Below are 57,173 nucleotides of genomic sequence, written 5' to 3' on the forward strand. Positions count from 1 at the left end.
GCGCTCCATGTCGGCCTTGATCTCATCGATCGTCTGCAGCTGGTCCGGGGTCTCGGCGAACGGGAACGCCTCCTCCAGCTCCCGCTGCCACGGCGTGTCGGGCCCGAACGCGTAGCCCTTGGCCGACATCCGCGCCGAGTAGAGCTTCACGAGCTCCACGGCGATGTCGCGGACGGCCTTGCGCGCCTTGCCCTTGGCCTGCGCCCAGTCGCTTCCGCCCATCTTCGACAGCGCCGGGGCCTCCCCCCCGACGTACCGGGAGAGCTGGTCGAGCTGATCGGTGGGTACGAACAGCTTGTCTCCCGGGTAGCCGCGCTTGGTGGGGGCGTACTCCACCACGAGGTACTCGCGCATGCTCTTGACGGGGTTGCGGCCGCCCGAGGACACCTCCCGCTGCACGAGCTCGACGAAGCGGCCGATGCCGTGGGTGGTATGCACGACGAAGTCGCCGGCCTTCAGCTGCAGCGGGTCGACGACGTTCTTGCGACGAGACGCGAGCTTTTTCACGACGCGGCTGTCGCCGCCGATCGTGCGGCCGTAGAAATCGGCTTCGGTCAGCAGTGCGATGCGCGCATCGGATGCCTCGAAGCCCGCCTCGACGCTCGCCTGCGTCAACAGCGCCACACCTGCTTCGGGGATCTCGTCGATCGTCTCGGCGACGCGCGCCGCCAGGCCCCGCTCGGAGAGCACATCGCGCGCCCGCTCGACCAGGCCGTGGCCGCTCGCCGCGACGACGACGCTCCAGCCGTCACGGAGGAGTTCGCCGACGTGTTCGGTCGCCCCCTCGACGTTGCCGTGGAAGGACGGCACCGGTGCGGCGGGGATGCGCGTGGCGACGCCGCCCTCGGCATCCAGCACTCCCTCGGCGGCCGCATCGGCGGCTCCGGAGTCGAACGCGCTGAAGCTCCACCACACGCCGCCCCGCTCGCGGGCCGACTCCCGCAGGCTCGCCAGCGGGAGGAAGTCGCCCGACCCGAGGTCGACCGGCACGGCGGCTCCCGCGACGGCGGCGCTCCACGCGGCCTCGAGGAACTCGCGGTTGGTCTCCTGCAGGGTGAGGGCGCGGGTGACGGCCCTCTCCGGGTCGACGAGCGCGACGGCCGCCCCGGCGGGCAGGTAGTCGATGAGCGGCACCAGCCGGTCCACGAGCGCCGGCAGCAGGGACTCCATGCCGTCGGCGGGAATGCCCTCGGACATCTTCTCCAGCATTCCCGCCAGGCCCGGCAGCCCGTCCCGGAGGGCCCCCGCCCGTTCGCGGATGTCGGGGGTCAGCAGCAGCTCGCGGCTCGGGCCGAGGCGCACGGCGTCGACCTCGCCGGGAAGCGAGCGCTGATCCGCGACCGAGAACGCGCGCACCTCCTCGACCTCGTCGCCGAAGAACTCGATGCGGTACGGATGGTCGGCCACGGGAGGGAAGACGTCGAGGATGCCGCCGCGGACGGCGAACTCGCCGCGCCGGGAGACCATGTCGACCCGCGCGTACGCGAGCTCGACCAGGCGCTCGGCGATGCGCGGCAGATCGTAGCCCCGGCCGCCGCGGCGCAGGTCGACCGGTTCCACGGCGTCGAGGCCGGGCGCGAGCGGCTGGATCGCGGCGCGGACCGAGGCGGTGACCACGAGCGGCGTCGATCCGTCCCATGCCCCGATCTCGCGCAGGGCCTCGAGCCGCGCACCGATCGTCTCGGCGCTGGGGCTGAGTCGCTCGTGCGGCAGCGTCTCCCAGGCGGGGAAGGAGAGCACCCGCGCCTCGGGAAGGTAGGCCGACAGCGCGGGCCCCACCTGCTCGGCGCGGCGCCCGGTGGGAGCGATGACCAGCACCGCCGGCGGCTCGCCCGCGGCAGCCCGCCGCTCCAGCAGCGCCGCGATCGCGGGCGCGACGAGCCCCTCGACGAGCGAGAAGTCGGTGTCGACGGATGCGGCCGAGAGCCCCTCACGGAACGCCTCCGAGCGCGCGAGGGCGCGCGTGATCCCGTGAATTGTCACCCGACCAGTCTAAGAGCGGGCGCCGACACCGGAGGCGCCCGGGGCGTCCTCGCCCGCCAGGAGCCGCCGCCTAGGATGTGGGCATGAGCGAGAAGACGCCGCCCCCCGCCGGCGACGGGTCGGCAGGGGGCGCTGCGCCCGCATCTCCCCCGCCACCGGCGCCGCCCGTTCCGCCGCTTCCCCCGCTGCCGCCGCTGCCCGCGGCTCCCGTGAGCACCCCTCCCGCCGGCACCCACGGGTTCCCGGGCGCGCCGCCGGCCCACCCCGCCCACGTCCCGGCCGCACCGTATCGGTATCCGGTGAGCCCCGCCTACGGCGCCGCCGTGACCGCGCGCCCCGCGACGGCATCCGGCGCGCTGGGTGTGGTCGCACTCGTGCTCGCGATCGTCGCGTTCCTCATTCCGGCGCTCGTCGCGGGCATCGCGGGATACCCGATCGGGGCGGGCGTGGGCGAGCAGCTGAATGTGGCGAGCGCCGAGGGCTGGGACGATCTTTCGGTGCTCAGCCCGGTTCGCGGGTGGATCCTCGCAGCGGAGATCGCCTTCTGGGCGGGCACCGTCCTCGGCATCTGGGCCATCGCTCAGGGGATCGTCGCGATCGTGCGTGGGCGCGGCCGGGGGCAGGGCATCGCCGCCCTCGTCGTCGCCGTCGTCGCGCCCATGGTGTTCGGCGTCGTGCTCTACGCGGCTGCGCTCGCCGGCGTCGCCGCGGGTGCCGCAGGCTTCTGACCCGCCGCGGCCGATCAGCTCGCGGGCGGCGCGTGGAAGCGCTGCTGCGCCGCCACCAGGCCGTGCTCGATCAGCGTCTCCACCGCGTCGGCGGCGTCGGAGAGGTGCGCGGCGAGCGTCGCGCGCTCGGCCGAGCCGAACGGGTCGAGCACCCAGTCGGCCGGATCCTGCCGGCCCGGGGGCCGACCGATGCCCACCCTGACGCGCGGGAAGTCCGCCGTGCCGAGGGCCTTGGCCACGTCGCGCACGCCGTTGTGGCCGCCGTGCCCGCCGCCGGATTTGAGCTTGATGGTGTCGAACGGGATGTCGAGCTCGTCATGGACGACGACGACGCGCCCGGGGTCGACGCCGAAGAAGCGCGCGAGCCCGGCGGCGGGGCCACCCGAGACGTTCATGAAGGAGTTCGGCTTGGCCAGCACGAGCTTGTCCGCACCGGGGCGCAACCACGTCTCGGCCGTCCGCGCGTTGGCCTTGTGCACGCGGAACACCGCACCGCGTCGCGCCGCGAGCTCGTCGAGCACCATCTGGCCGACGTTGTGGCGCGTCTTCTCGTATCGCGGTCCGGGGTTGCCCAGACCCACCACGAGCCAGGTATGCGGCATCCGGCTCTCCCTCCCTGCGGCGCATCGGTGACGTGAGACGACAAAGGGGCACGCCGTGGCGCTCCGTGACGGAGCCGGCGTGCCCCCTCGTGCGAGCGGGCGTCGGATTACTCCGCGTCGGACTCTTCGGACTGCTCGGCGGCGACCTCGGCATCGGCCGCGGCGATCTCGTCCTCGGCGGCCAGCGTCGCGGCGGGCACGGTGACGGCGACGATGAGGGTCTCGGGGTCGGAGAGCAGGCTCGCGCCGCGGGGCAGCGTCAGCTCGCCCGCCGTGATGTGCGTGCCGTCTTCGAGGCCCTCGACATCCACCTCGATGTGCTCGGGGATGTGGGTGGCCTCGACCTCGAGCGAGATGCTCGAGGCGTCGAGGGTGGCGATGGTGCCCGGGAAGGGCTCACCGGTCGTGTGCAGCGGCACGTCGACCGTGACCTTCTCGCCCTTTTTCACGACGAGCAGGTCGATGTGCTCGATGATCTGGTGCACCGGGTCGCGCTGGACGTCCTTGACGAGGGCGAGCTGCGACGTGCCCTCGACGTCGAGCTCGATGACCGCGTTCGCGCGGCGCACGAGCAGCATCATCTGGTGGCCGGGCAGGGCCACGTGCACGGGGTCGGTGCCGTGGCCGTAGATGACGGCGGGGATCTTGCCGGCGGCGCGCAGGCGGCGGGCGAAGCCCTTGCCGAAGCGGGAACGCAGCTCGGCGGGAACGGTGGTGTCTTCCGACATGATTCTCCTCGGGGTGCGCGGCGACGGGCCGCCGCGGTGGTCTGGTTGTCCGCTCGGACGCCGACGTGCGAGGAGGGCCCCGCGAGGAGCTCACATCACCGCGTCGATCACGGATGCCGGCGCACGCGCCGTGCGGCACGCAGAAGCATCCCTCGCCGAGGGTCACCGGCAATGCTACCCGACGAAGCCTGTAGCCTGAGTACACGAAGCCGGCGCCGTGCGCCGGGCCCCCCGCATCCGAGCCCCGGAGGACCCATGATCGACGGCGCACTCGTCTCCCACTACCTCGCCTGGTTCATCGCGGCTCTCAGCACGGTCGGCGGAGTGCTCGTCGTCGGCGCATTCTTCGCGATGGGCCGGGCCGGCTACCGCAAGGACTGAGCGCCCCTCGCGGGCCGTAGGGGCGCCGAGCCGTGCCTACGCGCTCTCGCGTGGCCACACCGCGACGACGACCTTGCCGGAGGCCTGCGAGTCCTTCGCGACCGCGAACGCGCTCTCCGCATCGTCGGCATCGACCACGTGGGTGATGACGCCCTCGATCGCGGGCTCGCGCGAGAGCAGGTCCAGCGCCGCGTCGATCTCGTCGTTGAAGCGGAACGTGCCGACGTAGGTCACCTCTTTCGAGATGAACGGAGCGATGTTGAGCAGACGCGCCTCGTTCGGCACCATCCCCACCTGCACCACCGTTCCGGCGGGACGCACGGCGGCGAGCGCCGACGAGATGGACGGCGCGACGCCCGAGCATTCGAGGACGACGTCGTAGGCCGATGCGGGCAGCTCCTCCGCGGTCACGTCGATCGTTCGCGTCGCGCCCAGCGCCCGCGCCCGCTCGAGGGGCCCGGGCAGCACGTCGGTCGCGGTGATCTCGGCGGCCCCGGCATCCTTCACGGCCGCGATCGCGAGCAGGCCGATCGGGCCCGCGCCCGTCACGAGCACCCGCTTGCCCTCGACGTCGCCCGCCTTGGAGAGCCCGTGCAGGGCCACGGCGAGAGGCTCGGCGAGCACGGCGCGGCGCACGGACAGCCCGGCCGGCAGAGGGCGCACCATGTCGCGATCCACGAGCAGATACTCCGCCAGCCCGCCCTGGGTGTGCGGCCAGGTCGACGCACTGCCGAGGTAGGCGCCGTTCGGCCACAGGTGCGGAGCGTGCTCGAGCCCTTCCACCGGCGTGCCGAACGTCGCCGGGTGCACCGTGACGGGCGTGCCCGCGGGCCAGTCGCCGCTCGGGTCGAGGTCGACCCGCCCCGACACCTCGTGACCGGGCGTGAGGGGCTCACGCACGACGAAGGCCCCGTTGGCGCCCTCGAAGTAGTAGTGCAGATCCGAGCCGCAGATGCCGACGTAGTCGATGCGCACGCGCACCTGCCCGCGGGCCGGTGCGGGCGTGTCGACCTCCCTCACGGCAAGGGTCTGCTTGGCGTCGATGAATACGGCACGCATGGGGGGCCTTTCGGGGAGGAGAGCGCTCAGACGACGGCCGTCATGCCGCCGTCGACGAAGATGTTCTGCCCCGAGACGAAGCTCGAGGCGTCCGAGGAGAGGAAGAGCAGGGCGCCGTCGAGCTCGGCGAAGTCGCCCCAGCGCTGCGCGGGCGTGCGCTGCGTGAGCCACGCGGTGAAGTCGGGGTCATCAACCAGCGCCCGGTTCATCTCCGTCGCGAAGTAGCCCGGGGAGAGGGCGTTGACCTGGATGCCGTGGCGCGCCAGATCGGCGGCCATGCCCTTCGTGAGCTGGGCGACGCCGCCCTTGGAGGCGGAGTAGGGCGCGATCGTGTGACGCGCCAGGTGTGACTGCACGGACGCGACGTTGACGATCTTGCCGGAGCCTCGCGCGATCATCGCGGGCGCGACGAAGCGCGAGACGTAGAAGACGCCGGAGAGGTTCGCGGCGATGATGTCGTCCCAGTCCGAGACGGCGAAGTCCTGGATGGGCGCGCGGCGCTGGACGCCGGCGTTGTTGACAAGGATGTCGGGGGTCCCGACCCGCGCGAGCAGGTCGGCGACGCCCGCCTCGACCTCCGCCGCATCGGTCACGTCGAAGGTGACCGATGCGGCGGCGCGGCCGGAGAGGCGCTCGGCCTCGGCCCTCGTGCCCTCGACCGCCGCGGCATCCCGTCCGTGGACGATCAGCCGGGCCCCGGCACGGGCGAGGCCCAGGGCGAGGGAGCGGCCGAGCCCCCGGGAGGACCCGGTGACGAGGGCGAGGCGGTCGGAGACGTCGAAGAGCGAGGTCATGAGTCTTCTCCTGATCGTGGCGGGGGTGCCGGGTCAGAGCATCGAGCCGATGCCGTAGACGACGAGCACGAGGGCGAAGGCCAGCACCGACTCGATCGTCTGCTGCACGGTCCACGTCTTCAGCGTGGTCTTGACGTCCATGCCCATGAGCCGACCGACGAGCCAGAAGCCCGAGTCGTTCACGTGGCCGGCGAAGACCGATCCGGCGGCCGTCGCGAGGGTGATCGCGGCGATCTGCAGGGGGTTGAAGTCGCCCGCGATGACCGCGGGGGCGGCAAGGCCCGCCGCCGTGACGAGCGCGACGGTCGCGGAGCCCTGTGCGAGGCGGATGACGACGGCGATGATGTATGCGGCGAAGATGATCGGCAGGCCGAGCGCGCTGAGCGAGTCGGCGAGCGCATCGCCGATGCCCGAGGCGCGCAGCACGGCGCCGAACATGCCGCCGGCACCGGTGATGAGGATGACGGACGCGACGGGCCCGAGGGCGGAGTCGACGATCTTCTCGAGAGCCGAGCCGTTCTCGCCGCGACGACGACCCAGCACGATCATCGCGACGATGACGGTGATCAGCAGCGCGACGGCGGAGTTGCCGAGGAGGATGAGCGTCTGCGCCCAGAGGTCCTCGACCGGGACGATCCCGGCGGCGCCGAGGGTCGTGAGCCCCGTGTTGAGGAAGATCAGCAGCATCGGCAGGAGCAGCAGCAGGATGATCGTGCGCGGCTTGGGCGGGTTGACCGGCTGGTCCTCGTCGATGCCTCCGAAGAGGTTCGGGACGGGCAGCGGGATGCGCGCGGCGACGAACTTGCCCCACAGGTAACCGGAGACGTACCAGACCGGGAAGGCGATCACGAGCCCGACGACCAGGACGATGCCGAGGTTCGCGCCGTACAGCTCACTGGCGGTCACGGGACCCGGGTGCGGGGGCAGGAAGACGTGCATGACCGAGAAGGCCGCGGCCGCCGGGATGCCGAACAGCAGGACGTTGTTGGTCGAGACGCGGCGCGCGATCGCGAAGATGATCGGCAGCATCATGACCAGGCCCGCGTCGAAGAACATCGGGAAGCCCAGGATGAGCGACGCGATGCCCAGCGCGAACGGCGCGCGCTTCTCGCCGAAGACCTCGACGAACTTGTCGGCCAGCGCCTTCGCGCCGCCCGAGTGCTCGATGAGGCGACCGAGCATCGCGCCGAGCGCGACGAGCAGGGCGACCGTTCCGAGCGTGCCGCCGAAGCCTCCCGTCAGCGTCGCGGCGATGGCCGACACGGGCACGCCCGCCACGAAGGCGGTGAGCAGTGAAACGACGATCAGCGTCAAGAAGGCGTGCACCTTGAAGACGATGATCATGACGAGGATGAGCGCGATCGCGCCGGCCGCAATGCCGAGAAGCGGCACGGTACCCAGCGTTTGGGTCCAATCTTCCATCGGGATCTCCGTTGATGTGAGGAATGGGGAGCCGCCCCGATGGGCCGGTGCTCCCGCGTTAGGATTTCGAGCGGCCCGTCGGAGCGGGGATGCCTCGCCGCGAGCCGTGAGAATCCTCACACAAAGATCGTATTTTTGGCAACATGTCGTCATACCTTTGATCGGAGCATTGTGGCCCAGGCCTCGCACGGACCCGTTCTCGACGCCCTGGGTACGCGAATCGCGGCGGGCGAGCTCCCCCCGGGGTCCGTCCTCACGCTTGCGGGGCTCGAGTCCGAGTACGGTGTGTCCCGCACCGTCATCCGCGAGGCGGTCCGCGTCCTCGAGGCCATGGGCATGCTCGCGTCCCGACGCCGGGTCGGCGTCACGGTGCGCCCGGTCGCCGAGTGGAGCGCGCTCGACACGCGCCTCATCGACTGGCAGCTGCGCGGGCCGCGACGGGACCAGCAGCTGATCGTCGTCACCGAGCTCCGTGCCGCGATCGAGCCGATTGCGGCACGACTCAGCGCCGTGCGCGCCTCCGACGTCCAGCGGGCGGAGATCCTGCGACTCGCCGCCCGTCTCGAGGAGCTCGGGCACGCGGGCCGGGGCGACTCGGAGGAGTACCTGATCGCCGACATCGCCTTCCACGACCTCATCCTCGACGCGAGCGGCAACCTCATGCTCGCCGCGACGAAGGCGCCCATCGCCGCCGTGATCGCGGGGCGCTCGCACCTGGGTCTCACGCCCGGCACTCCCTACGACGAGGCCCTGCACAACCACATCGAGACCGCCGCCGCGATCGCCCGCGGCGACGCCGACGCGGCCGAGGTCCACACCCGCAGGTACGTCGAAGCCGTGCTCAGCGAGGTGCGCGGGAGCAACTAGGGCCCGGCGCGCGGGTCCTCTGCCCGGGAGAGTGCCGCGCCCCTCTGCCCGGGCGAGTGCCGCGCCCCCTCTGCCCGGGCGAGGCGTCCGCGCCCCCATCCCCTCTGCCCGGGAGAGGGCGATTGCCGAGCAGAGGCGAAAAGTCGGCGCATCCCTCCTCTCCTCGGCAATCCTCCTCTGCTGGGCAGCGCGCCGTCGGGAAGGCCCTGCCGCGCGTGCGAGCGTGAGGGGATGCGTGGGCCCTCGAGGGCCGCGCGGGGAGAGGCGGGTTAGGGGGTCACCGCGTTCGGCGACCGCTCGCCCCGCAGCACCGTGAGCACGTCGGCCACGGCGCCCTGCGCCATCCGCGCGATCGCCTCGCGGGTGTGCCCCGCGCTGTGGGGCGTCGACACGACGCGCGGATGACCGACGAGCACGGATGCCGTCGGCGGCTCGGTGTCGTAGACGTCGATCGCGACGGCGTGCAGCCGGCCCGCCTCCAGCGCCGACAGCGCGGCGGCCTCGTCGAGCAGCCCGCCGCGGGCGGTGTTGATGACGATCGCCCCCGCGCGCAGGAGGGCCAGGCGCCGGGCGTCGAGGAGATGGTGGGTCTCGGGCAGCAGTGGCACGTGGACGCTCACGACGTCGCTCATCGAGAGCAGGTCGTCGAGATCGGCGCGGTCGACCCCCGCAGCCTCGAACACCGCGTCGGGCAGCAGCGGGTCGTACGCCGCGACGCGCATGCCCAGTCCGCGGGCGCGGTCGGCGACGAGCCTGCCGATCGCTCCGAATCCGACGACGCCGTACGACCGCCCCGTCAGCTCGATCCCCTCCCCGCGCGGCCACTGCCCCGCCCTCACCCCGGCATCCAGTCGCGGGATGCCGCGCGCGGCGGCGAAGGCCAGGCCGATCGTCATCTCCGCGACCGCCACGGCGTTGGCGCCCGGCGTGCGCGTGACCACGACGCCCGCGGCGACCGCGGCATCCCGGTCGACGTTGTCGACGCCGACCCCGTAGCGAGCGATGACCTTCAGCTCGGACGCGTGGTCGAACACCGCTGCGCTGTACTCGTCGAGACCCGCGATGACGCCGTCGACGCCCGGCAGCGCGCCGACGAGCTCGGCGGCCGTCAGCGGCCTGCCGGTCTCGGCGAACCGCAGCTCGTGGCCGGCCGCGCGCAGCGGCTCGAGCGCCGGATTGTCACGGTCGCGGCAGAGCGACGTGGGAGTGATCAGGATCTTCATACCGTGTTCCTCTCGGTGCCGGGCAGGCTCCGGCCGTACTGCTCCAGATAGCGTGCGAAGCCCGCGTCGTACTGCGCACGACGCTCGGTGCGGGGATGCACGATGCGCGGCTCCTCGCCGTCGAGGGAAGGGTGCGTCTCGGGAAGCCCCGACGCGCGCAGGCCCATCCGCACGGCCCCCGTGATCGAGCTGTGCTGACGGGGGGAGACCTCCATGTCGGCGCCGAACACGTCGGCGGTCAGCTGCGCCCAGAACGGGGAGGAGAGGACCCCGCCCGAGAGCACGATGCGTCGTGGGGCGCCGTTGAGGGCGGTGAGTTCCTTGAAGCAGTGGTAGAGGGAATAGACGATCCCCTCCAGCACCCCCTGATACATGTCCGCGCGGGAATGCTGCGGGCGCAGCTCGACGAGCCCGCCGCGGCGCTGGTCCTGCCAGCCCGGGCTGCGCTCGCCGAAGAGGAAGGGCAGGAAGACCGGCAGGTCCTGCTTGTCGGCCGAGAGGAGCGGCTCGATCTCGGCGTAGTCCACGGAGGCGCCGAAGAGGCGCTCGCGTGCCCAGTCGACGCAGTTGCCGCATCCCGACGTCGCGGCACCGCTGAGCGCACCGAGGGGCGAGCGGTAGGACCACGTGCTGAGCGTCGGCGAGAACGAGGGGTGGCGGGTGGAGAAGCGCAGGGCGCCGCTCGTGCCCATCGAGAACGTCATGTCGCCCGGGTTGGTGGCGAGGTCCCCCACCTGGCTGAGGCCGCCGTCGGGACCGGGGGTGAGGACGGGGATGCCGGGGCGCAGGCCCAGCAGCACGGCCGCCTCCGCGGTCAGCCCCGCCGTGGCCGTCGCGTCCTTCAGCTCGGGCAGCACGACGCCGCGAAGGCCGAGGCGAGCGATGACCTCGTCGTCCCATTGCGCCGTGTGCGCGTTGAGCAGGCCGGTGCCCGAGGCCAGCGCGGGGTTGGTCCACACCTCCCCCGTCAGCCGCGCGAACGTGAGGCTCGGCTGATCGAGCGCGACGAGCCCGTCGAGGCTCTGCCCCTGCTCCGCAAGGTGCAGCAGCTTGAAGACCGGGTAGACGGCGTTGACCATGCACCCGGTGCGCTCGTAGAACCACCAGGTGAACTCCTGGTCGGCGCGCAGCCTCGCGCAGAGGTCCTGGGCGCCCGTGTACGGCCACTCCATGACGGGGGTGACGGGGGTGAGGTCGGGGGTCCGCAGCGTCAGGCCGTGCCAGGTGCCGCTCAGCACGATCAGATCGACGGGCCGACCGCGCGCGCTCTCGCGCCCGAGCGCCATCAGCTGCGTGTAGACGTCGTCGCCGTCGCGCACCGCGGCATCCGGCCCGTCCACCTCGAATCGGCGGCTGCGGACCGAGATCTCTCCGCTGTCGGTGTCGAAGAGCATCGTCTTCGCCGAGGTCGTGCTGGCTTCGAGCGCGAGAATGATCATGGTGTCCTGGTCCGTCGTTGGGAGGGCGCGGTGCGGCACATCGTCGTCACCCGGCCAATGATATGATCATATTGACCGCCGCGCGACGTCCGCGCCTTCGGGAAGCAGATGATGATGTCCCCTCTCCTAGACCGCCTCGCCGCCCACAGGATCGTCCCCGTCGTGACCGCGACCACCGCCGACGAGGGGGCGCGCATCTCGGCCGCGCTCGCCGAGGGGGGCCTGCCCGTCGCGGAGATCACCTTCCGCACGGCCGCCGCCGCCGCCGCGATCGAGGCCGCCTCCGCGCGCGGCGACGTGCTGATCGGCGCCGGCACCGTCATCCGCCCCGATCAGGTGGATGCCGCGGTCTCCGCCGGTGCGCGCTTCATCGTCTCCCCCGGCACGTCCCGCGCCGTCATGGAGCGCTGCGGCGAGCACGGAGTGCCGATCGTGCCGGGAGCGGTCACCGCCACGGAGATCCAGGCCGCCCTCGAGCACGGCGCACCCGCGGTGAAGTTCTTCCCCGCCGAGTCCTCCGGCGGGGCGGCCAGCCTGCGCGCCCTCTCGGCGCCGTTCGCCGACGTGCGATTCCTGCCCACGGGCGGCATCTCGCCGAAGAACATGCACGACTACCTCGCGATCCCCTCCGTCCTCGCCGTCGGCGGATCGTGGATGCTGCCGCCCGACGCCGTGCGGGCGGGCGACTGGGACCGGATCGTGCGCCTCACACGCGAGGCCGTCGCCATCGCCGAATCGGAGCACACGACCGCACTACGCTAGGGAACGGTCCCGGGTGCATCCTGTCGCGGAGCACTGCTGGTCGGCACGCACGAGGAGAGGTATGAACAGCACCAACACGTCCACCGATCGAGACGACGACCCGGGTTCGGCCGAGGTCCACGAGGGCGCGCCCTCGCCCGAGGACGTCCCCCGCGACGCCCCCGCGCCCACGGGTCCCGCCAGCGGCACGGCCCCCACGGCCAATATCGGCGTCGTCGGCCTCGCGGTGATGGGCTCCAACCTGGCGCGCAACCTCGCCTCCCGCGAAGGCAACACCGTCGCCATCTACAACCGCAGCCACGAGAAGACCGAGCAGCTCGTCGCCGCGCACCCGGAGGCCGAGTTCGTCCCGGCCTCCTCCTACGAGGAGTTCGCCGCGTCGCTGACGACCCCCCGCACCGCGATCATCATGGTCAAGGCCGGACGGGCGACGGATGCCGTCATCGACGCGCTGATCGAGGTCTTCGAACCCGGCGACATCATCGTCGACGGCGGCAACGCCCTCTTCACCGACACGATCCGCCGTGAGAAGGCCGTCCGCGAGACGGGCATCAACTTCGTCGGCGCCGGCATCTCCGGCGGCGAGGAGGGAGCCCTGAACGGCCCCTCGATCATGCCCGGCGGCTCCGACGAGTCGTGGGTGACGCTCGGCCCGATTCTCCGCTCCATCGCGGCCGTCGCCGAGGGCGAGCCCTGCGTGACGCACGTCGGGCACGACGGGGCCGGTCACTTCGTGAAGATGGTGCACAACGGCATCGAGTACGCCGACATGCAGCTCATCGCCGAGGCCTACGACCTCATCCGGCGCGGAACCGGCAAGACCCCCGCCGAGATCGCCGACGTCTTCGCCGAGTGGAACCGCGGCGAGCTCGAGAGCTACCTCATCGAGATCACCGCCGAGGTGCTGCGCCAGGTGGATGCCGCGACCGGCAAGCCGCTCGTCGACGTCATCCTCGACCAGGCCGGCGCCAAGGGCACGGGCGCGTGGACGGTGCAGACGGCCCTGTCCCTCGGCGTCCCCGTCTCGGGTATCGCCGAGGCGACGTTCGCCCGCTCGCTGTCCTCGCACCCCGAGCAGCGCGCCGTGTCGGGCGACCTGCCCGGTCCCGCAGAGGGCCTGTCGGTCGACGACGTCGACGCGTTCATCGAGGACGTCCGCCTCGCGCTCTACGCCTCGAAGATCGTGGCGTACTCGCAGGGCTTCGACGAGATCCGTGCCGGCGCGGCCGAGTACGACTGGTCGATCGACCTGGGGGCGATCGCGAAGATCTGGCGCGGCGGCTGCATCATCCGTGCCCAGTTCCTCAACCGCATCGCCGAGGCGTACGACGTCGAGCCGGGCCTCCCCGTGCTGCTGACGGCCCCGTACTTCGTCGAGGCGCTGGGCCGTGCGCAGGCCGCGTGGCGTCGTGTCGTCGCCGAGGCCGCCGCCGCCGGCATCCCCGCTCCGGCGTTCTCGTCGTCGCTGTCGTACTACGACGGCCTGCGCGCCGAGCGCCTTCCCGCATCGCTGATCCAGGGACAGCGCGACTTCTTCGGTGCGCACACCTACAAGCGCATCGACAAGGAGGGCACCTTCCACACGCTGTGGTCGGGAGACCGCACCGAGATCGAGGCCGAAGACACCCACTGACGCCACGATCGCGTCCGCGAGGCGCCGGTGCACATCTGCTGCACCGGCGCCTCCGTCGTATCGCCCTGGCCCCAGCGGGTCAGCGCGTGATGTCGCGCACGCTCCCCCGCTCGAGGCGCAGCCGGCGCGTCGCCCGCCTCGCCACGGCGGAGTCGTGCGTGACGACGATGAGGGTCAGCCCCTGCCCGTTCAGGCCCTCCAGCAGTGCGAGGATCTCGTCTCGCATCGACTCGTCGAGGTTTCCGGTGGGCTCGTCCGCCAGCAGGACCCGCGGGCGCTTCACGATGGCGCGCGCGATCGCGACGCGCTGCTGCTGACCGCCCGAGAGCTCGCCCGGGCGATGATCCGCCCGCTCGGCGAGCCCCACATGGGTCAGCGCCTCCGCGACCCGCGCCCTGCGCTCGGCGGGCGCGACCCGGAGCGGCTCGAGCGCCATGTCGACGTTCTCGTGCGCGGTGAGGGTGGGGATCAGGTTGAATCCCTGGAAGACGAAACCGATCTCGTGCGCCCGCAGGCGTCCGAGCGCGGTCGCAGAGGCCCGGGCGATGTCGGTGCCGCCGAGCATCACGGTGCCGGAAGTTGGCCGGTCCAGCGCTCCAAGCAGCTGGAGGAACGTCGACTTGCCGCCCCCGGTGGGCCCCTGGATCGTGACGAACTCGCCCGCCGCGATCTCGATGTCGACGCCCGTGAGCGCCGTCACCCGGCGACCCTTCTGCGGGTAGGTCTTCACGACCCGCGAGAGGCGGTAAAGCGTGGATGCCGCGGCATCCGCCGTACCCGTGCTCTCAGTGGTGATGAGTGTCATGTCCGTATCTCCTTCGTGTGTGTGCATCAGCCGACCGAACGCAGCGCTTCGGCGGGACTCAGACGGGCCGCGCGCCATCCGCCGAACGCACCGGCGACGAGGCCTCCCGCGACGGCGAGGCCGACGGCCGCGGCGATGATCCCGGCCGTCACGGGCGCTTGCAGCACGATGTCCGTCGTGGTCTGCGTCGCCGCGGCGGCGCCGAAGCCTCCCGGGCCGCCCATGCCGCCCGGGCCCGTCTCGGCGGCCGGGGCGGACGAGATCGTCGGGGCTGCCACATTGATGGCGAGGACGCCGGCGAGCCCCACCACGACGCCCACGGCGCCGCCGACGAGCCCCTGCACGAGCGATTCCCCGGCGACCTGCCCGACGACCCGACGGTTCGACCAGCCGATCGCCTTCAGCGTTCCGAACTCCCGCGTGCGCCGAGACACCCCCGAGATCGTGAAGAGCACCGCGAGCAGCACGGCGACGGTCAGGACGACGACGGAGAGCCAGGTGCCGAGGCTCGTGATGAGCAACGTGGCGCTCGAGAGCGATCCGGAGACGTCCGAGGCGAGGTCCGACTGGGAGCTGACCGTGGCATCCGGCAGCTCCTCGCCGATCGCGTCCTGTACGGCGGCGATGGCGTCGGAGGACTCCGCCTGGACGTAGACGGTGGAGACGACGTCCTCGACTCCGGCGAGCTCCTGAGCGACGCCCAACGGCAGATACACGTTCGCGGCAGTGTCCGCATCGCTCGAGGTCGATGCGACGACGCCGACGACCTCCACGTCGGCACCGGCGACGTCGATCGTGTCGCCGACGGCGATCTCCGCCGTCGCGGCGTAGGTCGCATCGACGACGGCGACGTACGCCTCCGCGTCATCCGCCGCCAGGCCGCGTCCGCCGGTCAGCTCGACGGCGGACAACGGCCCCACCGACGCGGCGGCGGGATCGACGCCGAGCACCGTGAAGGAGTCGAGGTCGAAGGCGCTTCCCCCGGCGCCGTCCGCGCCGCCCTCGGGGGGCGCCGCGCCCTCTCCCGGGGCGGTCGTCTGCGAGCGGTCGGGCATCTCGCCGGAGAAGGTCGTGTTGGTCAGGCTCAGCGCCCCGGATGCCGCGGCGACCCCGTCGATCGCCAGGATGTCATCCAGCGTCGACGAGTCCAGAGTGCCGCGCATGCGGTCCGTCATCAGCCGAGACTGACTGAGCGTCGTCGTCCCGTCCGCACTCTCTCCCGCGCCGTCCTCGAACTCGAACTGAGGTCCCCCGCCCGATCCGGGTTCCGCCCGGGCGCCCGTGACGGTCAGGTCGGTTCCGACGCCGTAGACCGATTCGAGCGCCTGCGCCTGCGCCTCGCGGACTCCCGCCGACAGCGCGTTCACGATGATCACGAGCGCGATCGCCAGGCCCAGCCCCGCCGCGACGATGATCGTCTGTTTCTTGCGGCCCGCCAGTTCGCGCCGCAGATACATGCCGTACATCTCTCTCCCTCTCGTCGGCCACTCGGCCCACCGGAAGCGACGTTAGGGAGCCATCTCATGGAGACCCTCAGCGCCGCCTATCGGGACGCTATGGACGCGCGGCATCCCTCACAGGAACGGCATGGCCCTCTTCATAGCCGGCGCATAGGTTGATGCGCACAATGGGAACCATGACCTCCGCCGCCGTACCCGCCCTGAGCCGACCCGACGGCTCTCCCCTGCGCATCGCCGTCGTCGACGACGAGCAGATGCTCACCGACCTGCTCTCGATGGCTCTGCGGATGGAGGGGTGGGAGGTGCGGACGGCAGCGTCGGGCTACGAGGCGCTGCAGCTGGTGCGGGACTTCCAGCCCGACGCCCTCGTGCTCGACATCATGATGCCCGACCTCGACGGGATGGCGGTGCTGCAGCGCCTGCGCCAGTCCGGGAACGACACCCCCGTGCTGTTCCTGACCGCCCGGGATGCCGTCGCGGACCGCGTCGCGGGCCTCACCGCCGGAGGTGACGACTACGTCACGAAGCCGTTCAGCCTCGAGGAGGTCGTCGCGCGTCTGCGGGGCCTGATGCGTCGCGCGGGCTCCGCCTTCGCGGCGGAGGAGGAGCCCATCCTGCGCCTGGCCGACCTCAGCCTCAACGAGGACAGCCACGAGGTCGAGCGGGGCGGCGAGCAGATCGAGCTGACCGCGACCGAGTTCGAGCTCCTCCGGTTCCTGCTGCGCAATCAGCGTCGTGTCGTCTCGAAGGCGCAGATCCTGGACCGGGTGTGGAATTACGACTTCGGCGGGCGATCCAGCGTGGTCGAGCTGTACATCTCCTACCTGCGCAAGAAGATCGACGCCGGTCGCACCCCGCTCATCCACACCGTCCGCGGCGTGGGCTACATGATCAAGGCGCCCCAGTGACGTCGCCGCCGGCGGATGTCCGGCGCACGCCCTGGACACTCCAGCGGCGCCTCATCCTGACCATCACGGGTGTCGTGTCGGTGATCCTCGTCGTCGTCGCGATCGTCACGAGCGCGATCCTCGGCAGCGTGCTGCAGAGCCAGCTGGACGAGCAGATCGAGGCCGCCGCGCGGGACGCCGGCCGGGGGCTCGCGCTGCCGGCCTTCCCCGGCACGACGCCGACCGCACCCGACGCCTACGACGTGCTCGCCGGAGGCCGCCAGCAGCCGGGCTTCCTTCTCGTCCTCGAGACCTCCGACGGTCGGAGCGGGGCGGTCGTGACGGGACCGGACAGCGTGCGCGAGCTGACGGAGGGCCAGGTCGAGGAGATCCTCGCGGCGACGCGCGCGGGCGGGTTCACGTCGGCGGGGCTCGGAAGCGACCTGGGCGCCTATCGGCTCGTGCCGATCATCGCCCCCGACAGCGGCTTCACGGGGGCCGTCGGGCTGCCCCTCGCCGAGGTGCAGTCGACGATCGGCGAGATCCTGACGATCATCGCCGTCGTCACGGCGGCGGGGCTGCTCGTGCTGATCCTCGCCACGACGTGGACGATCCGATCGGGACTGAAGCCGTTGCGCGCCGTGGCCGAGACCGCGACGCGCGTGGCCCGCCAGCCGCTGGCCGTCGGCCAGGTCACGATCAGCGAGCGGGTTCCGCAGGGGCAGGCCGATCCGCACACCGAGGTGGGCCGGGTGGGAGCCGCGCTCAACACGCTGCTGGACCACGTCGGCTCGTCGCTGGATGCCCGGCAGCGCAACGAGGATCGCATGCGGCGCTTCGTCGCGGACGCGAGCCACGAGCTGCGTACGCCGCTGTCCTCCATCCGCGGCTACTCGGAGCTCTCCCTCCGTGACAGCACCCTCTCCGAGCCCACGAGTCAGGCGCTCGAGCGCATCCAGGCCCAGTCGGTGCGGATGACGCGCATCGTCGAGGATCTGCTGCTGCTGGCGCGTCTGGACGAGGGCCAGGAGATCGTCTTCGGCTCCGTCGACCTCTCGCGCCTCGTCGTCGAGGCGGTCGGCGACGCGCAGGCTGCGAGCGACGACCACCGCTGGGAGCTGGAGGTGGGCGATGAGCCCGTGCAGCTCGCGGGCGATGTCTCGCGGCTTCAGCAGGTCGTGGTGAACCTCCTCGCGAACGCGCGCACGCACACGCCCGCCGGGACGACGGTCACCGCGAGCGTGAGCCGTGAGGGCGAGGACGCCGTCGTGCGGGTGCACGACGACGGTCCGGGCGTGGACCCGGCGATCCGTGACGAGCTGTTCGAGCGGTTCTCCCGCGCCGACCGCTCCCGCGCACGCCAGACGGGCGGCTCGGGCCTCGGGCTGTCGATCGCGCGCGCGATCGTCACGGCCCACGGGGGCAGCATCACCGTACGCTCGGAACCCGGCGACACGACGTTCGAGGTGCGACTCCCGGCGAAGCCCCCGGACCCCGGGGCCTGACGGCCGGACCCCGGGGCCTGACGGTGCTCCCGACGGATGCCGCGCGCTCGCTCGCCCCGGATGGCGGGTCCACCCCGCCCGCGCCCGCGCTTCGGGACGACCGAAGACGGATGCCGCGCGTCAGTACCCCGCGAAGGCGTCCGTCGTGAGGGAGCGGGCCTTCTCGAGCGCGGGCGCGAGATCGGCGATGAGCGCGGGCGGCCCGGAGATGTACGCATGCCGGTCGTCGAGGTCGGGAACGACGTCGTGCAGCCCCGCGGCATCCAGGCGCACTCCTTGCGCCCACCGCCAGCGGGCCGGCAGCGGCGACGGGTCGTCGCGCGTGAAGACGACGACCTCGGCGCCGGTCGCGGCGAGCTCGTCGCGGAAGGCCAGTTCGGCCGCCGTCGCCGCGACGTAGACGAGCACGACGTCGCGGTCCTCGCCGCGGGCCGCGGACTCCCGCAGCTGGGAGACGAACGGGGTGACGCCGATGCCCGCCGCCACGAGCAGCAGGGGCGCTCCCGGGTCGCGCGGAAGCACGAAGTCGCCCCAGACGCCGGTCGCGGCGTAGTCGGTGCCGGGAGCGGCGACCGCGAGCGCCCGCTTGTACGAGCTCTCGGCCGCCCCCTCCTTCACGCGATAGGCGATGCGCATGAGCGGGGCGTCGCTCGGGGCGGAGACGATGCTGAACTCGCGGCGCGTGCCGCGCGCGTCGGGCCGGGAGTGGGGCACCTCGAGTTCGACGTACTGACCCGCGGCGAAGCGCACGGGCCGGCGGGATTCGAAGGTGAGCTGGCGAACGGTCGGGGTGAGCATCGACGCGTCCCGCAGGCGCAGCCGCACTGTGTGGTGCGCCGCCCAGACGAAGGCGAGGAGGTTGCCGATCAGCAGCGCGCGCTCCTGGCCGAGCGTGAACCAGCCGACCGAGATCGGCCACCCCGCGAGCACGCCGACGACGGCGGCGACGGTCAGCTGCTGCCAGCGACGCGGCGGGAGGGTGAGGGGCTCCGAGAGCATGAAGGCGCCGAGGAAGAGGAAGGGCGAGGACAGCACCGCGAAGCTCAGCGCCTGCCCCGCGTCGATCGACACGCCCGCCGCCTGCGCCTGCACCGCCAGCCGGAACACGGAGACCCCGACCGCGACCACGAAGAACACCGTGACGATGCGCAGGCGCTCGGTGCGAAGCAGCACCGCGAGGCCGAGCAGGAGCACCGGACCTGCCAGCACCGGCGAGCCGACCCACCAGGCGGAGGCGCCGAGGCCCGACACGGTCAGAGCGGTCGCCCCCACCGCCGCCGGGTTCAGGATGTGGCGTCCGCGCCACGCGATCGCGTACTTCGATACGACGGCCACGGCACCAGCGAGCGCGATCCATGCCAGCTCGACCGGCACGAGCGTCGGGCGGAGCACGAAGAGCAGGATGAAGGCGGTGATGAGGGAGGACTCGTACCGTCGCGGCATCCGGAGCACCCGCTGCACGAGGGCATTCACGCCCACGCAAGCGGCGCCCAGCACGGCGGCGGTCACGATCAGCTCGAGCGGCGAGGGCACCACCAGGCCGAGCAACGACAGCGCCAGGGCGATCACCGTGAGCGCCGCGAGCGCGAGCATCACGAGGCGGTACATCGAGAACCGCCCCAGGATGCCGAGGAGCCGGGCACGGAGGGAGGCGAGAGTCGCGATCACGAGTCCACGTTATCCGCGCTCGTGAACAGCGTCGCCGCGCAACCCGGCGAATACTCCACCCGCCCGCTCGAGAGCATCCGCACCCAGGCCACGCCCCACCGGTGGGCGAGCTGCGGACCGCCCTCGAAGAAGAGCGCCGTCGCGACGGCGTCGGCGCGCATCGCGTCGCCGCCGACGGCCCACGTCGCCACGACGGTGCGCACCGGGACGCCCGTGCGGGCGTCGAGCACGTGGTGCAGCCCGTCCCCCCACGAGCGCCGGTTGGTCGCCGAGGCGCAGAGCGCGGCATCCCGCACCTCCCACACGCCGATGGCGCGGGACGGGTCGTAGGGGTGCTCGAGCCCCACCCGCAGCGGAGCGCCCCGCGCGAGGAGGTCTCCCCCGGCATCCACGACGGCGTGCTCCGCCACGTCGGCGGGCAGGGCTGCCGCCACGAGGTCGACGAGGCGGCCCTTGCCGAGCGCCCCCACGTCGATGACGGCGGGACCGCCCAGGACGAGGCGGCCGTCGCCGACCGAGAGCGTCTCCCGCCAGTCGTCCGGGGCGGGAAGCGGCGCACCGGCGCGGAACGAGTAGGCGCGGTCGTAGCCGAGCCGCTCGAGCGCGGCGCCCACGAGGGGGTTGACCGCCTCCGCGGTCGCGGCGGACAGCTCGGCGTAGGCGGCGAGCATGTCGGCCGCGTCGGGGGGCGCCGGGAGGGATCCCCCCGCCCGGCCCAGCTGCGACACGACGGAATCGGGGCGGAAGCGCGACCACTGCGCGTCGAACTCGTCGACGACCGACCTCACCCGCGCCCTCTCCGGGCCTGTGAACGGCCGCGGTGCCTGGATCTCCCAGCGCGTGCCGATCGCCTCGAACCCCCAGCGGTGTGTCGCGCGGGAGCCGGGCACGGTCAGGCCGCCGCTTCGTCCTTGATCGCCTCGACGGCCTCGTTGAAGCCGCCGCTCGTGAGCGACGAGCCGGCGACCCGGTCGACCTGGATGTCGTCGAGGGCGACGCCCACCACCTCGTCCTCGATGCCGCCGATGAAACGCGACTGATACTGCTGCGTCTCCGCCGTCTGCGGATCGCCCTGGATCTCGACCGCGCTGATCTCGCCCGACTCGAGCGTGAGGGTGACCTCGATCGTCTCGACCGACTCGGGCGTCACGTACGACCCCGTGGCCGTGTACGTGCCGTCCGCGTAGCTGCCCCCGGAGCTCGATCCGTCGGAGGAGGTGTCGGCGGTCGTGGACCCCGTCGCGCCGCAGCCGGCGAGTGCGACGGTGCCGGCGATGCCGACGAGGGCGGCCCCGAGGCGGAGAGGGCGGGCGGCGGCGGGACGGGTCATCGGTTCTCCTGCGTCGTCGGATGCGGCGGGACGGCCGTATGCACGCAAGCGTATGCGGCGTCCGAATACATCGTGCCGGAGGAGACTATGAAGACGCCCTGAAGGGATGCCGCGGCATCCGCCGGGCCCTACGCGGCTCCGTCGAACATGCTCGTGACCGAGCCGTCCTCGAAGACCTCGTGGATGGCGCGCGCGAGCAGCGGCGCGATCGGCAGCACCGTGAGCCCCGGGAAGCGCCGCTCGGGCGGCAGGGGGATCGAGTCGGTGACGACCACCTCGTCGATCGAGGCGTCCTGCAGCCGCTTCGTCGCCGGGTCGGAGAAGATCGCGTGCGTCGCCGCGACGATGACCTTCTGGGCCCCGTTCTCCTTGAGCGCCTGCGCGGCCTTGACGATGGTTCCGCCCGTGTCGATCATGTCGTCGACGAGGAGGCAGACCCGCCCCTCCACCTCTCCCACGATCTCGTGCACGGTGACCTGGTTGGCCACCTTCGGGTCGCGTCGCTTGTGGATGATCGCGAGCGGGGCACCCAGGCTGTCCGACCACGTGTCGGCCACACGCACGCGGCCCATGTCGGGCGAGACCACCGTGAGCGCCGCGCGGTCGGCCTCCGAGATCGTGCGCTCGAAGTAGTCCTGCAGCACCGGCTTGGCGAAGAGGTGGTCGACCGGCCCGTCGAAGAAGCCCTGGATCTGCGCGGCGTGCAGATCGACGCTCATCACGCGGTCGGCGCCGGCCGTGTGCAGCAGGTCGGCGACCAGGCGTGCGCTGATCGGCTCGCGGCCGCGGCCCTTCTTGTCCTGCCGCGAGTACGGGAAGTACGGCGCGACCACCGTGATGCGCTTGGCGGATGCGCGCTTGAGCGCGTCGAGCATGATGAGCAGCTCCATCAGCCACTCGTTGACGGGGTTGCCGAAGGATTGCACGACGAAGACGTCGCAGCCGCGGATCGACACCTCGAAACGGGTGTAGATCTCGCCGCTGGCGAACGTGCGGTGCTCGGTCGGCGCCAGCTGGGTGCCGAGGGCCACGGCGACATCCTGCGCGAGCTCGGGGTGGGATCGCCCGGAGACGACGACCAGACGCTTCCTGGTCTTCGCGACGAGCCCCGGCGCGATGCCGTGATCCCGATCGAGGTCAACCGTCTTCTTCTTGCGAGCCATGAGCCGCCTTCTCTGCGGCCTGGGCCGCTGATGTGCCGGGACGGTGCGTGAGAACCCAGCCCTCGACGTTGCGTTGCGAGCCCGACACGACCGCCAGCGCGCCGGGCGGAACGTCCTTCCGCACGACGGTGCCGGCCCCCGTGTAGGCGCCATCACCGATCCTAACGGGCGCGACGAACACGTTGTGCGCGCCCGTGCGCACCTCGTCGCCCACCTCGGTCCGGTGCTTCGCGACGCCGTCGTAGTTGGCGACGATCGTCCCCGCGCCGATGTTGGCGCCCTCGCCGATCTCCGCGTCGCCAACGTACGAGAGGTGGGGCACCTTGCTGCGCCCTCCGATGCGGGCGTTCTTGGTCTCGACGAACGTACCGATCTTGCCGCGGTCGCCCAGCTCGGTGCCGGGGCGCAGATACGCGAACGGACCCACGGATGCCCCGGCACCGATCACGGCGAGCGTCGCGTCCGTGCGGGTGACGATCGCCCCCTCCCCCACCTCGCAGTCGACGAGGCTCGTGTCGGGGCCCACGGTGGCGCCCTCGGCGATCGCCGTCGCGCGGAGGATGTGGGTGTTGGGCAGCACCGTGACATCCGGCGCCAGCGTCGCGTCGACGTCGATCCACGTCGTCGCGGGGTCGAGCACCGTGACGCCCGCGAGCTGCCAGCGCCTCACCGTGCGGGCGTTCAGGCGCGCCGCGGCATCCGCCAGCTGCACGCGGTCGTTGACCCCGAGCGCGGCGGCGGCGTCGGGGGCGGATGCCGCGGCGACGGGCAGCCGGGATGCGCGCAGCAGGCCGACGACGTCGGTGAGGTAGCGCTCCCCCTGCGCGTTCGCCGTACCGACGAGCTCGAGGTGCTCCCGCAGCGGACCCGCGCGGAACACGTACACGCCGGCGTTGATCTCGGTGACGAGCAGCTCGGCGGGATCGGCGTCCTTGTGCTCGACGATGCGGGCGACCCCGCCGTCGGCGTCGCGGATGACGCGGCCGTAGCCGGTGGCGTCGTCGAGAGTCGCCGAGAGCACGGTGGCGGCGGCATCCCCGCGCCGGTGCTGCGCGAGCAGGGCGCCGAGCGCATCGGCGTCGAGCAGCGGCACGTCGGCGCTCAGCACGAGCACGTCGCCGGTGAAGTCGGGCAGCTGGGCGAGCGCGGACTGCACGGCGCGGCCCGTGCCGGGGATCTCGTCCTGATCGACGACGACCGCGGCCGGTGCGGCGTCGGACACCGCCGCGGCGACGAGGTCGCGCTCGTGACGCACGACGACGATCACCCGTTGCGGGTCGAGGGCGCCCGCCGTGGCGAGCACGTGCCCGAGCAGGGAACGTCCGCCGATGCGGTGGAGCACCTTGGGCGTGCGCGATTTCATGCGCGTGCCCTGGCCCGCGGCGAGGACGACGACGGCGAGACTGCGATCTGTCATGCTCCGCCGCCAGGACTCGAACCTAGACCTCACAGCTCCAAAGGCTGTCGTGCTGCCATTACACCACGGCGGACCGCGGCCCCCGCCGGTGGGTGGGCGCCGTGCGTCAAGTCTGCCAGAGCGAGGCGGTCGGCCCCGCGTTCCGACGCGCTCCGCCGTCGAGGCACGCCCCGACCGACCCGCGATGCCATGATGGTCGGATGCCGAAGGAGAGCGACGAGGTCGACCGCATCGTCGCGGCGTGGAGTGCTCAGCGCCCCGACCTCGACTTCTCCCCGCTGGGGGTGCTCTCCCGCGTCGACCGGCTCTCGCGCCACCTCGACCGGGCGCGGCGCGCGGCCTTCCGCCGCAGCGAGCTCGAGCCGTGGGAATGGGACGTGCTCTCGGCGCTGCGGCGTTCGGGCGAGCCGTTCCAGTTGAGCCCCAAGCAGCTGCTGCAGCAGACCCTCGTCTCCAGCGGCACCATGACCAACCGCATCGACCGTCTCGTCGGCCGGCGGCTCGTGCGGCGGGAGGCCGACCCGGCCGACGGCCGCAGCGTGCTCGTCACCCTCACCGACGAGGGACGCACGCGCGTGGATGCCGCGATCACCCGCCTCGTCGATGCCGAGTCCGAGCTGCTCGACTCGCTCTCCCGGCCCGACCGCGACCGGCTCGCCGCGCTGCTGCGCAAGCTCAGCCTCGGCTTCGACGGCTGACCCCGGCCGGGTCTACAGCTTCTCGGAGAGCTCCAGCCAGCGCTCTTCGAGCGCGGAGTTCTCCTCCTCGAGCGCCCCGATCTCGGCCATCTTCTCCCCCAGCCCGACGAAGTCCCCCTGGTCGTGGTCGGCGAGCGCCGTGCGCTTGCGCTCGATCTCGCTCGTGAGCTTGGCCATGCGGCGCTCGGCGGCGGCGAGCTCCTTCTCCGCCGCGCGGCGCTCGGCGCCGGTGAGCGCGGACGCGGGCGCCGACGACGCCCGGCCGGACGCCGCGGCGGACGAGCCGCCCGCGGCATCCCGCTGCTGCTCGTGCCGGCGCCGCAGGTACTCCTCGACTCCCCCCGGGAGATGGCGCAGCCGGCGATCGAGGATCGCGTACTGCTGGTCGGTCACGCGCTCGAGGAAGTAGCGGTCGTGGCTGACGACGATGAGCGTTCCGGCCCACGAGTCCAGCAGGTCCTCGATCGCCGCGAGCATGTCGGTGTCGAGGTCGTTGGTGGGCTCGTCGAGGATCAGCACGTTGGGCTGGTCGAGCAGGATCAGCAGCAGCTGCAGGCGCCGCTTCTGGCCGCCCGAGAGGTCCTTCACCGGCGTCGACAGCTGCGCCGAGGCGAACCCCATGCGCTCGAGAAGCTGGCCCGGCGTGAGGTCCTGCGCCTTGGAGCCGGTGCCGATCGTGTAGCTCGTGCGCAGCCCCGAGATCACGACGCGCACGGGGTCGTCGAGGTGCGGGTCGAGGGCGTCCATCTGCTGCGTCAGGGTCGCGACCTTCACGGTCTTGCCGCGCTTGACGCGCCCCGACGTGGGCTCGAGCGTGCCTGCGACAAGACCCAGGAGCGTCGACTTGCCCGCACCGTTGACGCCCAGGATGCCGGTGCGCTCGCCCGGCGCGATGCGCCACTCGACGTCCTCCAGCACGGGCGTGCCGTCGTACGACACCGACGCGTCGAGCAGGTCGACGACGTCCTTGCCGAGGCGGCTGAGCGCGAGCGACTGGAGCGAGACGCGGTCGCGGATCTCGGGGACGTCGGCGATCAGCTCGTTCGCGGCGTCGATGCGGAACTTCGGCTTGCTCGTGCGGGCCGGCGCCCCGCGGCGCAGCCACGCGAGCTCCTTGCGGGCCAGGTTCTGCCGTCGCGCCTCGATCGCCGCGGCCTGCCGGTCGCGCTCGACACGCTGCAGGATGTACGCCGCATAGCCGCCCTCGAAGGGGTCGACGACGCGGTCGTGCACCTCCCACGTGACGGTGCACACGGCATCCAGGAACCATCGGTCGTGCGTGACGACGAGCAGTCCCCCGGCCGTCGCCGGCCACCGCCGCTTCAGGTGCTCGGCGAGCCAGGCGATGGCCTCGACGTCGAGATGGTTCGTGGGCTCGTCGAGGGCGAGGATGTCCCAGTCGCCCGCGAGCAGGCGCGCGAGCGCGACGCGTCGGCGCTGGCCGCCCGAGAGTGCGCGCAGCTCGGTATCCCAGGGCAGATCTCCGAGCAGCCCCGCGATGACGTCGCGGATGCGCGGGTCGCCCGCCCACTCGTGCTCGGGGGTGTCGCCGACCACGGCGTGCCCGATGGTGTCGTCGTCGTCGAGCACGTCGGCCTGGTCGAGCACGCCCACGCGCACACCGCCCCGCACCGTCACGCGCCCGCCGTCGGGCTCGAGCCGACCGGCCAGCATCGCCAGCAGGCTCGACTTTCCGTCGCCGTTGCGGCCGACGATGCCGATGCGGTCGCCCTCGTTCACGCCGAGAGAGACGGAATCGAAGACGACCTTGGTGGGGAATTCCAGGTGCAGGGCCTCGGCCCCGAGAAGATGCGCCATATCCGCTCCAGGCTACGCGGCCCGGGGCGTCCCGTGATCCGCGGGCCGCGGCACCCGCCCCCGGACCGCCCCCCAGACGGAACGAGGCGCCCGGGGCGGATGCCGCCGGGCGCCTCGTTCGCGGAGATCTCCGCGAACCCGGGTCAGACCAGCCCGTTCTCCTCGAGGAAGGCGGCGGCGATGTCGTCGGGCGACATCTGGTCCTCCGTGCTCTGCACGTTGAGCGCGACGAGCGCGTCGGCCGTCAGCGCGGCGCTGACCTCGTTGATGACGTCGGCGATCTCGTCGGCGATCTCGGCGTTCACGACGGGAACGACGTTCGAGGCGAGGAACAGGCCCTCGGGGTCCTCGAGCACCACGAGATCCTGCGTCTCGATGCGCGGGTCGGCGGTGAAGACGTTCGCGACGTTCACGGTGCCGGCGACGAGGTTCTCGACCGTCGTGTCACCCGTGGGCGAGAACGTCACGTCGACGCCGTAGACCTCGGACAGTCCCGCCGGCCCGTAGGGACGCTCGGCCAGCTCCGGCGGCCCGCCGAGGGTGAGCGGCTCCGTCACGTTCGCCAGGTCGGCGATCGTGGTCAGCCCGTTCTCGTCCGCGAAGGCGGCCGTGACGGTGTAGGAGTCCTGGTCGCTCGCCTCGGCCTGCTCGAGCACCGTCAGGTTCTCGGGCAGCGCCTCCTGCAGCGCGGCGAAGACGTCGTCGGGGGTGCGCGCCTCGGTCTCGGCATCGTAGTACTGCAGCAGGTTGCCGCTGTACTCGGGGAAGAGCGAGATCGCACCCGACTCGAGCTCGGGGATGTACGCGTCGCGCTGGCCGATGTTGAACTGTCGCTCGACGTCGAAACCGGCGTTCTCGAGTGCCTGGGCGTAGATCTCGGCGATGATCTCGCTCGAGTAGTAGGCCTGCGAGCCGACGACGATCGTCTCGCCCGCGGACTCACCGCCGGATCCGGAGGTCTCCTCGTCGAGGGGGTTGCTCGACGAGCACCCGGCGAGCACGAGCGCCGCGGTGGCGGCGAGGGCGGCGCCCGCGGTGAGGCGCTTTGCGGCTGTGAACATTTTCTGTCCTTCTCTTTTCGGTGTGCTGTGTGGGACGGGTAGGGGGACGGGGACGCCGATCACGCTTCGGCAGTCTGGGGGGATGACGCGGCCCGCCTGACGCGCGAGCGACGGGCGCCGCCGCCGGCGGGGGCGCGGCCCGCGTGCACTCCGCGCGGCACGACGAGGCGCTCGGCGATCGCGAACGCTCCGTCGAGCAGGAGCGCGAGTGCCGCGACGAGGATGGCGCCCGCGAGCACCTGGTCGAAGCGGTTGAGGTTGATGCCCTGGATGATGTACTGGCCGAGGCCGCCGAGCCCGACGTACGCCGCGATCGTCACGGTGGCGACGATCTGCAGCGTCGCCGCGCGCAGCCCCGACACCAGCAGCGGCAGACCGAGCGGCACCTCGATGCGCCACAGCACCTGCCACGGCGTCATGCCCATGGCACGACCGGCGTCGATGACGCGGCGGTCGATCGCCTCGAAGCCGGAGTAGGCGCCCGCGAGGATCGAGGGGATGCCGAGCAGGACGAACGTGATGACGGCGGCGGCCTGCGTCTGCAGGACGCCCATGATGAGCACGAGCAGCACCAGGAGACCGAACGAGGGGATGGCGCGGGCGGCGCCGGAGACGGCGACGGCGACCTCGCGCCCCCGGCCCGTGTGCCCGATCGCCCATCCGGCGGGCACGGCGATCGCGGCCGCGATGAGCACCGACAGGAACGTGAAGCCCAGGTGCTGGGCGAGGGCGACGGGCATGCCGGTCGGCCCCGACCAGCGCTCGGGCTGGAGAAGCCAGGCGAAGGCCTCTGCGATGAGGTTCACGCGGTCACCTCCGTTGCCGCGACGGCGCGGCGACCGGAGCGACGTTCGCGCCGCGAGGGGGTGCGCGCCCAGGGCATGAGCGCACGACCCGCCAGCACGAGCAGGTAGTCGATGACGAGCGCGATGACGACGACGGCCACGAGGCCGGCGAGGACCTCGGGGATGATGCGCCGCTGCAGCCCGTTGGTGAAGAGGTAGCCGAGGTTCGTCACGCCGATCAGGATGCCGACGGTCGCGAGCGAGATCGTGCTGACGGCCGTCACCCGCAGCCCCGCGAGGATGACGGGGCCGGCGAGCGGGAACTCCACCGTCCAGAAGCGGCGGAAGGATCCGAACCCGACCGCGGTGGACGCCTGCCGGATGCCGGGATCGACGGATCGGAGCCCGTCGGAGACAGAGCGGACCATGATCGCGAGGGCGTAGATCGTCAGGGCGACGATGAGGTTCGTCTCGCTGATCGCGCTGTAGCCGAACACGACCGGCAGCAGCATGAGCAGCGCGAGCGAGGGGATCGTGTAGAGCAGCCCGACGATCGTGATCAGACCGCTCCGCAGCAGGCTGTATCGGAAGGCGACCCATCCGATCGGCACGGACAGCACGAATCCGCACACGATCGCGATGACGCTCTGACGCAGGTGGATGAGCGTCAGATCGCCGATGAGGTCGAGGTTGTCGAGCACCCAGGTCACGGGGCGGGCTCCTCCACGAGGGCGCCCTGTGTGCGCCCGTCGGCGTCGACGACGACGGTTCCGTGGGCCGTGCGCTTCAGGCTCAGCGCGCGCTTGCCCCGGTCGGCGCCGATGAACGTCTCCACGAACTCCGACGCGGGCTTCTCCATGATCTCGTCGGGGCTGCCCAGTTGCGCGATCCGGGCGCCTTTCTCCAGGATCACGACCTGGTCGCCGAGGAGGAAGGCCTCGTCGATGTCGTGCGTGACGAACACGATCGTCTTGCCGATCTCGCGCTGCAGCCGCAGCAGCTCCTCCTGCAGCTCGGCCCGCACGATGGGGTCGACCGCACCGAACGGCTCATCCATCAGCAGGATGTTCGGGTCGGCGGCGAGACCCCGCGCGACGCCGACGCGCTGCTGCTGTCCGCCCGAGAGCTGGCTCGGGTAGCGGTCGGCCATCGCGTGGTCGAGCCCGACCGTGTCCATCAGCTCACGCGCGCGCTCCCGCGCCTCCTTCTTGGGCGTCCCCTGCAGCACCGGCACGGTGGCGATGTTGTCGATGACGGTGAAATGCGGCAGCAGACCGGAGTTCTGCATGACGTAGCCGATGCTGCGCCGCAGCTGAACGGGCGGGCGCGCGGCGATGTCCTCGTCGTCGATCGTGATCGTCCCGGCCGTCGGCTCTACCATGCGGTTGATCATCCGCAGCAGGGTGGTCTTCCCACAGCCCGAGGACCCGACGAACACCGTCGTCTTGCGTGACGGGAGGAGGAGGCTGAAGTCGTCCACGGCGGTCGTGCCGTCGGGGAAGACCTTGGACACGGCGGAGAACTCGATCACGAGCGGGGTCCCCTCGTCGGGCGGCGGTGGCGAGCGTCAGGCGGCGATCAGCCGACCTCGACTCCGGGAGAGAAGGCCACGAAGCCGGAGTAGTCGCGGCCGACCCGCTCGAACGAGCCGGGATACGGGGAGGGGTAGCTCCATGCGCCGTCTTCGAAGCGGCCGTCGGGCGTGGCGATCGAGAAGTACTGCGCCGCGCCCTTCCAGGCGCAGGTGTACGGGGTGTCGCTGCTTTCGAGCACTCCCTCGGCGATGCTCGAGGGAGGGAAGTACCAGTTTCCCTCGATGCGGACCAGGTCTTCCTCGGGGGCTTCGGCGATCACGTGATCGCTCCAGACTGCGCGCACGGTTCCTCCAGCGGGCCGGTGTGGCGGGGGGTTCGAGCCTAACGGCACCCGCCGGCACTCGGCGCGGGTGTTGCAGAAGAAGCGCACTACCCGCTATGCGCGGTCGGTCCGTGATGCCGGAGATGCCGGTGCCGGACGCCGCCTCGTCGACGGATCACGCGTGTCCTCGGTCGGGGCGCGGCCCCGCCGCCCCATAGGGTGAGGCGCGGAGGTGGTCGCGTGGGCGGTTGGAAGGTGTTCCTCGGAAGGCTGGTGCGGCGGATCTGGTTCCGCGCCGCCGTGTTCAGCGTCGCGGCGGTCGCGCTCGCCCTCGTCGCCGGGCTGCTCGGCCCCTTCCTCCCCGACGCGCTCGCTGTCGAGCTCGGGCAGAACTCGGTCGACAACATCCTCCAGATCATCGCCTCGTCGATGCTCGCGGTCACGACCTTCTCGCTCACGGCGATGGTGCAGGCCTACTCCGCGGCGACGACCACGGCCACGCCCCGCGCGACGCAGCTGCTGGTCGCCGACCCCACCTCGCAGAACGCGCTGTCGACGTTCATCGGGTCGTTCCTGTTCGCGATCGTCGGCATCGTCGCCCTCTCCACGGGGTACTACAGCGGGCAGGCGCGCACGGTGCTCTTCTTCGGCACGCTCGTCGTGATCGCGATCATCACGATCACGCTGCTGCGCTGGATCGCGCACTTGGCGCAGTTCGGCCGCATGTCCGACGTGATCGACCGCGTGGAGGACGCCGCGACGCGCGCCGCGCGGGACTTCGCCGCGCGTCCGCATCTGGGGGGTCGGCCCGCCGCACCCATCCCCACCGCCGCTCAGGCCGTGCACGCGGAAGACATCGGATACGTCACCGCGATCGACGTCGCGGCCCTGCAGCGCATCGCCGACGACGCCGACACGACGGTGCACGTCACCGCCATCCCGGGCACCGTGGCGGACGCCACGCGCCCCCTCGCCCGCGTGGCCGGCGGGCTCGACGAGGACGGATGCCGCGCGCTGCGCCGAGCCTTCACGGTCGACCCCCACCGCACGTACGACCAGGATCCGCGCCTGGGCGTCATCGCCCTGGCCGAGATCGCCAGCCGCGCCCTCTCCCCCTCCACCAACGACCCCGGCACGGCCGTCGAGGTGCTGGGATCGCTGCAGCGGGTCTTCGCCGTCCTCGAGGCCTCGCCGGATCCCGACGCGACCGCGTGCGACCGGGTCTTCGTGCCCGCGCCCGGCATCCGCGACCTCGTCGAGGACGCCTTCCGCCCGATCGCCCGCGACGGCGCCGGCATGATCGAGGTGCAGCTGCGCCTGCAGAAGACGCTCGCGGCGTGCGCGGCGCACTGCCCGCAGCACGCGGAGGAGTTCGCGCGCGCCGCCGCCGCCGCGCGAGGCCGGGGGGAGCGCGCGCTCACCGAGCGCAGCGACCGCGCCCTGCTGCGGCGCACGGCCCGCGAGGCCTGGGCGGGCGTGTGACGGGCGCTCAGGCGGGCAGCAGCCGCGCGCCCGGCACGGGCCCGTGGGCGTGGAACGCGTCGCGCCCGAGCGCGGCGAGCGCGACGCGCACGTCGAGGGCCGCCTCCGGGGCCTCGCACAGGAACGCCACGGTGGGTCCGGACCCCGACACGATCCCGGCGAGCGCACCCGCCGACTCCCCCAGCTCGAGCACCTCTGCCAGCTCGGGCCGCAGGTTCAGCGCCGCGGCCTGCAGGTCGTTGCGCAGGCACGCCGCCAGCCGTACGGGGTCACCGGCGCGCAGGGCGTGCAGGACGTCGGGGTCGACGAACGGCTGCGTCGGCGCGGGGGCGATGTCGGTGCGCCGGCGCTCGCGGTGCGCGTCGAGCTCGGTGTAGACGTCGGGAGTGGACAGGCCCTCGGCATCCGTCGCGAAGACCCACTCGAAGCGGCCCCGCGCGAGGGCGGCGCTGAGCTCGTCCCCGCGTCCCGTGCCCACGGCCGTCCCGCCGTGGAGGGAGAACGGCACGTCCGCGCCCAGGCGGGCGGCCAGCTGGTGCAGCTGCGCGTTCGTCAGCTCGGTCCCCCACAGCGCGTCGCACGCGACGAGCGCCGCCGCGGCATCCGCCGACCCGCCCCCCATGCCGCCCGCGACAGGCACGCCCTTGCGCACATGCAGGTGCACGCCGCCGGCCTGTCCCGTCTTGCGGGCGAGCAGGCGCGCGGCGCGCAGGGCCAGGTTCCGGTCGTCGAGCGGAACACCGCTCGTGTCGACCGACCCGGTCACCTCGATGGTGAAGTCGTCGGATGCCGTGGCCCACACGTCCTCGTACAGCGAGACCGCCTGGAATGCCGTCGCCAGCTCGTGATAGCCGTCGGGCATCGCGGCGCCCACCTCGAGGAAGAGGTTGACCTTGCCCGGGGCGCGCACGTGCACGCGGTCGGCGTCGGAGGCGGGGATCACTTCTCGGACGACTCCGCCCAGAGGTTGACGTCGATCCCGTCGGACAGCGCGTCGATCCGCTCGATCTCCTCGGTGTCGAACGCGGGTCCGGCGAGCGCACCGAGGTTCTCATCGAGCTGCGAGGGGCGGGATGCCCCGATCAGCGCCGACGCGACGACGTCGTCGCGCAGCACCCACTGCAGCGCCATCTGCGCGAGGCTCTGCCCGCGCTCCTTCGCGATGACATCGAGCGCCCGCAGCGTCGAGCGCCCCTGCTCCGACAGCGGTCGCTCGGGCAGCGACGCGCGCTTCTGCGCACGCTCGGCGGGGCCGTCGCCGAGGTACTTGTCGGTGAGCAGTCCCTGCGCGAGCGGAGTGAACGCGATCGCGCCCATGCCCTCCTGGCGCAGCACGCCGGTCAGCCCGTCCTCGATCCAGCGGTTCAGGATCGAGTAGGAGGGCTGGTGGATGACGAGGGGAGTCCCGAGCGAGCGGGCCACCGCCGCGGCGGCCGCCGTGCGCTCGGCGCTGTACGACGAGATGCCCACGTAGAGCGCCTTGCCCTGCCGCACGAGGGTGTCGAGCGCCCCGACGGTCTCCTCGATCGGCGTGTCGGCGTCGACGCGATGCGAATAGAAGATGTCGACGTAATCCAGGCCCATTCGGGTCAGCGACGCCTCGGCGCTCGCGAGGAGGTACTTGCGCGAGCCGTGGTCGCCGTAGGGGCCGTGCCACATGTCGTAGCCGGCCTTCGAGGAGATGATGAGCTCGTCGCGGTAGGGGTCGAGATCCTCCCGCATCATGCGGCCGAAGTTCGTCTCGGCGGAGCCGTAGGGCGGGCCGTAGTTGTTCGCCAGGTCGAAGTGCGTGATGCCCGAGTCGAAGGCGTGGCGCAGCAGCGCGCGCTGGTCGTCGAACGGGATGTTGTCGCCGAAGTTCCACCACAACCCCAGCGAGATGGGGGGAAGCCTCAGCCCGCTCGTGCCGACCCGCCGGTAGTCGGCCAGGTCGTATCGGTCGGGGGCGGCGGTGTACGGGCGGTGCAGGTCGCCCCCGCGCGAATAGAAGGAAGGCGTCTCGGTCACCGCTCCAGGCTAGCGACCCGGCGCCGCGCGGGCGATGCGCAGATACTCCTCGACCCCCAGCTGCTCGCCGCGCACGGTCGGGGCGATTCCCGCCGCCTCGAGAACGGCGGATGCCTCGGCGGCCGAGCCCCCGAGCACCCCCGCGAGCGCCTGCCGGAGCATCTTGCGGCGCTGCTGGAACGCCGCGTCGACGATCGCGAACGTGCGCCGGCGCTCCTCCTCGGTGCCCCGGGCGGTCGCGTCGCGCTCGAACGCGACCAGCACGGAGTCGACCCCCGGCACGGGCCAGAACACCTGCCGGGACACGGTGCCGGCGAGCCGCCACGGGCCGTACCAGGCGGCCTTGACGCTCGGGGCGCCGTAGGTCTTCGAGCCCGGCGGTGCGGCGAGCCGCTCCCCCACTTCCGCCTGCACCATCACGACGCCGCGGCCCAGCCGCGGGAAGGTCTCGAGGAAGTGCAGCAGCACAGGGACCGAGACGTTGTAGGGCAGGTTCGCCACGAGCACGCCGGGGTCTCCGGGAAGCTCCCGCACCGCGAGGGCATCGGCATCCACCACGGTGAGCGCCCCCTCGGGCACGCCGTGCGCGGCCGCCGTCGCGGGCAGCCGCGCCGCCAGCCGCGAGTCGATCTCGACGGCGGTGACGGTTGCCCCCGCCTCGAGGACCGCGAGGGTCAGCGACCCCAGGCCCGGGCCGACCTCTACGACCCGGTCGCCGGGTCGCACGCGCGCGAGGTGCACGATCTTGCGCACGGTGTTGGCGTCGACGACGAAGTTCTGCCCGAGCTTCTTGGTCGGCGTGACCCCGAGCTCGGACGCGAGAGCGCGGATCTCGGCCGCGCCGAGCAGGTGCACCGACACCTGTCAACTCTACGGCCCCGCCCGACGGGGTGAGAGTAGGGTGTCGCCGGTGAGCAGAACCGGCACGATCCCCACGGCAGCGTTCTCGATGAAGAGCCCTCTCGGCCGGCGCGCCGTGGCCCTGTCGATCTCCGCCGCCGTCGGCGGTTTCCTCTTCGGCTTCGACTCCTCCGTCATCAACGGCGCGGTCGACTCGATCGAGAACCAGTTCGGCCTGAACGACGTCGTGACGGGCTTCGTCGTCGCCGTCGCTCTCCTCGGCTGCGCCCTCGGCGCGGTGCTCGCGGGCGTTCTCAGCGACCGCTGGGGTCGCCTGCGGGTCATGATGATCGGCGCCGCGCTGTTCTTCGTCAGCGCGATCGGATCGGGCCTCGCGTTCAGCGCGGCGGACCTGACGGTGTGGCGCTTCATCGGCGGCCTCGGCATCGGCATCGCCTCGGTCGTCGCGCCCGCCTACATCGCCGAGATCGCGCCGCGGCAGATCCGCGGCACGCTCGGCTCGCTGCAGCAGCTCGCGATCACCCTCGGGATCTTCGGTGCGCTGCTCTCGAACGCCCTCCTGGCCGGGATCGCGGGCGGATCGTCGTCGCAGCTGTGGCTCGGGCTCGAGGCGTGGCGCTGGATGCTGCTCGTGGAGGCCGTCCCCGCCGTCGTCTACGGCGTTCTCGCGTTCACGATGCCCGAGTCCCCGCGTTTCCTCATCGCGAAGGGACGCTACGACGAGGCCCGGGAGATCTTCGCCCGGCTCGTGCCGAAGGCCGACCTCGACCAGACGATGCGCGAGCTCGAGCAACGCATCGCCGAAGACCGCAAGTCCAAGGGCGTCTCGCTCAGGGGCCCCCGCTTCGGACTGCAGCCGATCGTGTGGGTCGGCATCATCCTGTCGGTGTTCCAGCAGTTCGTCGGCATCAACGTGATCTTCTACTACTCCACCACGCTCTGGCGGGCCGTCGGGTTCACGGAGTCGAACTCCCTTCTGATCAGCGTCATCACGTCGGTCACGAACGTCCTCGTCACGATCGTCGCCATCGCCCTGGTCGACCGCGTCGGCCGCAAGCCGATCCTGCTCACCGGCTCGGTCATGATGACGGCCTCGCTCGGCACGATGGCCCTCGCGTTCGCCTTCGCCGAGACGGTCGACGGCGAGGTCTCGCTGCCGGGCGCCTGGGGCCCGATCGCGCTCGTCGCGGCCAACATCTTCGTCATCGGCTTCGGCGCCTCGTGGGGGCCCCTCGTGTGGGTGCTGCTGGGCGAGATCTTCCCGAGCCGCATCCGCGGGAAGGCGCTCGGCGTCGCCGCCGGGGCGCAGTGGATCGCGAACTTCCTCATCACGGTCAGCTTCCCGGCGATGTCGGGCTGGTCGCTCCCGGTCACCTACGCGATGTACGCCGTCTTCGCGGCGCTGTCGTTCGTCTACGTGCTGACGAAGATCCCCGAGACCAAGGGGATGGAGCTCGAGCAGACCGAGACGCTCTTCACGACGAAGCCCAAGGCATCCGCCGCCCGCTGATCCCCGCGGGCGCTCGCCCGTACCGCATCGATCGCCGCCCGCCGACGCCGCGGGTGCTCACCTGTCGCATATCGATCTCCGCGCGCCCACGGTGGAGCGGTTCGTGACAGGCGAGCCCGACCGACGGAGCGGTTCGTGACAGGCGAGCGCGGGCGCGCGGGCGGGGTCAGCCGCCGAAGGGGCCGTAGACCTCGAGGGTGTTCGCCGCGATCTGCGCGCACAGCGCGTCGACGTCGGCCCCCAGTTCCTCGGCGATGAAGCGCACCGTGACGGGGATCAGGTAGGGCGCGTTCGGTCGCCCGCGATGGGGCGTGGGCGTGAGGAACGGGGCATCCGTCTCGACGAGGATTCTCTCGCGCGGGATCACCGCGAGGGCGTCGCGGAGGTTCTGCGCGTTCTTGAACGTGACGTTGCCCGCGAACGAGAGCCAGTACCCGCGATCGGCGGCGATGCGCGCCATGTCGGCGTCACCCGAGAAGCAGTGGAAGACCGTGCGCTCGGGGGCACCGACCCTCTCGAGCGTCTCGAGGACGGCATCGTGGGCGTCGCGGTCGTGGATCTGCATCGCGATGCCGTGCTTCTTCGCCAGCGCGATGTGCGCCTCGAAGCTCTCGAACTGCGCGGGCAGGCCGGCCTCTCCGGTGCGGAAGAAGTCCAGGCCCGTCTCGCCGATCGCGCGCACCCGGGGCTGCGCCGCGAGCTCGTCGATCACGGCGATGGCCTCGTCGAGCCGGCCGGCCTCGGCGTACGCCGGGGCCTCGTTCGGATGGATGGCGACCGCCGCCAGCACGCGCGGGTGGGATGCCGCGGCCCACGCCGACCACCGGCTCGACTCGATGTCGCCGCCCGCCTGCACGACGCCGATCACCCCGACGGCGGACGCGCGCTCAAGCTGCTCGTCGAGCGAGAGCCCCTCGGCGTCCTCCCCCGCCGACGGCCCGTCCGCGATCTCGAGGTGCGCGTGATTGTCGTACACCGGCACGGCGAGCGGCTCGGGCGCGTCGGGGTAGGTCACATCGCGCGCCCCTTTCTCGCGCTGGCGCACGTACTGCGAGGGGTCGCTCACGAGCGCCCTCCCTCGCCGCGCACGCCGGGGATCATTCGGGCTGCTCGACGCGGGGGAACAGGGGCGCGAGCGGCTGCGTCTGCGCGGCGGGGGGGAGGAGGCCCCAGGCCCCGGCCTCGCGGATCGGCTGCTCCTCGAGCGCGCCCAGCTCCTGCTCGGCGCCGAGCGACGCCCACAGCTTCCGGGTCGAGACCGGCATCACGGGCGACAGCAGCACCGCGAGGGCGCGCAGGCCCTCCGCGCAGGTGTAGAGCACGGTGCCCAGGCGCGGGCGGGATGCCTCGTCCTTCGCCAGCGCCCACGGCTCGTTCTCGGTGATGTAGCCGTTGAGGGCGTCGACGATCGTCCAGATCGCCTCGATCGCCTCGTCGATGCGGAACCGCTCGACCGCGGCGTCGGCGGTGGCCGCGGCATCCGCCACGATCCGCTGGATCGCCAGGTCGGCGTCGGTGTAGTCCGCCGGCTCGGGCACGGCCCCGCCGAAGTACTTGCCGATCATCGCCACCGTGCGGGAGGCGAGGTTGCCGAAGCCGTTGGCGAGCTCGGCCTGGTAGCGGGCCGAGAGGTCCTCCCAGGAGAAGGACCCGTCCTGCCCGAAGGCGATCGCCGACAGGAAGTAGAACCGGTACGCGTCGGAGCCGAACACGTCGGTGATCTCGGTCGGGGCGATGCCCGTGAGCTTCGACTTCGACATCTTCTCGCCGCCCACGAGCAGCCAGCCGTGGGCGAAGACGCCCCGGGGCACGTCGACGCCCGCCGCCATGAGCATGGCGGGCCAGATGACGGCGTGGAAGCGGAGGATGTCCTTTCCGACGACGTGGTAGGCCGGCCACCGGCGTTCGAACGTCTCGGGGTCGGCGCCGTAGCCCACGGCCGTGGCGTAGTTCAGCAGCGCGTCGACCCATACGTAGATGACGTGCGAGGCATCCCACGGCACCTTGATGCCCCAGTCGAACGTCGAGCGCGAGATCGAGAGGTCCTTCAGCCCCGAGCGCACGAACGACATGACCTCGTTGCGCGCCGACTCGGGTCGGATGAAGTCGGGCTGCGAGCGGTAGAGGGCCAGGAGCGGCTCGGCGAACTCGCTGAGCTTGAAGAAGTAGTTCTTCTCCTGCAGCAGCTCGAGGGGCTTGGAGTGGATGGCGCAGACCTTGAGGCCCTCGAAGGGTCCGGAGCCGTCGACGATCTCGGACTCGGGCTTGAACTCCTCGCAGCCGACGCAGTACAGCGCCTCGTACTCGCCGGCGTAGATGTAGCCGCGGTCGTAGATCGCCTGCAGGAAGGTCTGCACGCGCGTCTCGTGGCGCTCCTGCGTCGTGCGGATGAAGTCGTCGTTGGCGATGTCGAGGGTCTCGAGCAGCGGAAACCACGACTCGGTGACGAGCTTGTCGACCCACTCCTGCGGGGTGGCGTTGTTCGCCGACGCCGCGCGGATCATCTTCTGGCCGTGCTCGTCCGTGCCCGTGAGCATCCAGGTGTCATCGCCCGCCTGGCGGTGCCACCGCGCGAGCGCGTCGACCGCCACCGTCGTGTACCCGTGCCCGATGTGGGGCACATCGCTCGGGTAGTAGATCGGGGTGGTGATGTAGAACGAACCGCGGGAAGTCACCCGTCGATTCTAGGCGGGGCGGATGCCGCGGCCCGGCGGTGTGACGGCGGCGCCCGGCCGGTGCCGGGTCAGCGCGCGGCGAGCGCGGCCTGATACAGGTCGCGGGAGGAATGCTCCGTCGCGCTCGCGACCGCGGCGCACGCGTCCTTCAGGCGTTCGCCCGCCGACGCGCGCTCGAGCACCTGCGACACGGCGTCCTCGAGCGGCACGCGACGGGCGGCCGCGCCCGCCACGACGATGACGCACTCGCCGCGCACGCCCGGAGCCGCCCACTCGGCCAGCTCGGCGAGGGTTCCGCGGGCGACCTCCTCGTGCAGCTTCGTGAGCTCGCGGCACACGGCCGCGCGCCGGTCGGCGCCGAACGCCTCGGCCATCGCCTCCAGCGTGGCGGCCACGCGGGTGGGCGCCTCGAAGAAGACCATCGTGCGCGGCTCGGCCGCGAGCGCCGCGAACGCCGTGCGCCGCTCGCCGGGCTTGCGCGGCGCGAAGCCCTCGAACGCGAACCGGTCGGTCGGCAGTCCGGAGAGGGCGAGCGCAGTGGGCACCGCGCTCGGGCCGGGGATGACCGTCACGTCCACCCCCTGCGCGATGGCTTCGGCGACGAGGCCGTACCCGGGGTCGGAGACCGTCGGCATCCCCGCATCGGAGAGCATGAGCACGTCCTCGTCGCGCGCGAGGGCGACGACCTCGGCCGCACGCTCCTTCTCGTTGTGGTCGTGCAGCGCGATCAGCCGCGGACGGTTCTGGATGCCGAGGCCCGCAAGCAGCCGCACCGTCGTGCGCGTGTCCTCGGTCGCGACGATCCGCACGGAGCCGAGCGTCTCGACGAGCCGGCGCGAGGCGTCCCCGAGGTTTCCGATCGGGGTCGCCGCGAGGATGAGCACGACGCCAGCCTATGCTGGCGTGGTGCAGCCCGCCCCCGACGCCCTCGCGGACGATACCGCGGTGCCGGAGCGACGGGTCACCCCCGTCGAGCGCGTGCGCGAGCGGATGCGGACGCGGCCCCGCATCGGGCGCCTGTGGCGCTGGCTGGGCCCGGCGCTCGTCGTGCTGCTGGCGGGCGTGCTGCGGCTGTGGAACCTCGCGCATCCCCACGCCCTCGTCTTCGACGAGACCTATTACGCCAAGGATGCCTGGACGCTCCTGCACCTCGGATACGAGGGCTCCTGGCCGGCCGACCCCGACGCGGCGTTCCTCGCCGGCGACGTGTTCTCGTTCCTGCCCGAGGGCAGCTTCGTCGTCCATCCCCCGCTCGGGAAGTGGCTCATCGCCCTCGGCCTGGGGGCCTTCGGCGCGGACTCCGCGTGGGGCTGGCGCATCGCCCTCGCGCTCGCGGGCACGGCGACCGTGCTCGTCGTCATCCTCATCGGCCGGCGCCTGACGGGCTCGACGCTGTGGGGCTGCGTCGCGGGCTTCCTCCTCGCGATCGACGGGCTCGGCATCGTGCTCGGCCGCGTCGCCCTCCTGGACGGCCTCCTCGCGCTCCTCGTCGCGCTCGCCTTCCTCTTCCTCCTGATCGACCGCGACCGCATGCAGACGCGCATCGCCTGGACGGCGGGTGCGCGGGGCGCCGGCGGGATGCCGGTGTCGATGGGCCCCGTGATGTGGGCCCGACCGTGGCTGGTGGCCGCCGGCGCGACGCTCGGCGCGGCCGCCGCCGTGAAGTGGTCGGGGGTCTACGTCCTCGCCGCGGCGGGGATCTACGTCGTCGTCTCGGACGCCCTCGCCCGGCGGCACGCCGGCATCGACGGCTGGGCCAGCGACGCCGCCGTGCGGCAGGGTCCGGTCAGCTTCCTCCTGCTCGTGCCCGTCGCCGCGGCGACCTACCTCGCCAGCTGGAGCGGATGGCTCCTCACCGGCGGCGGATGGGACCGTAGCTCGGCGGAGAACCCGCTCGTCGCGCTCTGGAATTACCACGAGGCGATCTACCGCTTCCACGTGGGCCTCACCGTCGAGCACTCCTACGCCTCGCCGGCGTGGCAGTGGCCCCTGCTCCTGCGACCGACGTCGATGTTCTGGGAGAAGGTCGAGCAGGGCACGGACGGCTGCGACATGTCGGGCGGCTGCGTGCAGGCGATCTCCTCGGTCCCGAACCCGCTCATCTGGTACGCCGGGATGGCGGCGATCGTCTTCCTCGCGATCCGCCTCGCGTGGCCCGGCGGCGGGCGCGTGCGCGACTGGCGCGCGGGGTTCGTGCTCACCGGGGTCGCCGCCACCTATGTGCCGTGGCTCCTGTACCCCGAGCGGACGATCTTCCAGTTCTACACGGTCGTGATGATGCCCTTCGTCGTGCTCGCGCTCATGCTCGCGCTGCAGCGCATCGCCGGCCGGCCGGATGCCGCCCCCGAGCGGCGCGCGGGGGGTCAGGGCGTCGTCGCGGTCGTGCTCGCGGTCGCCGTGCTGCTGACGGTGTTCTGGTACCCCGTGTGGACGGCGACGGAGGTCCCCTACGACTTCTGGCGCCTCCACAACTGGATGATCAGCTGGATCTGACCCGCTCCCGGTGAAGGTCCGCCGGATCGGTCGTGGGCAGCCGGCAGACGAACGCGCGACAGTCGTAGGCGACGGGGGCCGCGGCGGCCGTCTTGCCCTCGAAGAGCGAGAACCCCGCCGCGGCGAGGCCGGCCGCGGCATCCGGCGTCACGATCGCGACGACGTCGGCGTCTACCCTGCGCGCGGCGCCGACGAGCGGCGCGGCGGGTTCGGCGGTCACGACGACGAGCTGGCGCGGCTCGTCGGCCAGCACCGCGGCCACGCGCAGCAGCTCGCCGTGTGCGAGGGGGCGCGCGAGCGCCTCGGGCGCGTGGGCGGCGACGATGCGCTCGGCGCGCCGGCGGTACTCCTCGGGGGCGCCGAGGAGCCACAGGTCGAGGCAGGCGGCGGCGATCGCGGAGAGCCCGGAGGGCTGATCTCCGTCGGTCGCCTCGGCGGCCACCGTCATGGCGCCTTCGCGCAACACGGGATCGCCTCCCCCGGGCACGGCGGGCCGACCGTCCGGCGCTTCCGCGAAGCACGCGTCCACGAGCTCTCGCGCCGCGGCGGCGTGCTCGGGCGCGCCGCCGGCGACGGCGAGCGCGACGAGCCCGCGCGCGAGCTGGCCGTAGTCGGCGAGGGTCGCCGCGGCCGCAGAGGGCGTGCCCTCGAGCGAGGCGCGCACGAGCGCGCGGATGCCGCTGCCTGCGTCCGGCGCGCGGTTGTCTCGGAGCACGGTGCGCGCCGCATCCTCGGCAGCGGCGATCCAGTGCGGCTCGCCCCACCGCGCCCCGGCGCGCGCGAGCGCCCCGATCGCGAGCCCGTTCCAGCCGGTGACGACCTTCCCGTCGACGGCGGGCGGCTCGAGCCCGGTGCGACCCGCGGCATCCCGCGCGTAGTAGCCGCCCTCGTCGCGGCGACCGTCGATGATCGACTCCGAGTCCTGCGCGGCGCCGAACCCTCCCGAGGGGCGGCGCAGCACCTCGAGCAGGAACGACGCGATCCCCGCCGCGGTGGCGTGGTCGCCCAGCGCCGTCGCGGCATCCAGCAGCAGGGCGTTGTCGGTGAGCATCCGCTCGTAGTGCGGCACGCCCCAGTCCCGCCGCGTCGCGTAGCGGAAGAACCCGCCCTCGACGGGGTCGCGCAGCTCGGAGCCGGCCATCGCGTTCATCGCCCGGGCTGCGGCGGCCGATTCGGCGGGGGCGGCCGCCCGCACGAGCGGCGAGAGCAGGAAGCCCAGCGCCGTGGCGACGGGGAACTTGGGGGTGTTCGGCGCGGGGCGCGGTGCGTTCACGAAGCCGCCGTGGTCGGGGTCCTCCTGCGCCGCGAGGGAGCGGGCGGCCGCGACGAGGGCGCCCGCCGAGGGCACGGAGCCTTCCTTCTCGGCCGCGTCGCCGCTGCGGGCGAGCGACGCCGTGATGGCGGATGCCGTGGCATCCACCTCGTCGCGCCGGTTCGTCCAGGCCTCCCGCACGGCGCGCAGCACGTCGCGGAACGCCGGGAGGGGCGGCCTCGGCGCGGGCGGATAGTAGGTGCCCGCGTAGAAGGGCACGCCCTCCGGCGTCGTGAACACCGTCAGCGGCCAGCCCAGGTGCGGCGTGAAGGCCGAGGCGGCCGCCATGTAGGAGGCGTCCACCTCGGGGTGCTCCTCGCGGTCGACCTTGATCGCGACGAAGCCCTCGGCGAGGTCGGCCGCCGTCTCGGGGTCGGCGAAGGACTCCCGCGCCATGACGTGGCACCAGTGGCAGGTCGAGTATCCGATCGATACCAGCACGGGGACAGCGCGCCGGCGCGCCTCGTCGAACGCCTCCCTCCCCCACGGGAACCAGTCGACGGGGTTGCCCGCGTGCTGACGCAGGTACGGGCTCTGGACGTGTTCGAGGCGTGAGGCCATCGCTTCACGCTACGCCCCCTCGCGGGGCGCGGCGCGGGGGTTGCGGAGACGAGGAGATCTGCCGAGGCGAGGAGATCTGCCGAAGCGAGGAGATCTGCCGAAGCGAGGAGCCCGGGGCCGGATCGGGTCCTCTCCCGAGCAGATCTCCTCGCCTGGGCCGCGGTGCCCGCAGGACGACCGGGGCACGGGCGCCCTGCGGCGCGGGGGTCAGTTGAGCTCGTCGGGGTGCGGGCCGACACGGCCCGAGCCGTCGCCCGGGTCGAGGGCGTCGATCGCCGCCATCTGCGCGTCGCTGAGCGCGAACCCGAACAGGTCGAGGTTCTCGCGCAGGCGCTCGGTGCGCACCGACTTCGGGAAGACGACGTTGCCCTTCTGGATGTGCCAGCGCAGCACGACCTGAGCCGGCGTCTTCCCGTGCGCCGCGGCGGCGTCGGCCACGGCGGCCTCGGAGAAGAGGTCGTACTTGCCCTGCCCGAGCGGGCCCCACGCCTCGATGATCGAACCGTTGGCCTTCGCCCATGCCACCGTCTCGCGCTGCTGGTGGGCGGGGTGCAGCTCGATCTGATCGACCGCCGGCACCTCGCCGGTCTCGGCCACGATGCGCTCGAGGTGCGGGACGAGGAAGTTCGAGACGCCGATGGAGCGGGTCTTGCCGGCATCGCGGATCTGGATCAGCGCCCGCCACGCCTCGACGAAGTTGTCACGCGCGGGGGTCGGCCAGTGCACGAGGTAGAGGTCCACGTGGTCGAGGCCGAGCCGTGCGAGGCTCTCGTCGATCGCCTTGTGGGGCTCGTCGCCCTCGTGACGGTCGTTCCAGAGCTTGGTCGTGATGAAGAGCTCCTCGCGCGGGATGCCGGAGGCCGCGATCGCGGCGCCGACGCCCTCCTCGTTGCCGTAGATCGCCGCCGTGTCGATGTGGCGGTAGCCGAGCGAGAGGGCCTCGCCGACCGCGCGGGCGGTGTCGTCGGCGGGGACCTTGAACACGCCGTAGCCGAGCTGGGGGATGTCGTGGCCGGAATTCAGTCGCAGAGCGGGAATCGTCATGTCCCCAGCCTAGGAACGCGGGAGCGGCAGCGGGTCGTGCAGCCCATAGACGTGCAGCGCTCCCGACCCGCCGGCGAAGAACGTGTCGAGCGTCGCGCGGGGCGGCACGGCGATGACCGAGACGACATCGCCCGGCAGCCGGTCGAGCACGGCGACCGTCGAGCTCGGCGACTTCGCGTCGGCGCCCGACGCCGCGCGGCTCACGCGCGCGAGCTGCGTGTGGGCGCGATAGCGCGGGTTCGCCGGCGCGACGTAGTTGCCCCACGCGCACAGCACTCCCGCGACGGATCCGGCGCCCACGGGCCGCACGTCGTCCGCGAGGGCGTGCTGGCCGTCGACGTTGAAGACGTAGCCGCCGGATGCCGCGGCGATCGCGTCGGCGCGCAGCGACGCCCCGCACGAGGGGACGAGCTGCAGTTCGAGGCCCTCGCCCGCGTCGCGGGGCCAGCGGTTGCGGGGCAGGCCGCGCCGCAACCGCCCGTCGGCGTGGTCGAGGCAGATCTCCACCCCCACGTCCACGGGGCATTCCGAGCCGGGATCCAGCCGCACGATCGCGTGCGCATCGCCGGCGCGGCGCTTGAGGTCTCCGCCGGAGAGGTCGACGAAGGCGTGCGCGACCATCTGCTCCGTCACGACGTCGTCGCGGCCCGTCGTGTCCCAGAGCACGAAGTCCTCGCCGGAGTCGAGGGACTTCTCGGTCGTGACGAGGCGCTCGGGGAAGGCGCCGGTGGGCGTTCCCAGCGCCGCGCCGCCCAGCACGAGCGCGCGGTTGCGCACCTGCACGACGGGGTGCGCATGACCCCACTGCAGGTAGTCCTCGACGATCTCGAAGATCTTCGCCTGGTCCTCCCCCGAGGCCTGCCGGTAGCGCCGCGCGAGATCGGCGACGACGCCGTTGCGCACGAGGGTCGTGGCGCGGGCGAAGATCTCCCGCGGGTCGTCGGCCTCGGCCGAGACCGCCGTGCCGAAGACGAACAGCCAATCGGCGTACTCGTCGGCGGGGAACTCCTCGGCGAGCCGCTCGATGAGCCCGTCGACGGGGTCGGGCTCCCCCGCGGCGTAGAGATAGGGCCCCTGCGGTCCGTGCCAGAAGAACTCGGGCGCCACGAAGACGTTGAGCACCCCCGACTCCTCGGCCGGCAGGGCATCGCGCGCGGCGCGCACGGCGGCCCGCAGGACGCCGAGCCTGCCGGCGATGTCGGCCGCGGCATCCGGCAGACCCAGGTAGGTGCCGCCGACCGAGCCGCCCCCCGACGGGGAGCCCAGCGGGGCGACCTGGGCGGGGCCGGTCGGGATCGCGAAGCCGATGAAGCGGACGCGCTGCCAGCCCGGGTGCACCATGGCCCTCAGCCTAGGGGCGGCGGGGCGCTCTACGATGGAAGGCCATGTCCGCGCCCGCCCTGCAGATCTCCTACCCGCCGGAGCTGCCCGTCAGCGGCGCGCGGGAGGAGATCGCCGCGGCGATCCGCGACAACCAGGTCGTCATCGTCGCCGGCGCGACCGGTTCGGGCAAGACGACGCAGCTGCCGAAGATCTGCCTCGAGCTCGGCCGCGAGAGCATCGCGCACACGCAGCCGCGGCGCATCGCCGCGCGGACGATCGCCGAACGAGTGGCCGAGGAGCTGCACGTCGAGCTCGGCACGACCGTCGGCTACAAGGTGCGCTTCACCGACAAGGTGGGCGCCGACACTCGCGTCGCGCTGATGACCGACGGCATCCTGCTCAACGAGATCCACCGCGACCGGCTGCTGCGCCGCTACGACACGATCATCGTCGACGAGGCCCACGAGCGCAGCCTCAACGTCGACTTCCTGCTCGGCTACCTGCGCCGCATCCTCCCGGATCGCCCCGACCTCAAGGTCGTCATCACGTCCGCGACGATCGACCCGCAGAGCTTCGCCGAGCACTTCGCGGATGCCGCGGGGCGACCCGCGCCCATCATCGAGGTCTCGGGCCGCACCTACCCCGTCGAGATCCGCCACCGCCCGCTCCTGGCCGACGACGAGGTGCCGGCCTACGACGTCGACGGCGACGAGATCGCCGGCGTCGTGGCCGCCCTGCAGGAGCTCGACCGCGAGCCCCGCGGGGACGTGCTCGTCTTCCTCCCGGGCGAGGCGGAGATCCGCGACGCCGCCGACGCCGTGCGAGCGGCCTACAGCGGCGCGGCATCCCCCACCGAGGTGCTGCCGCTGTTCGGGCGCCTGAGCGCCGCCGAGCAGCACCGCGTGTTCGAGCGGTCGACGGTCGCGGGCGTGCGGCGCCGCGTCGTGCTCGCCACCAACGTCGCCGAGACGAGCCTCACGGTTCCGGGCATCAAGTACGTCGTCGACACCGGCACGGCGCGCATCTCCCGCTACAGCAACCGCGCCAAGGTTCAGCGGCTCCCCATCGAGCCGGTGTCCCAGGCCTCCGCCCAGCAGCGCTCGGGGCGCGCCGGCCGCACGAGCGACGGCATCGCGATCCGCCTCTACGGCGAGGAGGACTTCGCGGGGCGCCCCGAGTTCACCGAGCCGGAGATCCTGCGCACGAGCCTCGCCTCCGTCATCCTGCAGATGCTCGCGCTGGGCTTCGGCGACATCCAGGCGTTCCCCTTCCTCACGCCGCCGGACTCGCGGGGCGTGCGCGCGGCGCTCGACCTGCTCGTCGAGCTCGGTGCGGTCACGGTGCGCGCCGGGGCGGAGCCCCGGCTGACCAAGACGGGGCGCGAGATCGCGCGGATGCCGATCGACCCCCGATTCGCGCGGATGCTGATCGAGGCGCAGCGCCAGGGCACGACCGACGCGATGCTCGCGATCGTCGCGGGCCTGTCGATCCAGGACGTGCGCGAGCGCCCCGAGGCGGAGCGGGAGCAGGCCGACCGGCTGCACGCGCGGTTCACCGACCCCACGAGCGACTTCCTCAGCCTGCTGAACCTGTGGAACCACCTGCGCACGCGGGCGTCCGAGCTCGGCTCGAGCGCGTTCCGGCGGCTGTGCCGCGCGGAGCACCTCAACTACGTGCGCGTGCGCGAGTGGTTCGACGTGCACCGCCAGCTGCGCACCCTCGTGCGCCACCCGGGCGGGCGCGGCGGCTCCGAGCGGGCGCCGCGCGAGGAGACCACGACCGCCGACCCCGACGCGATCCACCGCGCGATCCTCTCGGGGCTGCTCTCCCACATCGGCGTGCTCGACGCGCGCGCTCTCGCGAAGGCCTCGAACGAGCGCCGCGACCGGCGCCCCGCGCCCGCCGAGTACCTCGGCGCCCGCGGCATCCGCTTCGCCGTCTTCCCCGGGTCGGGGCTGAAGAAGAAGCGCCCGCAGGCGGTCATGGCCGCCGAGCTCGTGGAGACCTCGCGCCTGTTCGCGCGCACCGTGGCCGCGATCGACCCGGCGTGGGCCGAGCCGCTCGCGGGCGACCTCGCGGGGCGTCAGGTGAGCGAGCCGCACTGGTCCAAGGATGCCGGCGCCGCCGTCGCGTTCGAGAAGGTGACCCTCTTCGGCGTCGAGATCATCCCCCGGAGGCGGATCCAGTACGCACGGATCGACCGCGACGGCGCGCGAGAGCTCTTCGTGCGACACGCGCTCGTCGAGGGCGAGTGGGATCCGTCGGTGCTCGACAAGCGGCTCTCGGCGTTCGTGCGCGCGAACCACGAGCTGCGCCGGCGGCTCGAGAAGCTCGAGGAGCGGGAGCGTCGCCGCGACATCCTCGTCGGGGACGAGGCGGTGTTCGCGTTCTACGACGCGCGCGTGCCGCGGGACGTCTTCGACGTGCGCTCGTTCGAGCGCTGGTGGCGCGAGCAGCAGTCCCGCACCCCCCACCTGCTCACCATGCGCCAGAGCGACCTGGCCCCCGAGGAGGCGCGGGCGGATGCCCGCGACTTCCCCACCCGGTGGGTGCAGGGCGACCAGACGCTGACGCTCGCGTACCGCTTCGAGCCGGGCGCCGACGACGACGGGGTCAACGTCGTCGTCCCGCTTCCGCTGCTGCAGGGACTGCGCCCCGACGGGTTCGACTGGCAGGTGCCGGGCATGCGCGCGGAGCTGATCGCCGCCATGCTGCGCGCCCTCCCCAAGGCGATCCGGCGCAACGTCGTGCCGGCCGCCGATTGGGCCGCGCGCTTCGGCGACGAGCTCGCCGGGGCGGGCCCCGAGTCGCACGAGGGGCTGCCGCCGTCCGCGATGGTCGACGCGCTCGCCCGCCTCGTGCAGCGGGCGGCGGGCCAGCCGGTGACGGCGGCCGACTTCGAGGTCGAACGCGTGCCCGCCCACCTGCGCATGGCGTTCCGCGTCGTCGACGGGCGCGGGCGCACGGTCGGCGCGGGGCGGGACCTCGCAGAGCTGCAGGCCCGCCTGGCGGGCCGGGCCCGCGAGAGCGTCGCGGCGCGCATCACCGGCGCCGGAGCCGCCCCCGCCGCGCGCGTCGCCGGAGCCCCGGGGCCGGGTGCGGAGACATCGGGAGCCGTCGTCGCCCTTCGCGAACGCACGGGGATCACGTCGTGGGACCTCGGCGACCTGCCCGAGGTGATCGACACGAGGGTCGCCGGCGGCGTCGTGCGGGGATACCCGACGCTCGTCGACGAGGGGGCCTCGGTCGCGCTGCGGGTCGAGAGCACGCCCGAGGCCGCCGAGCGCGAGCTGCGACGCGGCATCCGTCGTCTCATGCTGCTGGCCGTTCCCTCCCCCGTGTCCTACGTGCAGGAGCACCTCACCGCCAACGAGAAGCTCGCCCTCGCAGCCTCCCCCTACCCCTCGGTCAAGGCGCTCATCGAGGACTGCCGCGCCGCCGTCGCCGACGAGGTGATCGAGGGGGCCGCGCACGGGGGCCCGGTGCGGGATGCCGCCGCCTTCGCCGCAGTGCAGGGCGCCTTCTCCGCCGCCGTCGTCGAGCGGCTGTTCCAGACCGTCTCGCTCACGGCCCGCATCCTCACGCTGCTGCGCGACGCCGAGCGCGAGGTGCGCTCGGCGAACTCCCTCACGCTACTGCCGGCCCTGAACGACGTGCGCGGACAGCTCGCGGGGCTCGTCTTCCCGGGATTCGTGCTGCGCACCGGCACGGCACGGCTCGGCCACCTGCCGCGATACCTCGACGGGGCGCTCACGCGCCTGCGCGGCCTCGCCGACAACGCCGGCCGCGACCGGCAGCGCCAGAGCGAGATGGAGCGCGCCCTCGCCGCGTACGCCGAGGCGGGCGGCACGTTGCCCCCGGCGCCGGATGCCGCGGCATCCCTCGTGCGCACGCGCTGGCTGCTCGAGGAGCTGCGCGTGAGCCTGTTCGCGCAGCAGCTGGGAACCTCCGAGCCCGTCTCGCTCCCGCGCATCGCGAAAGCGCTGCGCGGCGGATAGCGTGAAGGCATGGCACACGCGATCACGTACTCCTCCCACGGCGGCCCCGAGGTCCTCCAGCTGACCGAGGTGCCGGCGCCCCAGCCCGGGCCCCGGCAGCTCGTCGTGCGCGTCGAGGCGGCGGGGGTCAACCCGATCGATGCGAAGCTGCGCTCGGGACGCCGGGCCTCCTCCCCCCTCAGCGCGCCGCGCCGCATCGGGCGCGACGGCGCGGGGGTCGTCACCGCCGTCGGCGCCGAGGTCTCCGGGTTCGCCGTCGGCGAGGCCGTGGTGTTCCACGACACGAGCGGGTCGTACGCGAGCGAGGTCGTCGTGGAGGCGGCCCACGCCGTGCCGCGCCCGCCGCGCGTCTCGGCCGCCGAGGGCGCCGGCATCGGCATCCCGGTCGGCACCGCCTATCAGTGCCTGCGCTCGCTCGCGGTGCGCGCCGGCGACACGCTGCTCGTGCACGCCGGGTCCGGCGCGGTCGGGCAGGCCGCCATCCAGTACGCCGCGCTGTGGGGCGCCCGTGTCGTGGCGACCGCGAGCGAGCGCCGCTTCGATCGGGTGCGGGGGCTCGGCGCCACGCCGGTCGCCTACGGCCCCGGCCTCATCGAGCGCGTGCGCGAGGCGGCGCCGGAGGGCGTCACCGTGGCACTGGATGCCGCGGGCACCGACGAGGCGATCGAGGCCTCGCTCGAGCTCGTCGCCGACCACGCCCGCATCGCCACGATCGTTCGCGGCGCGGACGCCGCGGGCTTCGGCATCCGTGCGTTCTCGGGCGGCTCGCCCGAACCGCTCACCGACGTCGAGCTGGGCTGGCGTGCCGAGGCCCTGCCGGTGACGGTCGCCCTGCTGGCGGCGGGGGCGTTCTCGATCGAGGTGGGCCCCTCGCTTCCGCTGTCCGACGCCGCAGAGGCCCACCGTCTCCTCGAGCGGGGCGTCGACGGCAAGATCGTCCTGGTGCCCTGACGCCGGCACCGCCGCGGGAGCTCGTGACACACGGCGACACACGCATTGCCGCTCGGCGGCGGGTCCGTGTGACGATGTGGGCATGAGCGATACCCGTGATCCCGCGCGCCCGGATGCCGCGGCATCCGCCTTCGCGACCCTTCAGGTGCAGGCCGGCTACACGCCGGGAACGGCGCAGAACACGGCCGTGCCGCCCATCTATCAGTCCAACGCCTACGAGTTCCCCTCGCTCGCCCACGCGCGCGACGTCTTCGCGCTGCGTACCCTCGGCAACGTCTACAGCCGCACCTCCAACCCGACGCAGCTCGTGCTGGAGGAGAGGATCGCCCGGCTCGAGGGCGGCCGATCCGCCGTCGCGGTGGCGTCCGGGCAGGCGGCCTCCGCGGGCGCCATCCTCGCGCTCGCCTCGCAGGGGCACCACGTCGTCGCGGCGCGGCAGCTGTACGGCGGCACCGTGGACCTCCTCGCGGACTCGCTCGCCGACCTCGGCATCGACGTGACGTTCGTCGACCAGGACGATCTCGACGGGTGGCGCGCGGCCGCCCGCCCCGAGACCCGCGCCTTCTTCGCCGAGTCGATCACCAACCCGCTGGCCACGGTGCTCGATGTGCGCGCGGTCGCCGACATCGCGCACGAGGCGGGCGTGCCCCTCGTGATCGACAACACGGTGGCGACGCCCTTCCTGCTGCGCCCCGGCGACCACGGCGCCGACCTCGTCGTCCATTCCGTGACGAAGTACCTCGGTGGGCACGGCACCGCCCTGGGCGGCGTCGTCGTCGACATGGGGCGCTTCGACTTCGGCGCCGATCCGCGGCGCTGGCCCCAGTTCACACATCCCTCCCCGCGTTTCGGCGACCAGGTGCTGTGGGAGCGGTTCGGCCCCACCGGTCAGGCGCTCACGGTGTATCTGCGTTCGAAGTACGTGCACGACTTCGGGCCGACCCTCTCGGCGTGGAGCGCTTTCCAGCTCCTCCAGGGGATCGAGACACTCGATCTGCGCATGCGCCGCCACAGCGACACGGCCCTCGAGGTGGCGCGGTTCCTGGCGCAGCGCCCCGAGGTCGCCCGCGTGCACCACCCCGGGCTCGAGGGGAGCCCATGGCACGCCGCCGCGCAGCGCTACCTGCCGCGGGGCACATCCGCCGTGTTCGCGTTCGACCTCGTCGCGACCGAGGACCCCGCCGCCGACGACGCCCGCCTCGAGCGGGTGATCGACGCCCTGCGGGTCGTGCGCCTGGCCGCGAACATCGGGGATGCGCGCAGCATGGTCTCGCACCCGGCATCCATGACGCACGGTCACATGAGCGCGCAGCAGCTCGCTCAGGCGGGCATCTCCCCCACGACGATCCGGCTCTCGATCGGCCTCGAGGATCCGGCCGACCTCATCGCCGATCTCGCCCGCGCGCTCGACGCCGCCTGACGCCGCCGCGCGGAACGCCTCCGTTCGCGCTGCTCACCCCGTGATACGGGGCGCGTGACGCGAACGGAGGCGTTCTGCTGCGGGACGCCGGCGTCAGCCGGCCGAACGGCGCTTGTTGTAGACGTCGAAGGCGACGGCCAGCAGCAGCACGAGGCCCTTGACGGCCTGCTGCCACTCGATGCCGATGCCCATGATCGACATGCCGTTGTTGAGCACGCCGATGATGAGACCACCGATGATCGCGCCGCCGATCGTGCCGACGCCGCCCTGCACGGCCGCGCCGCCGATGAACGCCGCCGAGATCGCCTCGAGCTCGAAGCCGTCTCCGGCCTTGGGGCCCGCGAGATTCAGGCGCGCCGTGAAGATGAGGCCCGCGAGCGCCGCGAGGAAGCCCATGTTCACGAAAAGCCAGAAATCCACCCGGCGGGTCTTGATGCCCGACAGCTCCGCCGCGTGACGGTTTCCGCCGATCGCGTAGATGTGACGGCCGAACACCGTGCGGTTCATCACGACGCCGTACACGAGCACGAGCACCGCGAGGATGATGAGCGTGACGGGGATCCCCTTGTAGGTGGCCAGCGAGTACGCGAAGAACGCGATGGCGGCCGAGATCAGCACGAGCTTGGCGGCGAACCACACCATGGGCTCGACGTCCTGGCCGTACTTCTGACGGCCGCGGCGGGTGCGCAGCTGCTGCGTCACGATGAGCACGATCGCGAGCACCCCGACGCCGAGCGTCATCAGGTCGGGGTCGCTCTCACCGAAAAGGCCCACGACGAAGCCGTTGCCGAGCGCTCGGTATTCGGCGGGGAACGAGCCGATGTTGGCGTTTCCGAGGACGACGAGCGCGAGGCCGCGGAAGATGAGCATGCCCGCCAGGGTCACGATGAAGGCGGGGATGCCGACGAAGGCGATCCAGAAGCCCTGCCACGCCCCGACGAGGGCGCCGATCGCGAGGGAGAGAACGACCGCGAGCCACCAGGGCAGACCCCAGTTGACCGCGAAGACACCCGAGCACGCGCCGACGAAGGCCGCGACCGAGCCGACCGAGAGGTCGATGTGCCCGGCGATGATGACCATCACCATGCCGATGGCCAGCACGAGGATGTACCCGTTCTGCACGACGAGGTTGGAGATGTTCTGCGGCCGCAGCAGAATGCCCTCGGTCAGGATCGCGAACAGCACGATCACCGCGAGCAGCGCGAGGAAGATGCCGTTCTTGCCGAGGTCGGACAGGACGTGGCTCAGCCACGACGTGAACCGGTTCTCGGTGGGGTTGATGCTCGCACCGACGGCGGTGGACTCGGTGGAGGGAGGGGTGTTGGTGGAATTGGACATTGTCACTCCTGTGTGCCGCCGCGCTCAGCGCGGCTTCTCCATGGTCATGAGTTTGAGGACCGACTCGGGCGTCGCCTCGGCGATGGGCAGCTCGCCCGTGATGCGCCCCTCCGAGAGCGCGTACACGCGGTCGGAGATGCCGAGCAGCTCGGGCAGCTCCGACGAGATGACGATGATGCCCTTGCCGGATGCCGCGAGGCGATTGATGATCGTGTAGATCTCGTACTTCGCTCCCACGTCGATGCCGCGTGTGGGCTCGTCGAGGATGAGCACGTCGGGGTCGGAGTAGATCCACTTCGACAGCACGACCTTCTGCTGGTTGCCGCCGGAGAGCTTCCCGGTCTTGACCAGCACGGAGGGCGCCTTGATGTTGAGGTCGCGTCGGTACTCGTTCGCGACCTTGTACTCCTCGTTGTCGTTGACCAGGCCCGCCGATTCGAGCTTGCGCAGTGCCGCCATCGAGACGTTGCGCTTGATGTCCTCGATGAGGTTCAGGCCGTACGTCTTGCGATCCTCGGTCGCATACGCCAGCCCGTTCGCGATGGCCTCCGACACCGTCCGCGTCTTGATCTCCTTGCCGCGCAGGAAGACCCGGCCGGAGATCTTCGATCCGTAGCTCTGCCCGAACAGGCTCATGGCGAACTCCGTGCGCCCCGCCCCCATGAGCCCCGCGATGCCGACGATCTCGCCCGCCTTGACGGTGATGGAGACCTTGTCCACCATGACTCGGCCGCCGTCCTGCGGGTGGTACGCGGTCCAGTCCTCGACGCGCAGCAGCTCCTCGCCGATGTCGGGAGTGTGGTCGGGGTAGCGGTGTTCGAGGTCGCGGCCGACCATGTCGCGGATGATGCGGTCCTCGGTGACCTCGCCCTTGGCGATCGTCTCGATCGTCTTGCCGTCCCGGATGACGGTCACCGAGTCGGCGACCTTCTTGATCTCGTTCAGCTTGTGGCTGATGATGATCGACGTGATCCCCTGACCCTTCAGGTGCAGGATGAGATCGAGCAGGTGGTCGGAGTCCTCGTCGTTGAGCGCCGCGGTGGGCTCGTCGAGGATGAGGATCTTCACGCGCTTGGACAGCGCCTTGGCGATCTCCACGAGTTGCTGCTTGCCCACGCCGATGTTCTTGATCGCCGTCGTGGGGTTCTCGCGCAGTCCGACGCGGGCGAGCAGTTTGGCGGCCTCGAAATTCGTCTTGTTCCAGTCGATCAGCCCGAGCGGGCCGCGCACCTCGTTGTTGAGGAAGATGTTCTCGGCGATCGAGAGGTGCGGGCTCAGCGCCAGCTCCTGATGGATGATCACGATGCCCTTGGCCTCGCTGTCGCTGAGGCTGCGGAATTCCACCGCCTCCCCCTCGAGGACGATGTCGCCCGTGTACGTCCCGTGCGGGTAGACGCCCGAGAGCACCTTCATGAGGGTCGACTTCCCGGCGCCGTTCTCGCCGCAGATCGCGTGCACCTCGCCGGGCTGCACCGACAGGGTGACGTTCGAGAGCGCCTTGACGCCCGGGAAGGTCTTCGTGATCCCCCGCATCTCGAGGATGGGCTGGGGCATGGGTTCCTCCTTGCGTGAGAGGACCGGTCGGCCGGACGGGGTGGCCCCCGCCCGGCCGACCCGTCGATGTCAGCCGCTGATCTCTTCTTCGGTCCAGTAGCCGGAGTCCACGAGGATCTCCTGGATGTTGTCCTGGACGACGATCGCCGACTCCAGCAGGTACGACGGCACGACCTTCACGCCGTTGTCGTAGTCCTCGGTGTTGTTGACCTCGGGCTCCTCGCCGTTGAGCAGCGCGATCGCCATGTCGGAGGCGACCTCGGCCAGCAGACGGGTGTCCTTGAAGATGGTCGCGTACTGCTCACCCGACACGATGGCCTTCACCGAGTCGAGCTCGGCGTCCTGGCCGGAGATGATCGGCCAGTCCTCGCCCACGGTGTAACCGGCATCGGTGAGGGCGGAGATGATGCCGCGCGAGAGGCCGTCGTAGGGCGAGAGGACGCCGTCCACGGTCGATCCGTCGGAGTACGTCGAGGTGAGGAGGTTCTCCATGCGCTCCTGAGCGACCTCGCCGTCCCAGCGCAGGATGGCCGCCTGCTCGAAATCGGTCTGACCCGACTTCACCACGAGGGTCCCCTCGTCGATGTAGGGCTGCAGGGTGTCGATGGCGCCTTCCCAGAAGAACGTGGCGTTGTTGTCGTCGGGCGAGCCGGCGAACAGCTCCACGTTGAACGGCCCGGCGGGAGCGTCGGGAAGAGGCTCTCCCTCGAGGTCGGTCAGGCCGAGGCCGTTGAGCACCGACGTGGCCTGCTGCACGCCGACGATGTAGTTGTCGAACGATGCGTAGTAGTCCACGTTCTCGGAGTCGCGGATGAGGCGGTCGTAGGCGATGACGGGGATGTCCGCGTCCGCGGCATCCTGCAGCACCTGCGAGAGCGTCGTGCCGTCGATCGAGGCGACGATGAGCGCGCGGGCTCCCCGGGTGATCATGTTCTCGATCTGCGAGACCTGGGTCGGGATGTCGTCCTCGGCGTACTGCAGGTCGACCTCGAAACCCGCCTCCTCGAGCTGGGACTTCACGGCGTCGCCGTCCTGGATCCAGCGCTCGGAGCTGCGGGTCGGCATCGCGACGCCGATCAGGCCGTCGCCCTCGCCGCCGCTGTCGCCGGTCGATCCGGAGCAGGCGGTGAGAAACAGCGCGCCGGTGGCCACGGCCGCCAGCAGTGTCTTCTTGGCTTTCACTGTGGTTCCTCTCAAAGGGACTTCGTTGTCTTGGTGTCGATGTTCAGTTGTGGATCCACCCGCGTCCCGCGCGGGAAGTCTTCTGCCGCGTCAGGAATCGCGGGTCTCGTCGCGGCGGTCGTCGGTGGCTTGGCCGTAGACGTTCTGGTACCGGTTGTAGAGCGCGTCGATCTTCTCCTGCGGGATCGGGATCAACGGGCCCGCCTGCGCCGCGATATGCACCGTCCGCGCCGCGTCCTCACACATCACCGCGGCCTTGACCGCATCCTTCGCCGACACCCCGATCGTGAACGGCCCATGGTTCTGCATCAACACCGCACGCGACCGGTGACCCGTGAGGGTCTCCACGATCCCCCGCCCGATCGAGTCATCCCCGATCACCGCGAACGGACCCACCGGAATCGGACCCCCGAACTCATCCGCCATCCCCGTGATCACACACGGAATCTCCTCACCCCGCGCCGCCCACGCCACCGCATACGTCGAATGCGTGTGCACCACACCACCCACACCCGGCATGTTCCGATACACATACGCATGCGCCGCCGTATCACTCGACGGCGAACGATCACTCCCCGGAGTCCCCGGAACCACAACCCCGTCCAGATCGCACACGATCATGTTCTCCGGCGCCAGATCCTCATACGACACCCCCGACGGCTTGATCACGAACAGATCAGCACCCGGCACCCGACCCGACACATTCCCACCCGTCCACACCACCAGGCCATACCGCACCAACTCCCCATGCAACCGGGCAACCTCGGCGCGGGTACGCGCGATGGCGACCTCGACCTTCGGTCCGTAGCTGCTCACGGTTCACTCCTTCGTGGGCCCCGTACGGGACCGTGCGTGCGGTGCGGCGGCGCTCCGAGTTCGTCAGATCGGACCCATGTGACCGTTCACATCGGGTGCAATGCTAGCCAGATCGGCTCCGAAGTTGTCAAGACGCGAATGTCTCGGCTTGGTAACGGCGCTCAGAAGACGGGCGGCGCCGTGGAGGCGCGGACGATCAGCTCGGGTGCGAGCGTGTGGCGCGACCGCGCCGCCTCCGCTCCGCCGAGCAACAGATCCACGCAGCGCCGTCCCAGCTCGGGGAAGTCCTGGCGCACGGTGGTCAGCGGCGGCCAGTAGTGCCCCGCCTCGGGGATGTCGTCGAACCCGACGATGCTGACATCGTGCGGCACCTCGAGACCCTCGTCGCGGACGGCGTGCATGAGCCCCAGCGCCATCTGGTCGTTCGAGGCGAAGATGGCCGTGAAATCGCGGACCCGCAGCAGCTCACGGCCGGCGAAATACCCGAACTCCGCGGTCCAGTCGCCCAGGATCGGGGCCGTCGTGGGCACGTCGCGCGCGCCCATCTCCTCGAGGAATCCCCGCATGCGCG

Annotated in this window: 49 protein-coding genes and 1 tRNA gene (2 of these 50 running past the window's edge); 14 read left to right on the plus strand and 36 right to left on the minus strand. The window is 72.0% G+C overall.

Going from position 1 to position 57,173, the window contains the following annotated elements; translation table 11 throughout:
* Positions 1-1,983, minus strand: partial view of a transcription-repair coupling factor gene (gene mfd / locus RYJ27_RS09560; RefSeq protein WP_330170086.1) — the 5' portion only. The gene continues 1,623 nt to the left of window position 1, outside the view; the window shows 1,983 of its 3,606 coding nt (coding positions 1-1,983); its start codon is at positions 1,981-1,983; its stop codon lies off the left edge, out of view.
* A gap of 83 nt (positions 1,984-2,066) precedes the next feature.
* Between mfd and RYJ27_RS09565 the strand changes: the two genes are divergently transcribed.
* The gene (locus RYJ27_RS09565; protein ID WP_330170087.1) at positions 2,067-2,711 is read left to right on the plus strand and encodes a hypothetical protein; all 645 of its coding nucleotides are present in this window, start codon (positions 2,067-2,069) and stop codon (positions 2,709-2,711) included.
* 14 nt (positions 2,712-2,725) lie between these two features.
* Here the strand turns inward: RYJ27_RS09565 and pth are convergent, their stop codons facing one another.
* On the minus strand, positions 2,726-3,313 hold the full coding sequence (gene pth / locus RYJ27_RS09570; protein WP_330170088.1) for an aminoacyl-tRNA hydrolase: 588 nt from the start codon (positions 3,311-3,313) through the stop codon (positions 2,726-2,728).
* 107 nt (positions 3,314-3,420) lie between these two features.
* Complete coding sequence (locus RYJ27_RS09575) at positions 3,421-4,041, minus strand: 50S ribosomal protein L25/general stress protein Ctc (RefSeq protein ID WP_330170089.1); 621 nt, start codon at positions 4,039-4,041, stop codon at positions 3,421-3,423.
* Between the two features lie 255 nt (positions 4,042-4,296).
* On the opposite strand from RYJ27_RS09575, the gene RYJ27_RS09580 reads away from it, so the two are divergent.
* Entirely contained in the window at positions 4,297-4,422 is a 126-nt protein-coding gene (locus RYJ27_RS09580) for a hypothetical protein (RefSeq protein WP_330170090.1), read from the plus strand.
* 36 nt (positions 4,423-4,458) lie between these two features.
* Here the strand turns inward: RYJ27_RS09580 and RYJ27_RS09585 are convergent, their stop codons facing one another.
* From RYJ27_RS09585 to RYJ27_RS09595, 3 genes are read right to left on the minus strand one after another with little or no spacing between them, the layout of a single operon-like run.
* Positions 4,459-5,481, minus strand: a complete 1,023-nt coding sequence (locus tag RYJ27_RS09585; protein WP_330170091.1) for an L-idonate 5-dehydrogenase — start codon at positions 5,479-5,481, stop codon at positions 4,459-4,461.
* A 26-nt stretch (positions 5,482-5,507) separates the two neighbouring features.
* Positions 5,508-6,275 (minus strand): SDR family oxidoreductase, encoded by a 768-nt coding sequence (locus RYJ27_RS09590; RefSeq protein ID WP_330170092.1) that lies wholly within the window; start codon positions 6,273-6,275, stop codon positions 5,508-5,510.
* A gap of 33 nt (positions 6,276-6,308) precedes the next feature.
* Positions 6,309-7,697 carry a GntP family permease gene (locus RYJ27_RS09595; RefSeq protein ID WP_330170093.1) on the minus strand — a complete coding sequence of 463 codons (1,389 nt, stop codon included), beginning with the start codon at positions 7,695-7,697 and terminating at the stop codon, positions 6,309-6,311.
* Positions 7,698-7,868: 171 nt separating this feature from the next.
* Between RYJ27_RS09595 and RYJ27_RS09600 the strand changes: the two genes are divergently transcribed.
* Positions 7,869-8,564, plus strand: a complete 696-nt coding sequence (locus RYJ27_RS09600; RefSeq protein WP_330170094.1) for a FadR/GntR family transcriptional regulator — start codon at positions 7,869-7,871, stop codon at positions 8,562-8,564.
* Between the two features lie 269 nt (positions 8,565-8,833).
* On the opposite strand, the gene RYJ27_RS09605 is transcribed toward RYJ27_RS09600, so the two are convergent.
* Complete coding sequence (locus RYJ27_RS09605) at positions 8,834-9,787, minus strand: phosphoglycerate dehydrogenase (protein ID WP_330170095.1); 954 nt, start codon at positions 9,785-9,787, stop codon at positions 8,834-8,836.
* Entirely contained in the window at positions 9,784-11,226 is a 1,443-nt protein-coding gene (locus tag RYJ27_RS09610) for a gluconokinase (protein ID WP_330170096.1), read from the minus strand. The genes RYJ27_RS09605 and RYJ27_RS09610 overlap by 4 nt, the downstream gene beginning before the upstream one ends.
* A 114-nt stretch (positions 11,227-11,340) precedes the next feature.
* Between RYJ27_RS09610 and eda the strand changes: the two genes are divergently transcribed.
* Positions 11,341-11,988: a bifunctional 4-hydroxy-2-oxoglutarate aldolase/2-dehydro-3-deoxy-phosphogluconate aldolase gene (gene eda, locus RYJ27_RS09615; RefSeq protein WP_330170097.1), complete on the plus strand. Its 648-nt coding sequence runs from the start codon at positions 11,341-11,343 to the stop codon at positions 11,986-11,988.
* 61 nt (positions 11,989-12,049) lie between these two features.
* Complete coding sequence (gene gndA / locus RYJ27_RS09620) at positions 12,050-13,621, plus strand: NADP-dependent phosphogluconate dehydrogenase (protein WP_330170098.1); 1,572 nt, start codon at positions 12,050-12,052, stop codon at positions 13,619-13,621.
* A gap of 79 nt (positions 13,622-13,700) precedes the next feature.
* Here the strand turns inward: gndA and RYJ27_RS09625 are convergent, their stop codons facing one another.
* On the minus strand, positions 13,701-14,426 hold the full coding sequence (locus RYJ27_RS09625; protein ID WP_330170099.1) for an ABC transporter ATP-binding protein: 726 nt from the start codon (positions 14,424-14,426) through the stop codon (positions 13,701-13,703).
* 26 nt (positions 14,427-14,452) lie between these two features.
* A complete protein-coding gene (locus RYJ27_RS09630; protein WP_330170100.1) occupies positions 14,453-15,892 on the minus strand; it encodes an ABC transporter permease in 1,440 nt (479 codons plus the stop codon).
* Positions 15,893-16,062: 170 nt separating this feature from the next.
* Between RYJ27_RS09630 and RYJ27_RS09635 the strand changes: the two genes are divergently transcribed.
* A complete protein-coding gene (locus RYJ27_RS09635) occupies positions 16,063-16,794 on the plus strand; it encodes a response regulator transcription factor (protein ID WP_330170101.1) in 732 nt (243 codons plus the stop codon).
* Complete coding sequence (locus tag RYJ27_RS09640) at positions 16,791-18,278, plus strand: sensor histidine kinase (RefSeq protein WP_330170102.1); 1,488 nt, start codon at positions 16,791-16,793, stop codon at positions 18,276-18,278. The genes RYJ27_RS09635 and RYJ27_RS09640 overlap by 4 nt, the downstream gene beginning before the upstream one ends.
* A 120-nt stretch (positions 18,279-18,398) precedes the next feature.
* On the opposite strand, the gene RYJ27_RS09645 is transcribed toward RYJ27_RS09640, so the two are convergent.
* The 6 genes from RYJ27_RS09645 to RYJ27_RS09670 all read right to left on the minus strand — a co-directional run bounded on the left by RYJ27_RS09645 (position 18,399) and on the right by RYJ27_RS09670 (position 23,929).
* Positions 18,399-19,946 (minus strand): FAD-dependent oxidoreductase, encoded by a 1,548-nt coding sequence (locus RYJ27_RS09645; protein WP_330170103.1) that lies wholly within the window; start codon positions 19,944-19,946, stop codon positions 18,399-18,401.
* Positions 19,943-20,842, minus strand: a complete 900-nt coding sequence (locus RYJ27_RS09650) for an FAD:protein FMN transferase (RefSeq protein WP_422732893.1) — start codon at positions 20,840-20,842, stop codon at positions 19,943-19,945. Before RYJ27_RS09650 ends, RYJ27_RS09645 begins: the two co-directional genes overlap by 4 nt.
* Entirely contained in the window at positions 20,839-21,276 is a 438-nt protein-coding gene (locus RYJ27_RS09655) for an FMN-binding protein (RefSeq protein ID WP_330170105.1), read from the minus strand. Before RYJ27_RS09655 ends, RYJ27_RS09650 begins: the two co-directional genes overlap by 4 nt.
* Positions 21,277-21,404: 128 nt before the next feature.
* Positions 21,405-22,439: a ribose-phosphate diphosphokinase gene (locus RYJ27_RS09660; protein ID WP_330170106.1), complete on the minus strand. Its 1,035-nt coding sequence runs from the start codon at positions 22,437-22,439 to the stop codon at positions 21,405-21,407.
* Positions 22,414-23,856 carry a bifunctional UDP-N-acetylglucosamine diphosphorylase/glucosamine-1-phosphate N-acetyltransferase GlmU gene (gene glmU, locus RYJ27_RS09665; RefSeq protein WP_330170107.1) on the minus strand — a complete coding sequence of 481 codons (1,443 nt, stop codon included), beginning with the start codon at positions 23,854-23,856 and terminating at the stop codon, positions 22,414-22,416. The genes RYJ27_RS09660 and glmU overlap by 26 nt, the downstream gene beginning before the upstream one ends.
* 1 nt (position 23,857) lies before the next feature.
* A tRNA-Gln gene (locus RYJ27_RS09670) sits at positions 23,858-23,929 on the minus strand.
* Between the two features lie 127 nt (positions 23,930-24,056).
* On the opposite strand from RYJ27_RS09670, the gene RYJ27_RS09675 reads away from it, so the two are divergent.
* Complete coding sequence (locus RYJ27_RS09675) at positions 24,057-24,554, plus strand: MarR family winged helix-turn-helix transcriptional regulator (protein WP_330170108.1); 498 nt, start codon at positions 24,057-24,059, stop codon at positions 24,552-24,554.
* A gap of 12 nt (positions 24,555-24,566) precedes the next feature.
* On the opposite strand, the gene RYJ27_RS09680 is transcribed toward RYJ27_RS09675, so the two are convergent.
* From RYJ27_RS09680 to RYJ27_RS09705, 6 genes are all read right to left on the minus strand, one after another.
* Positions 24,567-26,372: an ABC-F family ATP-binding cassette domain-containing protein gene (locus RYJ27_RS09680; protein WP_330170109.1), complete on the minus strand. Its 1,806-nt coding sequence runs from the start codon at positions 26,370-26,372 to the stop codon at positions 24,567-24,569.
* Between the two features lie 143 nt (positions 26,373-26,515).
* The gene (locus tag RYJ27_RS09685; protein ID WP_330170110.1) at positions 26,516-27,433 is read right to left on the minus strand and encodes an ABC transporter substrate-binding protein; all 918 of its coding nucleotides are present in this window, start codon (positions 27,431-27,433) and stop codon (positions 26,516-26,518) included.
* A gap of 59 nt (positions 27,434-27,492) precedes the next feature.
* Positions 27,493-28,239, minus strand: a complete 747-nt coding sequence (locus RYJ27_RS09690; RefSeq protein WP_330170111.1) for an ABC transporter permease — start codon at positions 28,237-28,239, stop codon at positions 27,493-27,495.
* Positions 28,236-28,928, minus strand: a complete 693-nt coding sequence (locus RYJ27_RS09695; protein WP_330170112.1) for an ABC transporter permease — start codon at positions 28,926-28,928, stop codon at positions 28,236-28,238. Before RYJ27_RS09695 ends, RYJ27_RS09690 begins: the two co-directional genes overlap by 4 nt.
* The gene (locus RYJ27_RS09700) at positions 28,925-29,749 is read right to left on the minus strand and encodes an ABC transporter ATP-binding protein (RefSeq protein ID WP_330170113.1); all 825 of its coding nucleotides are present in this window, start codon (positions 29,747-29,749) and stop codon (positions 28,925-28,927) included. Before RYJ27_RS09700 ends, RYJ27_RS09695 begins: the two co-directional genes overlap by 4 nt.
* Before the next feature lie 47 nt (positions 29,750-29,796).
* Positions 29,797-30,096 carry a DUF427 domain-containing protein gene (locus RYJ27_RS09705; protein ID WP_330170114.1) on the minus strand — a complete coding sequence of 100 codons (300 nt, stop codon included), beginning with the start codon at positions 30,094-30,096 and terminating at the stop codon, positions 29,797-29,799.
* Positions 30,097-30,315: 219 nt separating this feature from the next.
* On the opposite strand from RYJ27_RS09705, the gene RYJ27_RS09710 reads away from it, so the two are divergent.
* Positions 30,316-31,557, plus strand: a complete 1,242-nt coding sequence (locus tag RYJ27_RS09710; RefSeq protein ID WP_330170115.1) for a DUF2254 domain-containing protein — start codon at positions 30,316-30,318, stop codon at positions 31,555-31,557.
* A 7-nt stretch (positions 31,558-31,564) separates the two neighbouring features.
* Here RYJ27_RS09710 and RYJ27_RS09715 read toward each other — a convergent pair whose 3' ends face one another.
* The 3 genes from RYJ27_RS09715 to rsmA are packed head-to-tail and all read right to left on the minus strand — an operon-like array spanning position 31,565 to position 34,425.
* Positions 31,565-32,500, minus strand: a complete 936-nt coding sequence (locus RYJ27_RS09715; RefSeq protein ID WP_330170116.1) for a 4-(cytidine 5'-diphospho)-2-C-methyl-D-erythritol kinase — start codon at positions 32,498-32,500, stop codon at positions 31,565-31,567.
* On the minus strand, positions 32,497-33,564 hold the full coding sequence (gene mgrA / locus RYJ27_RS09720; protein ID WP_330170117.1) for an L-glyceraldehyde 3-phosphate reductase: 1,068 nt from the start codon (positions 33,562-33,564) through the stop codon (positions 32,497-32,499). The genes RYJ27_RS09715 and mgrA overlap by 4 nt, the downstream gene beginning before the upstream one ends.
* Before the next feature lie 9 nt (positions 33,565-33,573).
* Positions 33,574-34,425 (minus strand): 16S rRNA (adenine(1518)-N(6)/adenine(1519)-N(6))-dimethyltransferase RsmA, encoded by an 852-nt coding sequence (gene rsmA, locus RYJ27_RS09725; protein ID WP_330170118.1) that lies wholly within the window; start codon positions 34,423-34,425, stop codon positions 33,574-33,576.
* A gap of 88 nt (positions 34,426-34,513) precedes the next feature.
* Here rsmA and RYJ27_RS09730 point away from each other — a divergent pair, with 88 nt between their 5' ends.
* Positions 34,514-35,935 carry a sugar porter family MFS transporter gene (locus RYJ27_RS09730; protein ID WP_330172045.1) on the plus strand — a complete coding sequence of 474 codons (1,422 nt, stop codon included), beginning with the start codon at positions 34,514-34,516 and terminating at the stop codon, positions 35,933-35,935.
* A 166-nt stretch (positions 35,936-36,101) separates the two neighbouring features.
* Here the strand turns inward: RYJ27_RS09730 and RYJ27_RS09735 are convergent, their stop codons facing one another.
* The 3 genes from RYJ27_RS09735 to rsmI all read right to left on the minus strand — a co-directional run bounded on the left by RYJ27_RS09735 (position 36,102) and on the right by rsmI (position 39,494).
* A complete protein-coding gene (locus RYJ27_RS09735) occupies positions 36,102-37,001 on the minus strand; it encodes a TatD family hydrolase (RefSeq protein WP_330170119.1) in 900 nt (299 codons plus the stop codon).
* Positions 37,002-37,032: 31 nt separating this feature from the next.
* Entirely contained in the window at positions 37,033-38,610 is a 1,578-nt protein-coding gene (gene metG, locus RYJ27_RS09740) for a methionine--tRNA ligase (RefSeq protein WP_330170120.1), read from the minus strand.
* 68 nt (positions 38,611-38,678) lie between these two features.
* Positions 38,679-39,494, minus strand: a complete 816-nt coding sequence (rsmI, locus tag RYJ27_RS09745) for a 16S rRNA (cytidine(1402)-2'-O)-methyltransferase (RefSeq protein WP_330170121.1) — start codon at positions 39,492-39,494, stop codon at positions 38,679-38,681.
* A gap of 19 nt (positions 39,495-39,513) precedes the next feature.
* Between rsmI and RYJ27_RS09750 the strand changes: the two genes are divergently transcribed.
* Entirely contained in the window at positions 39,514-41,103 is a 1,590-nt protein-coding gene (locus RYJ27_RS09750) for a dolichyl-phosphate-mannose--protein mannosyltransferase (protein ID WP_330170122.1), read from the plus strand.
* Here RYJ27_RS09750 and RYJ27_RS09755 read toward each other — a convergent pair.
* The 3 genes from RYJ27_RS09755 to RYJ27_RS09765 all read right to left on the minus strand — a co-directional run bounded on the left by RYJ27_RS09755 (position 41,090) and on the right by RYJ27_RS09765 (position 45,361).
* On the minus strand, positions 41,090-42,976 hold the full coding sequence (locus tag RYJ27_RS09755; RefSeq protein ID WP_330170123.1) for a thioredoxin domain-containing protein: 1,887 nt from the start codon (positions 42,974-42,976) through the stop codon (positions 41,090-41,092). The two genes, RYJ27_RS09750 and RYJ27_RS09755, sit on opposite strands and share 14 nt — an antisense overlap.
* Before the next feature lie 207 nt (positions 42,977-43,183).
* Positions 43,184-44,020 (minus strand): aldo/keto reductase, encoded by an 837-nt coding sequence (locus tag RYJ27_RS09760; RefSeq protein WP_330170124.1) that lies wholly within the window; start codon positions 44,018-44,020, stop codon positions 43,184-43,186.
* A gap of 9 nt (positions 44,021-44,029) precedes the next feature.
* Positions 44,030-45,361, minus strand: a complete 1,332-nt coding sequence (locus RYJ27_RS09765; protein ID WP_330170125.1) for a hypothetical protein — start codon at positions 45,359-45,361, stop codon at positions 44,030-44,032.
* A gap of 44 nt (positions 45,362-45,405) precedes the next feature.
* Here RYJ27_RS09765 and hrpA point away from each other — a divergent pair, with 44 nt between their 5' ends.
* The 3 genes from hrpA (at position 45,406) to RYJ27_RS09780 (ending at position 51,712) form a co-directional block, all read left to right on the plus strand.
* A complete protein-coding gene (hrpA, locus tag RYJ27_RS09770; protein WP_330170126.1) occupies positions 45,406-49,341 on the plus strand; it encodes an ATP-dependent RNA helicase HrpA in 3,936 nt (1,311 codons plus the stop codon).
* Between the two features lie 9 nt (positions 49,342-49,350).
* Positions 49,351-50,292, plus strand: coding sequence for an NADP-dependent oxidoreductase (locus RYJ27_RS09775; RefSeq protein WP_330170127.1), 942 nt, complete (start codon positions 49,351-49,353; stop codon positions 50,290-50,292).
* A gap of 82 nt (positions 50,293-50,374) precedes the next feature.
* Positions 50,375-51,712: an O-acetylhomoserine aminocarboxypropyltransferase/cysteine synthase family protein gene (locus tag RYJ27_RS09780; RefSeq protein WP_330170128.1), complete on the plus strand. Its 1,338-nt coding sequence runs from the start codon at positions 50,375-50,377 to the stop codon at positions 51,710-51,712.
* Between the two features lie 93 nt (positions 51,713-51,805).
* Here RYJ27_RS09780 and mmsB read toward each other — a convergent pair whose 3' ends face one another.
* The 5 genes from mmsB to RYJ27_RS09805 form a co-directional block, all read right to left on the minus strand.
* On the minus strand, positions 51,806-53,050 hold the full coding sequence (gene mmsB, locus RYJ27_RS09785) for a multiple monosaccharide ABC transporter permease (protein WP_330170129.1): 1,245 nt from the start codon (positions 53,048-53,050) through the stop codon (positions 51,806-51,808).
* Positions 53,051-53,074: 24 nt separating this feature from the next.
* Positions 53,075-54,604, minus strand: a complete 1,530-nt coding sequence (mmsA, locus tag RYJ27_RS09790) for a multiple monosaccharide ABC transporter ATP-binding protein (RefSeq protein ID WP_330170130.1) — start codon at positions 54,602-54,604, stop codon at positions 53,075-53,077.
* Between the two features lie 69 nt (positions 54,605-54,673).
* Entirely contained in the window at positions 54,674-55,786 is a 1,113-nt protein-coding gene (gene chvE / locus RYJ27_RS09795; protein WP_330170131.1) for a multiple monosaccharide ABC transporter substrate-binding protein, read from the minus strand.
* 90 nt (positions 55,787-55,876) lie between these two features.
* The gene (locus RYJ27_RS09800) at positions 55,877-56,602 is read right to left on the minus strand and encodes an L-ribulose-5-phosphate 4-epimerase (protein WP_330170132.1); all 726 of its coding nucleotides are present in this window, start codon (positions 56,600-56,602) and stop codon (positions 55,877-55,879) included.
* Positions 56,603-56,763: 161 nt separating this feature from the next.
* Positions 56,764-57,173 carry the final stretch of a LacI family DNA-binding transcriptional regulator gene (locus tag RYJ27_RS09805; RefSeq protein WP_330170133.1) on the minus strand. It continues 601 nt past the right edge of the window, so the window shows 410 of its 1,011 coding nt (coding positions 602-1,011); its start codon lies beyond the right edge, outside the window; its stop codon occupies positions 56,764-56,766.

Origin of the sequence: Microbacterium limosum (assembly GCF_036324365.1) — a bacterium.
Lineage (GTDB): Bacteria > Actinomycetota > Actinomycetes > Actinomycetales > Microbacteriaceae > Microbacterium > Microbacterium limosum.

What these genes read in the sequence shown, in the direction of transcription:
- RYJ27_RS09565 (WP_330170087.1), top strand. Translation starts at nt 2,067, where the DNA reads ATGAGCGAGAAGACGCCGCCCCCCGCCGGCGACGGGTCGGCAGGGGGC.
- pth (WP_330170088.1), bottom strand. Translation starts at nt 3,313, where the DNA reads ATGCCGCATACCTGGCTCGTGGTGGGTCTGGGCAACCCCGGACCGCGA.
- RYJ27_RS09575 (WP_330170089.1), bottom strand. Translation starts at nt 4,041, where the DNA reads ATGTCGGAAGACACCACCGTTCCCGCCGAGCTGCGTTCCCGCTTCGGC.
- RYJ27_RS09580 (WP_330170090.1), top strand. Translation starts at nt 4,297, where the DNA reads ATGATCGACGGCGCACTCGTCTCCCACTACCTCGCCTGGTTCATCGCG.
- RYJ27_RS09585 (WP_330170091.1), bottom strand. Translation starts at nt 5,481, where the DNA reads ATGCGTGCCGTATTCATCGACGCCAAGCAGACCCTTGCCGTGAGGGAG.
- RYJ27_RS09590 (WP_330170092.1), bottom strand. Translation starts at nt 6,275, where the DNA reads ATGACCTCGCTCTTCGACGTCTCCGACCGCCTCGCCCTCGTCACCGGG.
- RYJ27_RS09595 (WP_330170093.1), bottom strand. Translation starts at nt 7,697, where the DNA reads ATGGAAGATTGGACCCAAACGCTGGGTACCGTGCCGCTTCTCGGCATT.
- RYJ27_RS09605 (WP_330170095.1), bottom strand. Translation starts at nt 9,787, where the DNA reads ATGAAGATCCTGATCACTCCCACGTCGCTCTGCCGCGACCGTGACAAT.
- RYJ27_RS09610 (WP_330170096.1), bottom strand. Translation starts at nt 11,226, where the DNA reads ATGATCATTCTCGCGCTCGAAGCCAGCACGACCTCGGCGAAGACGATG.
- eda (WP_330170097.1), top strand. Translation starts at nt 11,341, where the DNA reads ATGTCCCCTCTCCTAGACCGCCTCGCCGCCCACAGGATCGTCCCCGTC.
- gndA (WP_330170098.1), top strand. Translation starts at nt 12,050, where the DNA reads ATGAACAGCACCAACACGTCCACCGATCGAGACGACGACCCGGGTTCG.
- RYJ27_RS09625 (WP_330170099.1), bottom strand. Translation starts at nt 14,426, where the DNA reads ATGACACTCATCACCACTGAGAGCACGGGTACGGCGGATGCCGCGGCA.
- RYJ27_RS09630 (WP_330170100.1), bottom strand. Translation starts at nt 15,892, where the DNA reads ATGTACGGCATGTATCTGCGGCGCGAACTGGCGGGCCGCAAGAAACAG.
- RYJ27_RS09635 (WP_330170101.1), top strand. Translation starts at nt 16,063, where the DNA reads ATGACCTCCGCCGCCGTACCCGCCCTGAGCCGACCCGACGGCTCTCCC.
- RYJ27_RS09655 (WP_330170105.1), bottom strand. Translation starts at nt 21,276, where the DNA reads ATGACCCGTCCCGCCGCCGCCCGCCCTCTCCGCCTCGGGGCCGCCCTC.
- RYJ27_RS09660 (WP_330170106.1), bottom strand. Translation starts at nt 22,439, where the DNA reads ATGGCTCGCAAGAAGAAGACGGTTGACCTCGATCGGGATCACGGCATC.
- glmU (WP_330170107.1), bottom strand. Translation starts at nt 23,856, where the DNA reads ATGACAGATCGCAGTCTCGCCGTCGTCGTCCTCGCCGCGGGCCAGGGC.
- RYJ27_RS09675 (WP_330170108.1), top strand. Translation starts at nt 24,057, where the DNA reads ATGCCGAAGGAGAGCGACGAGGTCGACCGCATCGTCGCGGCGTGGAGT.
- RYJ27_RS09680 (WP_330170109.1), bottom strand. Translation starts at nt 26,372, where the DNA reads ATGGCGCATCTTCTCGGGGCCGAGGCCCTGCACCTGGAATTCCCCACC.
- RYJ27_RS09685 (WP_330170110.1), bottom strand. Translation starts at nt 27,433, where the DNA reads ATGTTCACAGCCGCAAAGCGCCTCACCGCGGGCGCCGCCCTCGCCGCC.
- RYJ27_RS09730 (WP_330172045.1), top strand. Translation starts at nt 34,514, where the DNA reads ATGAAGAGCCCTCTCGGCCGGCGCGCCGTGGCCCTGTCGATCTCCGCC.
- RYJ27_RS09755 (WP_330170123.1), bottom strand. Translation starts at nt 42,976, where the DNA reads ATGGCCTCACGCCTCGAACACGTCCAGAGCCCGTACCTGCGTCAGCAC.
- RYJ27_RS09760 (WP_330170124.1), bottom strand. Translation starts at nt 44,020, where the DNA reads ATGACGATTCCCGCTCTGCGACTGAATTCCGGCCACGACATCCCCCAG.
- RYJ27_RS09765 (WP_330170125.1), bottom strand. Translation starts at nt 45,361, where the DNA reads ATGGTGCACCCGGGCTGGCAGCGCGTCCGCTTCATCGGCTTCGCGATC.
- hrpA (WP_330170126.1), top strand. Translation starts at nt 45,406, where the DNA reads ATGTCCGCGCCCGCCCTGCAGATCTCCTACCCGCCGGAGCTGCCCGTC.
- RYJ27_RS09775 (WP_330170127.1), top strand. Translation starts at nt 49,351, where the DNA reads ATGGCACACGCGATCACGTACTCCTCCCACGGCGGCCCCGAGGTCCTC.
- RYJ27_RS09780 (WP_330170128.1), top strand. Translation starts at nt 50,375, where the DNA reads ATGAGCGATACCCGTGATCCCGCGCGCCCGGATGCCGCGGCATCCGCC.
- mmsB (WP_330170129.1), bottom strand. Translation starts at nt 53,050, where the DNA reads ATGTCCAATTCCACCAACACCCCTCCCTCCACCGAGTCCACCGCCGTC.
- mmsA (WP_330170130.1), bottom strand. Translation starts at nt 54,604, where the DNA reads ATGCCCCAGCCCATCCTCGAGATGCGGGGGATCACGAAGACCTTCCCG.